General features: G+C 68.0%; 48 protein-coding genes (1 of these 48 running past the window's edge). 35 read left to right on the top strand and 13 right to left on the bottom strand.

Annotated features, from left to right (window positions below; genetic code table 11):
- Positions 1 to 562 carry the 3' portion of an oligoribonuclease gene (gene orn, locus MKP05_RS09295; RefSeq protein WP_240568033.1) on the top strand. It extends 32 nt beyond the left edge of the window, so only the last 562 of its 594 coding nucleotides appear in the window; its start codon lies beyond the left edge, outside the window; it ends in the stop codon at positions 560 to 562.
- A 216-nt stretch (positions 563 to 778) separates the two neighbouring features.
- Here the strand turns inward: orn and queG are convergent, their stop codons facing one another.
- A complete protein-coding gene (gene queG, locus MKP05_RS09290; RefSeq protein WP_240568152.1) occupies positions 779 to 1,885 on the bottom strand; it encodes a tRNA epoxyqueuosine(34) reductase QueG in 1,107 nt (368 codons plus the stop codon).
- Positions 1,886 to 2,020: 135 nt separating this feature from the next.
- On the opposite strand from queG, the gene MKP05_RS09285 reads away from it, so the two are divergent.
- The 11 genes from MKP05_RS09285 (at position 2,021) to MKP05_RS09235 (ending at position 15,584) form a co-directional block, all read left to right on the top strand.
- Positions 2,021 to 3,571 (top strand): NAD(P)H-hydrate dehydratase, encoded by a 1,551-nt coding sequence (locus MKP05_RS09285; RefSeq protein ID WP_240568032.1) that lies wholly within the window; start codon positions 2,021 to 2,023, stop codon positions 3,569 to 3,571.
- Positions 3,552 to 4,061 (top strand): tRNA (adenosine(37)-N6)-threonylcarbamoyltransferase complex ATPase subunit type 1 TsaE, encoded by a 510-nt coding sequence (gene tsaE, locus MKP05_RS09280; RefSeq protein ID WP_240568151.1) that lies wholly within the window; start codon positions 3,552 to 3,554, stop codon positions 4,059 to 4,061. The genes MKP05_RS09285 and tsaE overlap by 20 nt, the downstream gene beginning before the upstream one ends.
- 44 nt (positions 4,062 to 4,105) lie before the next feature.
- Positions 4,106 to 5,509: an N-acetylmuramoyl-L-alanine amidase gene (locus MKP05_RS09275; RefSeq protein ID WP_276316580.1), complete on the top strand. Its 1,404-nt coding sequence runs from the start codon at positions 4,106 to 4,108 to the stop codon at positions 5,507 to 5,509.
- Between the two features lie 85 nt (positions 5,510 to 5,594).
- Positions 5,595 to 7,562, top strand: a complete 1,968-nt coding sequence (mutL, locus tag MKP05_RS09270; RefSeq protein ID WP_240568030.1) for a DNA mismatch repair endonuclease MutL — start codon at positions 5,595 to 5,597, stop codon at positions 7,560 to 7,562.
- A gap of 273 nt (positions 7,563 to 7,835) precedes the next feature.
- The gene (gene miaA / locus MKP05_RS09265) at positions 7,836 to 8,774 is read left to right on the top strand and encodes a tRNA (adenosine(37)-N6)-dimethylallyltransferase MiaA (protein ID WP_240568029.1); all 939 of its coding nucleotides are present in this window, start codon (positions 7,836 to 7,838) and stop codon (positions 8,772 to 8,774) included.
- A gap of 124 nt (positions 8,775 to 8,898) precedes the next feature.
- A complete protein-coding gene (gene hfq, locus MKP05_RS09260; RefSeq protein WP_102627626.1) occupies positions 8,899 to 9,150 on the top strand; it encodes an RNA chaperone Hfq in 252 nt (83 codons plus the stop codon).
- A gap of 8 nt (positions 9,151 to 9,158) precedes the next feature.
- Complete coding sequence (gene hflX / locus MKP05_RS09255; protein ID WP_240568028.1) at positions 9,159 to 10,475, top strand: ribosome rescue GTPase HflX; 1,317 nt, start codon at positions 9,159 to 9,161, stop codon at positions 10,473 to 10,475.
- Positions 10,476 to 10,634: 159 nt separating this feature from the next.
- Positions 10,635 to 11,861 carry an FtsH protease activity modulator HflK gene (hflK, locus tag MKP05_RS09250; RefSeq protein WP_240568027.1) on the top strand — a complete coding sequence of 409 codons (1,227 nt, stop codon included), beginning with the start codon at positions 10,635 to 10,637 and terminating at the stop codon, positions 11,859 to 11,861.
- A complete protein-coding gene (gene hflC, locus MKP05_RS09245) occupies positions 11,862 to 12,773 on the top strand; it encodes a protease modulator HflC (RefSeq protein ID WP_240568026.1) in 912 nt (303 codons plus the stop codon).
- A gap of 231 nt (positions 12,774 to 13,004) precedes the next feature.
- Positions 13,005 to 14,180 (top strand): ATP phosphoribosyltransferase regulatory subunit, encoded by a 1,176-nt coding sequence (locus tag MKP05_RS09240; protein ID WP_110282119.1) that lies wholly within the window; start codon positions 13,005 to 13,007, stop codon positions 14,178 to 14,180.
- A gap of 108 nt (positions 14,181 to 14,288) precedes the next feature.
- Positions 14,289 to 15,584 (top strand): adenylosuccinate synthase, encoded by a 1,296-nt coding sequence (locus MKP05_RS09235; protein ID WP_240568025.1) that lies wholly within the window; start codon positions 14,289 to 14,291, stop codon positions 15,582 to 15,584.
- A 105-nt stretch (positions 15,585 to 15,689) separates the two neighbouring features.
- On the opposite strand, the gene MKP05_RS09230 is transcribed toward MKP05_RS09235, so the two are convergent.
- From MKP05_RS09230 to MKP05_RS09200, 7 genes are all read right to left on the bottom strand, one after another.
- Positions 15,690 to 18,380: a tetratricopeptide repeat protein gene (locus MKP05_RS09230; protein WP_240568024.1), complete on the bottom strand. Its 2,691-nt coding sequence runs from the start codon at positions 18,378 to 18,380 to the stop codon at positions 15,690 to 15,692.
- 38 nt (positions 18,381 to 18,418) lie between these two features.
- Positions 18,419 to 19,681, bottom strand: coding sequence for an alginate lyase family protein (locus MKP05_RS09225; protein WP_240568023.1), 1,263 nt, complete (start codon positions 19,679 to 19,681; stop codon positions 18,419 to 18,421).
- Between the two features lie 80 nt (positions 19,682 to 19,761).
- Positions 19,762 to 20,643 (bottom strand): polysaccharide lyase, encoded by an 882-nt coding sequence (locus tag MKP05_RS09220; protein WP_240568022.1) that lies wholly within the window; start codon positions 20,641 to 20,643, stop codon positions 19,762 to 19,764.
- Between the two features lie 69 nt (positions 20,644 to 20,712).
- Complete coding sequence (locus MKP05_RS09215; protein WP_240568021.1) at positions 20,713 to 22,263, bottom strand: PilZ domain-containing protein; 1,551 nt, start codon at positions 22,261 to 22,263, stop codon at positions 20,713 to 20,715.
- 18 nt (positions 22,264 to 22,281) lie between these two features.
- Positions 22,282 to 24,222: a glycosyltransferase gene (locus MKP05_RS09210; protein ID WP_240568020.1), complete on the bottom strand. Its 1,941-nt coding sequence runs from the start codon at positions 24,220 to 24,222 to the stop codon at positions 22,282 to 22,284.
- 9 nt (positions 24,223 to 24,231) lie between these two features.
- Positions 24,232 to 25,578 (bottom strand): UDP-glucose dehydrogenase family protein, encoded by a 1,347-nt coding sequence (locus MKP05_RS09205; RefSeq protein ID WP_240568019.1) that lies wholly within the window; start codon positions 25,576 to 25,578, stop codon positions 24,232 to 24,234.
- 391 nt (positions 25,579 to 25,969) lie between these two features.
- Complete coding sequence (locus MKP05_RS09200) at positions 25,970 to 27,466, bottom strand: RimK family ATP-grasp domain-containing protein (RefSeq protein WP_240568018.1); 1,497 nt, start codon at positions 27,464 to 27,466, stop codon at positions 25,970 to 25,972.
- A 176-nt stretch (positions 27,467 to 27,642) separates the two neighbouring features.
- Here MKP05_RS09200 and MKP05_RS09195 point away from each other — a divergent pair, with 176 nt between their 5' ends.
- The 5 genes from MKP05_RS09195 (at position 27,643) to pepN (ending at position 32,669) form a co-directional block, all read left to right on the top strand.
- Complete coding sequence (locus tag MKP05_RS09195; RefSeq protein WP_110282806.1) at positions 27,643 to 28,140, top strand: GNAT family N-acetyltransferase; 498 nt, start codon at positions 27,643 to 27,645, stop codon at positions 28,138 to 28,140.
- Between the two features lie 42 nt (positions 28,141 to 28,182).
- A complete protein-coding gene (locus MKP05_RS09190; protein ID WP_240568017.1) occupies positions 28,183 to 28,668 on the top strand; it encodes a YajQ family cyclic di-GMP-binding protein in 486 nt (161 codons plus the stop codon).
- 173 nt (positions 28,669 to 28,841) lie between these two features.
- Positions 28,842 to 29,372, top strand: a complete 531-nt coding sequence (locus MKP05_RS09185; protein WP_240568016.1) for an Hsp20/alpha crystallin family protein — start codon at positions 28,842 to 28,844, stop codon at positions 29,370 to 29,372.
- Between the two features lie 178 nt (positions 29,373 to 29,550).
- A complete protein-coding gene (locus tag MKP05_RS09180) occupies positions 29,551 to 29,928 on the top strand; it encodes a YbaN family protein (RefSeq protein ID WP_110282108.1) in 378 nt (125 codons plus the stop codon).
- Positions 29,929 to 30,035: 107 nt separating this feature from the next.
- Positions 30,036 to 32,669: an aminopeptidase N gene (pepN, locus tag MKP05_RS09175; protein ID WP_240568015.1), complete on the top strand. Its 2,634-nt coding sequence runs from the start codon at positions 30,036 to 30,038 to the stop codon at positions 32,667 to 32,669.
- Between the two features lie 158 nt (positions 32,670 to 32,827).
- On the opposite strand, the gene MKP05_RS09170 is transcribed toward pepN, so the two are convergent.
- Together MKP05_RS09170 and MKP05_RS09165 are read right to left on the bottom strand one after the other, a co-directional pair.
- Positions 32,828 to 33,115, bottom strand: coding sequence for a hypothetical protein (locus tag MKP05_RS09170; protein ID WP_110282106.1), 288 nt, complete (start codon positions 33,113 to 33,115; stop codon positions 32,828 to 32,830).
- Between the two features lie 130 nt (positions 33,116 to 33,245).
- On the bottom strand, positions 33,246 to 34,844 hold the full coding sequence (locus MKP05_RS09165; protein ID WP_240568014.1) for a cation:proton antiporter domain-containing protein: 1,599 nt from the start codon (positions 34,842 to 34,844) through the stop codon (positions 33,246 to 33,248).
- A 122-nt stretch (positions 34,845 to 34,966) separates the two neighbouring features.
- Between MKP05_RS09165 and MKP05_RS09160 the strand changes: the two genes are divergently transcribed.
- From MKP05_RS09160 to MKP05_RS09145, 4 genes are all read left to right on the top strand, one after another.
- Positions 34,967 to 35,572: a LemA family protein gene (locus MKP05_RS09160; RefSeq protein ID WP_240568013.1), complete on the top strand. Its 606-nt coding sequence runs from the start codon at positions 34,967 to 34,969 to the stop codon at positions 35,570 to 35,572.
- 13 nt (positions 35,573 to 35,585) lie between these two features.
- Entirely contained in the window at positions 35,586 to 37,508 is a 1,923-nt protein-coding gene (locus MKP05_RS09155; protein ID WP_240568012.1) for a M48 family metallopeptidase, read from the top strand.
- A gap of 18 nt (positions 37,509 to 37,526) precedes the next feature.
- The gene (locus MKP05_RS09150) at positions 37,527 to 37,955 is read left to right on the top strand and encodes a VOC family protein (RefSeq protein WP_240568011.1); all 429 of its coding nucleotides are present in this window, start codon (positions 37,527 to 37,529) and stop codon (positions 37,953 to 37,955) included.
- Positions 37,956 to 38,025: 70 nt separating this feature from the next.
- The gene (locus tag MKP05_RS09145) at positions 38,026 to 38,715 is read left to right on the top strand and encodes an LptM family lipoprotein (RefSeq protein WP_240568010.1); all 690 of its coding nucleotides are present in this window, start codon (positions 38,026 to 38,028) and stop codon (positions 38,713 to 38,715) included.
- 133 nt (positions 38,716 to 38,848) lie between these two features.
- Here MKP05_RS09145 and MKP05_RS09140 read toward each other — a convergent pair whose 3' ends face one another.
- Positions 38,849 to 39,055 carry a cold-shock protein gene (locus MKP05_RS09140; RefSeq protein WP_010627343.1) on the bottom strand — a complete coding sequence of 69 codons (207 nt, stop codon included), beginning with the start codon at positions 39,053 to 39,055 and terminating at the stop codon, positions 38,849 to 38,851.
- Positions 39,056 to 39,359: 304 nt separating this feature from the next.
- Between MKP05_RS09140 and MKP05_RS09135 the strand changes: the two genes are divergently transcribed.
- Positions 39,360 to 40,004: a LysE family translocator gene (locus MKP05_RS09135; RefSeq protein ID WP_240568009.1), complete on the top strand. Its 645-nt coding sequence runs from the start codon at positions 39,360 to 39,362 to the stop codon at positions 40,002 to 40,004.
- A gap of 236 nt (positions 40,005 to 40,240) precedes the next feature.
- On the opposite strand, the gene MKP05_RS09130 is transcribed toward MKP05_RS09135, so the two are convergent.
- Positions 40,241 to 42,181 (bottom strand): transglycosylase SLT domain-containing protein, encoded by a 1,941-nt coding sequence (locus tag MKP05_RS09130; protein ID WP_240568008.1) that lies wholly within the window; start codon positions 42,179 to 42,181, stop codon positions 40,241 to 40,243.
- A gap of 160 nt (positions 42,182 to 42,341) precedes the next feature.
- On the opposite strand from MKP05_RS09130, the gene MKP05_RS09125 reads away from it, so the two are divergent.
- From MKP05_RS09125 to sixA, 6 genes are all read left to right on the top strand, one after another.
- Complete coding sequence (locus MKP05_RS09125) at positions 42,342 to 42,710, top strand: YkvA family protein (RefSeq protein ID WP_240568007.1); 369 nt, start codon at positions 42,342 to 42,344, stop codon at positions 42,708 to 42,710.
- A gap of 160 nt (positions 42,711 to 42,870) precedes the next feature.
- Positions 42,871 to 44,775: a molecular chaperone HtpG gene (htpG, locus tag MKP05_RS09120; RefSeq protein WP_240568006.1), complete on the top strand. Its 1,905-nt coding sequence runs from the start codon at positions 42,871 to 42,873 to the stop codon at positions 44,773 to 44,775.
- Between the two features lie 253 nt (positions 44,776 to 45,028).
- Positions 45,029 to 46,600 (top strand): Re/Si-specific NAD(P)(+) transhydrogenase subunit alpha, encoded by a 1,572-nt coding sequence (locus MKP05_RS09115; RefSeq protein ID WP_240568005.1) that lies wholly within the window; start codon positions 45,029 to 45,031, stop codon positions 46,598 to 46,600.
- A 16-nt stretch (positions 46,601 to 46,616) separates the two neighbouring features.
- Positions 46,617 to 48,059: an NAD(P)(+) transhydrogenase (Re/Si-specific) subunit beta gene (locus MKP05_RS09110; RefSeq protein WP_240568004.1), complete on the top strand. Its 1,443-nt coding sequence runs from the start codon at positions 46,617 to 46,619 to the stop codon at positions 48,057 to 48,059.
- Between the two features lie 120 nt (positions 48,060 to 48,179).
- Entirely contained in the window at positions 48,180 to 49,247 is a 1,068-nt protein-coding gene (locus MKP05_RS09105) for an NAD(P)H-dependent glycerol-3-phosphate dehydrogenase (protein WP_240568003.1), read from the top strand.
- The gene (sixA, locus tag MKP05_RS09100; protein ID WP_240568002.1) at positions 49,240 to 49,716 is read left to right on the top strand and encodes a phosphohistidine phosphatase SixA; all 477 of its coding nucleotides are present in this window, start codon (positions 49,240 to 49,242) and stop codon (positions 49,714 to 49,716) included. The genes MKP05_RS09105 and sixA overlap by 8 nt, the downstream gene beginning before the upstream one ends.
- Here the strand turns inward: sixA and MKP05_RS09095 are convergent.
- Entirely contained in the window at positions 49,713 to 50,660 is a 948-nt protein-coding gene (locus MKP05_RS09095; protein ID WP_240568001.1) for an AEC family transporter, read from the bottom strand. The two genes, sixA and MKP05_RS09095, sit on opposite strands and share 4 nt — an antisense overlap.
- A 225-nt stretch (positions 50,661 to 50,885) precedes the next feature.
- Between MKP05_RS09095 and kdgD the strand changes: the two genes are divergently transcribed.
- From kdgD to MKP05_RS09060, 7 genes are all read left to right on the top strand, one after another.
- A complete protein-coding gene (gene kdgD, locus MKP05_RS09090; protein ID WP_240568000.1) occupies positions 50,886 to 51,803 on the top strand; it encodes a 5-dehydro-4-deoxyglucarate dehydratase in 918 nt (305 codons plus the stop codon).
- Between the two features lie 29 nt (positions 51,804 to 51,832).
- Complete coding sequence (locus MKP05_RS09085) at positions 51,833 to 52,888, top strand: type 2 periplasmic-binding domain-containing protein (RefSeq protein ID WP_240567999.1); 1,056 nt, start codon at positions 51,833 to 51,835, stop codon at positions 52,886 to 52,888.
- A 110-nt stretch (positions 52,889 to 52,998) separates the two neighbouring features.
- Positions 52,999 to 53,442: a tripartite tricarboxylate transporter TctB family protein gene (locus MKP05_RS09080; protein WP_240567998.1), complete on the top strand. Its 444-nt coding sequence runs from the start codon at positions 52,999 to 53,001 to the stop codon at positions 53,440 to 53,442.
- A gap of 17 nt (positions 53,443 to 53,459) precedes the next feature.
- Entirely contained in the window at positions 53,460 to 54,968 is a 1,509-nt protein-coding gene (locus MKP05_RS09075; protein WP_240567997.1) for a tripartite tricarboxylate transporter permease, read from the top strand.
- A 170-nt stretch (positions 54,969 to 55,138) separates the two neighbouring features.
- Positions 55,139 to 56,464, top strand: coding sequence for an enolase C-terminal domain-like protein (locus tag MKP05_RS09070; protein ID WP_240567996.1), 1,326 nt, complete (start codon positions 55,139 to 55,141; stop codon positions 56,462 to 56,464).
- A gap of 71 nt (positions 56,465 to 56,535) precedes the next feature.
- The gene (locus tag MKP05_RS09065; RefSeq protein WP_240567995.1) at positions 56,536 to 57,273 is read left to right on the top strand and encodes a FadR/GntR family transcriptional regulator; all 738 of its coding nucleotides are present in this window, start codon (positions 56,536 to 56,538) and stop codon (positions 57,271 to 57,273) included.
- 23 nt (positions 57,274 to 57,296) lie between these two features.
- On the top strand, positions 57,297 to 57,671 hold a 375-nt coding region (locus tag MKP05_RS09060), incomplete at its 3' end, for an aldehyde dehydrogenase family protein (protein ID WP_240567994.1).

Below are 57,671 nucleotides of genomic sequence, written 5' to 3'. Positions count from 1 at the left end.
CAAGCAGCGCCTGGTGTGGATCGACCTGGAGATGACCGGCCTCGACCCGAACCGCGAGCGCATCATCGAGATCGCCACCCTGGTCACCGACAACGACCTCAACCTGGTGGCCGAGGGGCCGGTGATCGCCGTGCACCAGCCCGCTGGCCTGCTCGATGCCATGGACGACTGGAACCAGAAGACCCATGGCGAGTCGGGCCTGGCCGAGCGGGTCAAGGAGAGCACGACCGACACCGCCGAGGCGGAGCGCCGCACCCTCGAGTTCCTGCGCGAGCACGTCGAGCCAGGCACCTCGCCGATGTGCGGCAACAGCGTGCACCAGGATCGTCGCTTCCTGGAGCGCGAGATGCCGGAGCTGCTGGCGTTCTTCCACTACCGCAACCTCGACGTCTCGACGCTGAAGGAACTGGCCAAGCGCTGGAACCCGGGTGCCCTGGCGGGCTTCAGCAAGCGCAACGCGCACCTGGCGCTGGACGACATCCGCGAGTCGATCGCCGAGCTGGCCCACTACCGCACTACTTTCCTGCGGCTGGCGGGCAGCGAGCGCGACGAGGAGGAGTAGCCCCTTCAGGCCAGCGCCAAGCGGTTGGTTGCCAGCGCTGGCGGTCCCCTTGGGGTCAGACCCCGGCGGCGTCGAATCCGCTCGCAAGGCGCACCATGACGGGCTTCGTGACTTGGCTGGGGTCTGACCCCAAAGGGGCCATGCCGCCGACATGGGAAGACCGGTACCGCAGCAGCAGGTCGACAGGCTCTTGAGCCGGGACATCATCCTGCGGCGCTAGGCGCTGGCGATCAGCCGCCGGCGCTTCTGCCGCTGGCGGGCGAGCGCCCAGCGCACGTGCTCGCGCACCAGGTCGGAGGGGTAGGGCAGGCGGGCCATCAGCGCGGCTTCCACCGCCTCGCTCCAGGGCGCGTTGCCGAGCCCCACCGCCAGGTTGCGCAGCCAGCGTTCGTAGCCGATGCGGCGGATGGGGCTGCCGGCGGTCTTGTCGAGGAACTCCTCCTCGCCCCAGGCGAACAGTGACACCAGGCTGGCTCGGTCGAGGTCATGGCGGGGGGCGAAGTCGGCCTCGCGGGTCACGCGGGTGAAGCGGGTGAAGGGGCAGACCAGCTGGCAGTCGTCGCAGCCGAACACCCGGTTGCCCATGGCCTCGCGGTAGCGCTCGGGAATGGCGCCGAACAGCTCGATGGTGAGATACGAGATGCAGGCCCGGGAGTCGACCACGCGATCCTCGACGATGGCCCCGGTGGGGCAGGCGGTGCGACAGGCGCTGCAGCTGCCGCAGTGGTCGCCCTCGAAGGGCTCGTCCACCGGCAGCGGCAGGTCGGTGTAGAGCTCGCCGAGGAAGAACAGCGAACCGGCCCTGGGGTTGAGCAGCATGGCGTTCTTGCCGAACCAGCCGAGCCCCGCCTTGCGCGCCAGCGCCCGTTCCATCACCGGGGCGGAGTCGACGAAGGCGCGGTAGCCGAAGGGGCCCACCTCGGCCTCGATCCGCTGCGCCAGGCTGGCCAGGCGCTTGCGCATCAGCTTGTGATAGTCGCGCCCCGTGGCGTAGCGGGAGACATAGGCGATCTCCGGCCGGCCGAGCACCTTGGCGGTCTCCACCTCGGCGGGCAGGTAGTCCAGGCGCACGCTGATCACGCGGAGGGTGCCGGGCACCAGCTCGGCGGGGCGGGTGCGCTTGCTGCCGTGCTTTTCCATGAAGCCCATCTCGCCGTGGTGGCCGGCGGCCAGCCAGCGCTTCAGGCGCTGTTCGTCCTCGGCCAGGTCGGTGTCGGTGATGCCCACCTGCTGGAAGCCGAGCTCACGCCCCCAGGTCCTGATCCGGTCGGCCAGGGCCTGGAGGTCGGGCGGGGTGTCGGGAATCGGCGCCAGGGCACTCATGATCGAGAAACCGTGATTGGTGAAAAGAATGAGCAAGAACGGGCCCCGGCGCTCATTCTGCTGCCGGGGGACTTGGCGCGAGGCGTGAAGCACTTACACTCCATGGTAAAGCATCACGTTCAGGGGAGACACCGGATGTCCATCGAGTCGTTCGATCATCGAGAGTGTCGCGGTCGCCCGCTCTACCGCGCCGACCAGGTGCGTGAGCTCGACCGGCGCACCATCGCCGCGGGGGTCGACGGCTTCGCCCTGATGCAGCGGGCGGGCATGGCCGCCTGGCAGAGCCTCAAGGCGCGCTGGCCCGGGGCCGGCGCAATCACCGTGCTGTGCGGCGGCGGCAACAACGGTGGCGACGGCCATGTGCTGGCGGCCCTGGCCGCCGCCGAGGGCCTGGTGGTGCAGCGCATCCTGCTCAAGACGGTGGATGACCTGACCGGCGATGCCCGGCGCGCCGCCGAGATGGCGAGCGCCGCCGGCGTGGGCGTCGAGCCCTGGCGGCCGGGCCTGACCCTGCGCGGCGAACTGGTGGTCGATGCCCTGCTCGGCACCGGCCTGGGCGGGGAGGTGCGCGGTGACATCCGTGACGCCATCGCCGCCGTCAACGAGAGCGGGTTGCCGGTGCTCGCCATCGATATTCCCTCGGGGCTGCATGCCGATACCGGTGCGGTGCTCGGTGCCGCGGTGCGGGCGACCCGGACGGTGACCTTCATCGGCGACAAGCTCGGCCTGCATACCGGGGCGGCGCCGGCCCATGTCGGCGAGCTGGACTTCCGAGCCCTGGGGGTCGATGCCGAGGCCCAGGCGGACCTCCTGCCCGCGGCCCGCCGGCTCGACGCCGGGCTGATTGGCGCCTGGCTCGTGCCGCGGGAGCGCAACGCCCACAAGGGCGAATTCGGCCACGCCCTGATCCTCGGCGGGGCGCCCGGCTTCGGCGGCGCGGCGCTGCTCGCCGCCGAGGCCTGCGTCCGGCTGGGGGCCGGCAAGGTCAGCCTGGCCACGGCCCCGGCGCATGTCACGGCGAGCCTGGTCCGTCGGCCCGAGGTGATGGTGCACGGCGTGCGCGGCGCGGCCGACCTCGGGGACTTGCCCGGGCTGGCCGACGTGCTGGTGGTCGGCCCCGGGCTGGGGCAGGGCAGCTGGGGACAGGGCATGCTGCAGGCCGCCCTGCAGGCCGCCCTGCAGGCCGGCAAGCCGCTGGTGGTGGATGCCGACGGCCTCAACCTGCTGGCGACGCGCTGGTCGGGCGAGCGCCGCGATGACTGGATCCTGACCCCGCACCCCGGCGAGGCGGCGCGCCTGCTGGGCATCAGCGCAGCAGCGGTCGAGGCCGACCGGCCGGCGGCGGCTTTCGAGCTACAGCGCCGCCGCGGCGGGGTGGTGGTGCTCAAGGGCGCCGGCACCCTGGTGGCCGGGCCGGCGGGGCTCGCCGTCTGTCCCTTCGGCAACCCGGGGATGGCCAGTGGCGGCATGGGCGATGCGCTCTCGGGAATTCTCGGCGGCCTGCTCGCCCAGGGCCTGCCCCTGGAGACGGTCGCCCGGTTGGGGGTGCTGGTGCACGCCCTGGCCGCCGACATGGCGGCCGGCGACATCGGCGAGCGTGGTCTGCTGGCCGGTGATCTGGCATCCTATGCGCAATTGTTGATCAACCCCGGGACTGGCGATGACCATGCAGCTGCGACTCGATGACGAAGACCGCCAGGTCGCCTTCGGCGAGTGCCTGGGGCGGGCACTGCGGGGGCACGGCCGGGTACATCTGGAGGGCGAGCTGGGCGCCGGCAAGACCACCCTGGCCCGCGGCATCCTGCGGGCCCATGGACACCGGGGCGCAGTGAAGAGCCCCACCTATACCCTGGTGGAGCCCTATGAGCTCAGCGGGGCGCGCATCCACCACTTCGACCTCTACCGCCTCGGCGACCCCGAGGAGTTGGAGTTCATCGGTGGTCGCGACCTGCTGGCCGAGGAGGCGCTCTGCCTCATCGAATGGCCCGAGCGTGGCGAGGGCTGGCTGCCGACGCCCGACCTGGTGGTGACCCTGGCGCTGGCCGGCACGGGCCGCGAGGCGCGGCTCGAGGCCTTCAGCGACCATGGCCGCCGGGTTCTGGAACGGCTGGCCGCCGCCCCGGAGTGGCAGGGTGACAGGAGCTTCGTCGACATGGAGGGTGGGGCGGCGCCATGAGGAAGGTTTCGTTCGGTCGCCGTCTGCTGTCGGTGGCGCTATTGATGCTGTCCTGGCTGGCGGCCGGTGTCGCCGGTGCCGGCCAGGTCGAGAACATTCGCCTGTGGGCCGCCCCGGACCATGCCAGGTTGGTCTTCGATCTCTCCGCCGCCTCCCGGGCCAATGTCTTCTCCCTGGACAATCCCCGACGCCTGGTGATCGACCTGGATGACAGCCGCCTCGAGGCCGACGTCGACCGGCTCGAGCTCTCCGGCAGCGCCATCAGCCGGGTGCGTACCGGCGTTCGCGACGGCCAGGGCCTGCGGGTGGTGCTCGAGCTCGAGCGCGAGGTGGAGCCGCGCCACTTCACCCTGGAGCCCAACGACCAGTATGGGCACCGCCTGGTGGTAGACCTGGAGTATCCGGGCGAAAGCGCCGTGGAGGACCCCATCGACCCCATCGAAGCGATGATCCGTGAGCAGGAGATCGTCGCCAACCGCGCCCGGGTCGGCGCCGGTGGCACCGAGGTGGCGTCGGAACCGGCGGTGACCCTGCAGCAGGCCCAGCCCCATCCCCGGCGCGACATCATCATCGCCATCGACCCCGGACACGGCGGCGAGGACCCGGGGGCCATCGGCCCCAGCGGCGTTCGCGAGAAGGACGTGGTGATGGAGATCGCCCGTCGGCTGCAGACGCTGGTCAACGAGGCCGAGGGCTTCCGCGCGGTGATGATCCGCGACGGCGACTACTATGTCGGCCTGCGCCAGCGCACCCGCATCGCCCGCGAGCAGAAGGCCGACTTCTTCGTCTCGATCCACGCCGACGCCTTCAACAGCCCGCGGCCCAACGGCAGCTCCGTCTACGCCCTGTCACAGCGCGGCGCCACCTCGGAGACCGCCCAGTGGCTGGCGGCCAGCGAGAACCGCGCCGACCTGATCGGCGGGGTGGACGGCAACCTCTCCCTGGAGGACAAGGACGAGGTGCTGCGCGGCGTGCTGCTCGACCTGACCATGACCGCGACCCTCAACGACTCCCTGACCATCGGCGGGCAGGTGCTCGACCAGCTGGGGCGGATCAACCGGCTGCACAAGTCGCGGGTGGAGCAGGCCGGCTTCATGGTGCTGAAGTCGCCGGACATTCCCTCGCTGCTGATCGAGACCGGCTTCATCTCCAACCCGGACGAGGAGCGCCGCCTGCGCGACGCCTCCCACCAGCAGGGCCTGGCCCGGGCGATCTTCGGTGGCCTGCGTGACCACTTCCAGCGCAATCCGCCCCCGGCCAGCCTGCTGGCCTGGCAGCGCGACCAGAATCGCAGCACCGACGGCAACGAGTACCGGATCCGGCCCGGTGATACCCTCTCCGAGATCGCCGCCCGGCACGGCGTACCGGTGGCCCAGCTGAAGCAGGCCAACGAACTCAACGGTGACGTGATCCGGGTCGGACAGCTGATCCGGATCCCCCGTTCTTGAGCTCCGGGCCTCGAGCTTCGGGCTTCGAGCAGGGGTTGGCTCGTGGCTCGCGGCTCGTAGCCCGCAGCTCGTCTTGAGGAGCGATATGACAGAGCAGCGACGCATCAGGGTCCTCGACCCGCGGCTGGCCAACCAGATCGCCGCCGGCGAGGTGGTCGAACGTCCCGCCTCGGTGGTCAAGGAGCTGGTGGAGAACGCCATCGACGCCGGCAGCCGCCGCATCGAGGTCGAGTTGGAGAATGGCGGCACGCGCTCGATCCGCGTGCGCGACGACGGCAGCGGCATCGGCGAGGAGGACCTGCCGCTCTCCCTGTCGCGCCATGCCACCAGCAAGATCGCCTCCCTCGAGGAACTCGAGGGCGTGGCGAGCCTGGGCTTTCGCGGCGAGGCGCTGGCCTCGATCAGCTCGGTATCGCGGCTCGAGCTGATCTCCAATATCGATGACGACCCCCGTGAGGGCTGGCGGGTGGTGGCCGAGGGGCGCCAGATGGAGCCCCGGGTCTCCCCGGCACCCCACCCCCGTGGCACCTCGGTGACGGTGCGCGACCTCTTCTTCAATACCCCGGCCCGCCGCAAGTTCCTGCGCACCGAGAAGACCGAGTTCGGCCACGTGGAGGAGGCCTTCCGTCGCCAGGCCCTGTCGCGCTTCGACATCGGCTGGGTGCTGCGCCACAACCAGAAGACCCTCCACCAGCTGCGTCCCGGTGATGACATGGTCGCCCGCGAGCGGCGCATCGCCGCCCTGCTCGGTCGCGCCTTCCTCGACAATGCCCTGCACCTGGACCTCGAGACCGGCGGCCTGCGCCTGTGGGGCTGGGTGGGCCTGCCCACCCACTCCCGGGCCCAGGCCGACCAGCAGTACTTCTTCGTCAACGGCCGGGTGGTGCGCGACCGCCTGGTGGCCCACGCCATCCGCCAGGCCTATCGCGACGTGCTCTTCCACGGTCGCCATCCGGTCTTCGTGCTCTACCTCGAGGTCGACCCCCTGGTGGTGGATGTCAACGTGCACCCCACCAAGCACGAGGTGCGCTTCCGCGACGGTCGCATGGTCCACGACTTCCTCTTTTCCAGCCTGCACCGTGCCCTGGGCGAGGCCCGCGCCGGCGGCCCTGAGGTGGCGGAGGACGCGGCGCGGGCCGAGCCCGCCGCCGCGTCGGCCGGCGTCGGCGAGGGGGTCGGCGAGAGCCCCGGGCGCTGGCAGCAGCAGCCCATGGCACTGCACGGGCGTGACGACGTGGGTGATGGGGCCCGTGATAGAGTGACGCCCGACCGGGTCCGCGCCTTCATGGACGGCTATCGGGCACTGCACCCCGGCCACGAGGAGCAGCTGCTGACACCGCAGCCGGCCGCCCCCGGGGCGGGCGGCACCGCCGCCGGCGTGGCCCTGCGCGAGCGCCAGGTTCCCACCGGGGTGGCGGCGAGGGCGGAGGTCTCGCGCCCGGCGCTGCCCGAAGAGGACGCCACCCGGGCGCCCCCCCTCGGCTACGCCATCGCCCAACTTCACGGGATCTACATCCTGTCCCAGACCGAGCGCGGCCTGATCGTGGTGGACATGCATGCCGCCCACGAGCGCATCGTCTACGAGCGCATGAAGACCCAGGTGCACGGCGGCGAGCTGGAGGCCCAGCCGCTGCTGGTGCCGGTGTCCCTGGCGGCGAGCGCCGCCGAGGTGGCCACCGCCGAGGCCGAGCGCGAGGCCTTCGTCCGGCTCGGCGTCGAGCTCGATGTGGCCGGCCCCGAGACCCTGCTGGTGCGCCAGCTGCCGGTGCTGCTGGCGGATGCCGATGTGGAGCCACTGATCCGCGGGATGCTGGCGGATCTCGAGCGCTACGGTCGTTCCGACCGCCTCGAGGCACACATCAACGAGCTGCTCGCCACCATGGCCTGTCACGGCAGCGTGCGCGCCAACCGTCGCCTGACGCTGGAGGAGATGAACGCCCTGCTGCGCGACATGGAACGCACCGAGCGCAGCGGCCAGTGCAACCATGGCCGCCCGACCTGGGCCGAGATGAGCCTCAAGGAACTGGATCGACTGTTCCTGCGCGGACAGTAAGTCACCGTTAAAAGACTGGCCTTGGAAACTTGCGTGAGGGGCGCCGGGGGCTGGCCGGCGCGAAGGTCATTCGCCAGGGAAGGCGAATAATGTAGCGCCCAGGGAGGGGTTCACAGCGCCTTCGCAAAGGCCTGTCCCCGGGAAAGCCCCGTTCACCATGCGTTGTGAGATGAGTTCCAGTATCGACCCCAAAGGGAGCGTCAGCGCTGGAGAGTTGCCGCCAATCGCAGGCCTACTGCGCAGGTGGCAAACGTAGCAGTATCAGGAGATCACGTGAGCGATTCCCGCCCCCCCGCCATCCTGCTGATGGGGCCCACCGCCGCCGGGAAGACCGACCTGGCCATCGAACTCCACGAGCGCCTCGGCCTGGAGCTGATCAGCGTCGACTCGGCCATGGTCTATCGTGGCATGGACATTGGCAGCGCCAAGCCCAGTGCCTCCGAGCTCGCGCGGGCGCCACATCGGCTGATCGATATCCGCGACCCGGCCGATCCCTATTCGGCGGCCGACTTCCGCGAGGACGCCCTGCGCGAGATGCGTCGGATCAGCGCAGCCGGCGGGGTGCCGCTGCTGGTGGGGGGCACCATGATGTACCTCCGGCAACTGCTCTTCGGGGTGGCCAACCTGCCCTCGTCGGACCCGGCGGTGCGCGCCGAGCTGGAGCGTGACGTCGAGCGGGGCGGACTCGCCGCGCTGCACGCGGAACTCGCCCGGGTCGATCCGGCCTCCGCGGCGCGCATCCATCCCAACGACCCGCAGCGGCTGATGCGCGCGCTGGAGGTCTACCGCCTGAGTGGGCAGACCCTCTCCGAGCTGTGGCAGGCCCAGCGCCCGGAAACCTTCCCCTGGCGTGTGCTGTCGATAGGGCTGACACCCTTCGACCGTCGGGAGCTGCACGCGCGCATCGAGGCCCGCTTCGAGCAGATGCTCGCCGCGGGCCTGGTCGGGGAGGTGGCGGCGCTGCGGGCCCGTGGCGACCTGCACGCCGAGCTGCCGTCGATGAAGAGCGTGGGCTATCGTCAGACCTGGTCATTTCTCGATGGCGAATACGATCGGGAGGCGCTGCGCCACCGCGGCATCGTCGCCACCCGCCAGCTGGCCAAGCGCCAGTTGACCTGGATGCGCGGCTGGGCCGGGCTGCACTGGGTGGACAGCCTGGGCCCCGACCCCAGGGGCGAAGTGCTGAAACTCGTGCGCGAATTCGGCAGTTAGCGTAAGATAATCCTTTCGAGTGGCCGGGTGACCAGGCCCCTTCGGGTAACAGTCAAGGCGCCGACTGGCTTGCGGCGTGACCGAGCATAACATCAACCCCCAGAGACAATTCAGGGAGAGCAACATGTCCAAAGGGCAGTCCCTTCAAGACCCGTACCTGAACATCCTCCGCAAGGAGCGCATTCCGGTATCGATTTTCCTGGTCAACGGCATCAAGCTTCAGGGACAGATCGAATCCTTCGACCAGTTCGTCATCCTGCTGCGCAACACCGTCAGCCAGATGGTCTACAAGCACGCCATCTCCACCGTGGTGCCGTCGCGCAATGTGCGCCTGCCGGTCCAGGACCCTGCCGCGCAGCCGGAAAACAATGCGTGAGGTATTGATTGTTTTTTGAACGTCCCGACGCCGGTGAAACGGCGGTACTCGTCCATGTGGATTTCCAGGACGAACAGGAGCGCGAGGACCCGGGCGAGTTCCTCGAGCTGGTGCGCTCCGCCGGCGCGGAGCCGGCCACGCTACTCACCGGCAGCCGACACCGGCCCGATTCGCGAACCTTCGTGGGATCGGGCAAAGTGGAGGAGCTGCGCGAGGCGATGGTCGTCCACGACGCCGAGCTGGTGATCTTCAACCATGCCCTGAGCCCCTCCCAGGAGCGCAACCTCGAGCGTGAGCTCAAGTGTCGCGTGCTCGACCGTACCGGGCTGATCCTCGACATCTTCGCCCAGCGGGCCCGGACCCATGAGGGCAAGCTGCAGGTGGAGCTGGCCCAGCTCGAGTACATGTCGACGCGCCTGGTGCGGGGCTGGACCCACCTGGAGCGCCAGAAGGGCGGTATCGGCCTGCGCGGTCCGGGGGAGACCCAGCTCGAGACCGACCGTCGCCTGCTGCGTGCGCGCATCAAGGCGATCCACAAGCGGCTCGACAGGGTGCGCAGCCAGCGCACCCAGAATCGCCGTGCCCGGTCCCGGGCCGAGATTCCCAGCGTCTCGCTGGTCGGCTACACCAACGCCGGCAAGTCAACGCTGTTCAACGCCCTCACCGAGGCGGAGGTCTATGCGGCCGACCAGCTCTTCGCTACCCTCGATCCGACCCTGCGTCGTCTCGAGGTCGTGGACGTGGGGCCGGTGGTGCTGGCCGATACCGTGGGTTTCATCCGGCATCTGCCACACAAGCTGGTCGAGGCATTTCGTGCCACCCTGCAGGAGGCCGCCGAGGCGACCCTGCTGGTGCACGTGATCGATGCCGCCGATCCCGATCGTGACCTCAACGTGACCCAGGTCGAGACGGTGCTCGACGAGATCGGCGCCCTGGACGTGCCGATGCTCAAGGTGATGAACAAGATCGACCTGCTCGACAGTGCCCCGCGCATCGAACGCGACGGCGAGGGGTGCCCCGAGGTGGTCTGGCTCTCGGCCCGCGAGGGGCGTGGCCTGGAGCTGCTGGGCCAGGCGCTTTCCGAGCGCCTGGCCGAGGATGTGATCGACGTGCAGCTGACCCTGACGCCCGAGCAGGGCCGGTTGCGTGCCGGCCTGCACGAGCTGGGGGCGGTGCGCGAGGAGGCCTTCGACGATCGGGGGCATATCCTGCTCGAGGTGCGGCTGCCGCGGCGCGACTTCCTGCAGTTGATGGCGCGCCTCGGTGAGCGCCCCGACGACTACCTGCCAAGGGAACTGCAGGAGCGGCCCGTCTGGGAGGGTTGAACCAACGACGAACCGTGCCCCTGTCACGGCCATGGCGGGGACCCGCACGATAACGACAAGGTCGACAGGCGTCGCTCGAACGGCGCACACAGGATCGCAACCGATACCCGCCACGGAGCCGCTCTGGTGGCGGGAAGCAACGCATAGTGGAGAGGACGTATGGCCTGGAATGAGCCTGGTGGTGGCAACCAGCACGACCCCTGGAGTGGTGGTGGCCGACGCGGTGGCGGCGGCAATGGTGGGGGCGGTAATCGCGGTGGCAATCAGGGCCCCCCCGATCTCGACGAGGCCCTGAAGAAGTTTCAGGACAAGCTCAACAGCATGCTCGGGGGGCGTGGCAGCAGGCGCGGCGGCAGTGGTGGCAAGGGGGGCGGAGGCAAGCCGCGCAACGCCTTCACCCTGCCGGGCCTGCTGATCATCGTGGCCCTGGCGATCTGGGCGGCCACCGGCTTCTACCTGGTCGACCAGTCCGAGCGCGGCGTGGTGCTGCGTTTCGGCAAGTTCCAGGAAGTGGTCAACCCCGGGCTGCACTGGAACCCGCCGCTGATCGACGACGTGCGCATGGTCAACGTGACCCGGGTGCGCTCGCTGACCCAGACCCAATCGATGCTGACCCGCGACGAGAACATCGTCGAGGTCGAGATCTCGGCCCAGTACCAGGTCGCCGATCCCCGTGACTTCGTGCTCAACGTGCGCAACCCGCAGCTCTCCATCGAGAACGCCCTGGACTCCGCGCTGCGCCACGTGGTCGGCGGCACCGACATGATCGATATCCTGACCTCGGGGCGCGAGATCCTCGGCAGCTCCGTGCAGAGCCGCCTGCAGTCCTACCAGGACAGCTACGGCACCGGTATCCTGTTGCAGACCATCAACATCGAGTCGACCTCGGCGCCCGCCCAGGTGATCGATGCCTTCGACGACGTGATCCGGGCCCGCGAGGACCGCCAGCGGACCATCAACCAGGGCATGGCCTACGCCAACGGCCTCATTCCCGAGGCCCAGGGTCAGGCCCAGCGCCTGGTCGAGCAGGGGCAGGGCTATCGTGAGTCGGTGGTGGCCGAGGCCCGCGGCCAGGCCAACCGCTTCACGGCGCTGCTCGCCCAGTACCAGAACTCGCCGACCATCATGCGCGAGCGTCTCTACCTGGACACCATCGCCGAGATCTTCGGCAGCACGCCGAAGGTCCTGGTCGACGTGGCCGACGACAGCCCGCTGATGTACCTGCCGCTGGACCAGATGGGCAACGGCGGCGGCGAGCGGACCGCCGATGCCGAGCGCCGCGGCGAGGAGGGCGAGCTCGATCCGCGGGTGCTCGAGCGCCTGCGCGGCAGCCAATCATCGACCGGGAGCACCAACAGCAGTGGAATCCGCAGGGAGGGCCGCTAAATGATCAACAACCGTTCCCTGATCATCGTCGGCGGCCTGGCGGCTGCCGCCTGGCTGGCCAGCAACAGCCTCTACGTGGTCGACGAGACCGAGCGTGCGGTGAAGCTGCGCTTCGGTGAGATCGTCGAGGAGAACATCCAGCCGGGGCTGCACTTCAAGGTGCCGGTCACCCAGACGGTGCGCAAGTTCGACACCCGGGTGCTGACCCTGGATACCGACCCCAGCCGCTACCTGACCCTGGAGCAGAAGGCGGTGATCGTCGACTCCTACGTCAAGTGGCAGGTGGTCAACCCGACCCGCTACTACGAGGCCACCGCCGGCGACGAGATGATGGCAACGCGCCTGATCCAGCCGCGGGTCGACGAGAGCCTGCGTAACGAGTTCGGTCGCCTCGACCTGCAGCAGATCATCGCCGAGCGTCGGGACGACCTGATGACCGGCCCGGCCAACGACCTCGACGCCCTGATGCGCGAGGAACTGGGCGTGGCGATCGTCGACATCCGGGTCAAGCGTATCGACCTGCCCGAGGACGTCTCCTCGGCGGTCTATGATCGCATGCGCTCCGAGCGTGAGCGGGAGGCCCGCGAGTGGCGCGCCCAGGGCCAGGAGGAGGCCGAGCGCATCCGCGCCAACGCCGACCGTCGGCGGCAGGTGCTGCTGGCCCAGGCCACGGAGCGTTCCGAGACCCTGCGCGGTGAGGGGGACGCCGAGGCCGCGGCGATCTTCTCCGAGGCCTATTCGCAGGATCCGGAGTTCTTCGCCTTCTGGCGCAGCCTGAACGCCTATCGCAACAGCTTCTCGGGAGACGGCAACATGCTGGTGCTGGACCCCTCCAGCGACTTCTTCCAGTATCTCAAGAGCCCGACGAACCGGGGGCTCGAGGCTGATGCGCTGTTGCCGCCGGAGGAGTAGGGCGCCGGGAGAGGCCGGTTAGGCCCGCGCCCGGTGCTCGGACCGCCGCCATCACACGATGGCGGCAGTCTGCCCGGCAGGGTTCAACCGGGGCGCAAACGTGGTAGACTCCTCCAACCGGGCGTGGCCCGGTTTTTTTGTGGCCCCGTCCCCCTCCGCGCGAGCACCGCACGAGGCCGCTCGCCGGAGCATGTTTCCCTGGCCATTCATCGTGTTGCAGGACGAAAAGACATGACCATCGCTGACCGCTGGCTGCTGCCCGACGGCATGGACGAGGTACTGCCTCCCCAGGCGAGCCGCATGGAGGAGCTGCGCAGGGCGCTGCTCGATCTCTATCATCGCTGGGGCTACGATCAGGTGATGCCGCCACCGGTGGAGTTCCTCGACTCGCTGCTGACCGGTACCGGTACCGACCTGGACCTGCAGACCTTCAAGCTCACCGACCAGCTGACCGGCCGCATGATGGGGGTCAGCGCCGACGTCACCCCCCAGGTGGCGCGCATGGATGCCCACTCCATGCAGCGCCAGGGGCCGGTGCGCCTGTGCTACTGCACCAACGTGCTGCGGGCCAAGGCCGACCAGCACCAGGGGGGGCGCAGTCCGGTGCAGGTCGGGGTCGAGCTGTTCGGCCATGCCGGTCTCGAGGCCGACGTGGAGATCCTGCACCTGGCGCTGGCCAGCCTGGTCGCCGCCGGTGCCGACGAGATCCACCTGGCGCTCGGCCATATCGGCATCTACCGTAGCCTGGTACAGGCCGCCGAACTGGCGACCGAACAGGAGCGGGCGCTGTTCGAGGCGCTGGAGCTCAAGTCGCCGGGCGAGCTGGCGGCCCGGGTCGCCGAGTCCGTCCGCGACCCGGCCCTGGCCGGGATGTTCATGGCCCTGGGGCGCCTGCATGGCGGCCCCGAGGTGCTCGACGAGGCCCGCGAGGCCTTCGCCGAGGCGCCGGCGGCGGTGGGGGCGGCGCTGGACCAGCTGCGCGCCCTGCACCAGGGGGTCCAGGCCCAGCATCCCGAGGTCGAGCCCTACTTCGACCTGGCCGAGCTGCGCGGCTACCAGTACCACACCGGCATGATGTTCGCCGCCTACGTGCCCGGCTACGGCCAGGCCCTGGCCAAGGGCGGCCGTTATGACGATACCGGCCGTGCCTTCGGTCGCGCCCGGCCGGCCACCGGCTGCTCCATGGACCTCAAGCTGCTGGCCACCCTGGCGCTCGGCGAGCCGGCCCACGACGGCGTCTGGGCCCCGGCCGAGGGCGAGGGGCTGCGGGAGGCCATCGCCGCCCTGCGCGAGCGGGGCGAACGGGTCGTCCAGGCGCTGCCCGGCCAGCGCACCGGCCCCGGAGAGCACCGCTGCAACCGGCGGCTGGAGCGGATCGACGGCCGCTGGGAGCCGCGCTCCCTGTAGGTTTCACAACGGCGGGCCCGACCGGTACGCCGGTCATCGAGGACGGCCCTGGGCCTGACATGGGCGCGGCGCGGGCAGCGCGGCGCCGCAACGAGAGACGAGAGCACAATGGGCAAGAACGTAGTCGTACTGGGCACCCAGTGGGGTGACGAAGGCAAGGGCAAGGTGGTCGACCTGCTCACCGAATCCGCCTCCGCGGTGGTGCGCTTCCAGGGCGGGCACAATGCCGGTCACACCCTGGTCATCGACGGCGAGAAGACCGTCCTGCACCTGATCCCCTCCGGCATCCTGCGGCCCGACAAGACCTGCGTGATCGGCAACGGCGTGGTGCTGTCGCCGGAGGCGCTGATCAAGGAGATCCGCGAGCTGGAGGCCAAGAGCGTGCCGGTGCGCGAGCGCCTGCGCCTGTCGCCGGCCTGCCCGCTGATCCTGCCGTACCACGTGCGCCTGGACCAGGCCCGCGAGAAGGCCCGCGGCGTGGCCAAGATCGGCACCACCGGTCGTGGCATCGGTCCGGCCTACGAGGACAAGGTGGCCCGTCGCGGCCTGCGCCTGGGCGACATGCTGCACCGCGAGCGCTTCGCCTCCAAGCTCGGCGAGGTGCTCGACTACCACAACTTCGTGCTGGTCAACTACCACGGCGAGGCACCGGTGGACTTCCAGCAGGTGCTCGACGAGGCGATGGAGATGGCCGAGGAGCTGCGTCCCATGGTGTGCGACACCGTGGGCCTGGTCCACGACCTGCGACGGGCCGGCGAGAACATCCTCTTCGAGGGCGCCCAGGGCTCGCTGCTCGACATCGACCACGGCACCTATCCCTTCGTCACCAGTTCCAACACCACCGCCGGCGGTACCGCCACCGGCTCCGGCGTCGGGCCGCTCTACCTCGACTACGTGCTGGGCATCACCAAGGCCTACACCACCCGTGTCGGCTCCGGCCCCTTCCCCACGGAACTGTTCGACGAGCACGGCCGTCACCTGGCCGAGCGTGGCCACGAGTTCGGTGCCACCACCGGGCGGCCGCGTCGCTGCGGCTGGTTCGACGCCGTGGCCCTGCGCCATGCGGTGCAGATCAACTCGGTCTCCGGCATCTGCCTGACCAAGCTCGATGTGCTCGACGGGCTGGAGAACATCCGCGTCTGCGTCGGCTATCGCAGCAAGGACGGCGAGGTCCTCGACACCCCGGTGGACTCCGAAGGCTACGAGGCCCTCGAGCCGCTCTACGAGGACCTGCCGGGCTGGAGCGAGTCGACCCTGGGCGCCAAGCGCGTCGAGGACCTGCCGGCCAACGCCCGCGCCTACATCAGCTTCCTCGAGGAGAAGGTGGGCACGTCCATCGACATCATCTCCACCGGCCCGGACCGCAACGAGACGATCGTGCTGCGCAACCCCTTCGACGGCTGAACGCGCCCCGGGGCCTGGCCCCGTGACGTGCCCCCCCTTCAGCGCAAGGCCGGCATCCAGTGCCGGCCTTGCGCGTTTGCGGTGGGCGTGTGCCGCGAGGCAGGATCACTCGGCCGCGGCGATATCGTCCGAGAGCAGGTCGTGGAGGGTCTCCAGGGCGATGTCGCTGTCGCCCTCCATGACCTCGTCGAGCCACAGCAGCGCCTGCTCGCGGTTGGCGTTCTCCAGGCCGTGGGCCGACAGGTAGGCCTCGGCCAGGGCCAGCCGGGCGCTGGCGTGGCCCTGGTGGGCGGCCTGCAGCAGGTAGTCGGCCCCGCGACGGGAATCGCGCTCGAGCAGTTCGCCGCGCAGGTACTCGCGGCCCAGGGTCGCCTGGGCGCCAGCATGGCCCGCCTCGGCGGCCTCCTGCAGCAGGGTCAGGCCCCGGTCGACATCCTGCGGCATGCCGTCTTCGCCGCGCAGCAGCACGCGACCCAGGTTGGCGCGGGAGGAGAGATCGCCGCTCTCCACCGCCCGGGTCAGCCACTCCTCGGCCTGGTCCGGGTCGGCCTCGACACCCTTGCCCTCCAGATAGGCCTGGCCGAGCAGCTGAGCGGCGTGGGGATTGCCCGCCTCGGCGGCGTGACGCAGGTAGGCGAGGCCCTGTTCGGCGTCGACCTCGCCGTGCTCGCCGGTGAGGTAGGCGCGTCCCAGGGCGAGGCGGGCGCCCTGGTGGCCGGCATCGGCCGCGCCCTGCAGCAGCTGCATGCCGCGCTGGGGGTCGCTGTCGAGCAGCATCTCGCCGAAGTCGGCCCTGGCGCCGGCATGGCCGGCGTTGGCGGCGCGCTCGAGCCAGGCCCGGGCATACTCGCGGTTCTGCTCGACCCCTTCGCCGTGGAGAAAGGCGCGCCCCAGGTCGGCCATGGCGCCGGGGTGACCGTCCTCGGCGGCCTCGACCAGGGCGCGGATATCCCCCTGGGCACCGCGATCCCGGTTGAGCCGGGTCAGGGCCTCGTCGGCGGAGGCGTGCCCGGCATCCCGGGCCCGGGTCAGCCAGCGGGAGGCGGCGTCGAGGTCCTGCGGCAGCCCCTGGCCTTCGCGGTAGGCGCGCCCCAGCACCACCATGGCATAGGCGTCGCCCTGGTGGGCCGCCTGCTCGAGCAGCTCCAGCCCGCGGCCGGGGTGCTCCTCGAGTGGCCCGGCGAGGTAGGCCTCGCCGAGCGTGGTCATGGCGCTGGTATCGCCGGCCTCCACCGCCGCCTGGAGCAGCTCCTCGCCACGGCTGGGGTGGAAGGGCACCACCTCGCCCTCGAGATGGGCCTCGCCGAGCAGGCGCAGGGCGCCGCTCTGGCCTCGTTCGGCGGCCTCCCTCAGCAGTTCCTCGGCCCGACGGCCGTCGGCGGGCACGCCCCGCCCCTCGAGATAGGCGGCACCGAGCTGCTCGGTGGCCCAGGGGTGGCCCAGTTCGTGGCCACGTTCCAGGTACTCCATGGCCAGGTAGGGCTGGCTCGGTACGAGCTCATCGCCGAGGTAGATGTCCCCGAGATACGCCAGGGCCAGCGGGTCATCCTGCTCGGCGCCCCGTTCGAGCAGCTCGATGCCACGTCTGACGTCGGGAGAGGGGCGCATCGCCGTGTCGGCAAGGGAGCCGGTCGCGTCGTTGCCGGTGTCGCCATCCAGACGGTCCGGCCCCATGAGATTGCTCCGTTCGCCGGCTTCATCGATCAGTGCCGCACCGAGGACCACCATGGCATCCACCGAGCCGGCCTCGATGGCACGGGTCAGCCAGCGCTCGGCCTCGCCTCGCTGGGTCGGTCCCACTTCCGGGTCGAGCAGCAGCCGGCCCAGCTGCGTCATGGCGTCCACATCACCACGGTTGGCCGCCTCTTCGAGCAGCTGCCTGCCTCGCTGAGGGTCGCTCTCCATCATGGCTCTGCCGGCCTGGCCCAGGGCGTCCTCATCCCCGGCCTCGGCGGCGCGCACCAGCCACTGCCGGCGCCGCTCCGGCTGGTCGCCGAGCAGTCCGTCCGGCGCGTGAAGCCCGGCGAGCTGTCGCATGGCATTGGTATCGCCGCCAGCCGCCTCTTCCTCGAGCATGGCGGCGTAGCGTTGGGCATAATCCATGGCGCGTTCCGGTTCTTCCGGCAGCCAGCCGCCGGGGCCATGGGCCTCGGCCAGGGCCTGCAAGGCCTGGGCGTCTCCCCGCTCGGCGGCGCGGGCATAGAGCTCCCGGGCCCGCTCGGGGTCGGCTCCGACCCCCTCGCCGCCCTCGGCGAGCAGTGCCGCCAGCATCGGCTCGGCGCGCTCCACGCCCTCGTTCACGGCCTGGTCAAGCAGGTAGTAGGCCAGCACGTCGTGGCGTTCGACGCCGTCCCCTTCCCGGTAGAGTTTGGCGAGGTTGAGCGAGGCGTTGCCGAGGACCGGCGAGGGCAACTCGATCGCCTTGCCGTAGAGCCTGGCGGCCTCGGCGGGATCCCGTTCGACCCCTTCGCCGTCGTCATACAGCTTGGCCATCTCGTAGTAGGCGGGGGGGAGGTGGCGGGCCACCAGCGGCTCGAGTCGCTCGATGGCCTCGTCATGCCGACCGGCCTCGATCAGCTCCTTGATGCGGTTGATCCTGTCCCAGTCCCCGCCCTCGATGGTGGCCTGGGGGCCGCCATCGAACCAGTCGGTGTAACCGGCCGGTACGCCACTGGTTCCGCTGCCATCGGTTGGCTGAGCGGGTGCGACACAGCCCGCCAGCGTGGCGAGCAGGGCGAGGGAGGCTGTGAGCCGCAATGGGGTGGTAGAGCGCAAGGGGTTGGCGGTCTTCTTCATGGAGGGTTCCTCGTTGAGCGGGGGGACGACCGCGGGCATCACTGCTGGCCCAGGCCGCGGAAGGCCTCGGTCTGGCGCTGTTCCTCGTCCCGGAAGACGTGGGCCTGGGCATCGGGCGGCATGAAGTAGAGCGTGGCGTAGCCCCCGGCGCTGCGGTTGTAGAGGGGGCGCACCCGGGTCACGAAATCCTCGATGCGTGGGTCGTCGTAGCGGGTCTGGTAGATCTCCATCCAGGTGAAGTACTGGGGATCCTTGAGAAAACCGGTGTACTGCTCGAGGGGGGCATAGTCGCCGAGCGCCGCCGGATCCTCGAGAATCTCGAACAGGAAATCGACGCCGTCGCGGAGGGTCTTGCCCTCGATCTCGAGGTCGAAGATCTCCTCGTAGCCCTGGCGGGAGATGACCTGCATGTTGGTCACCAGGTAGAGCAGGGCATAGTTCTGGTAGTGGGTGGCGCGTCGGCCACGGTTCACCTCCAGCGGGAAGGCGCCGTCGTCGGTCATGTCGTGCAGGGCGGAGTAGATGGCGCTGACCCCGAAGCGGAACAGCTCGTCGTCTTCGGTGAGCACGCCGATCACGCTGCCGTAGAGGGCACGCCGATAGAAGTGGTTGTTGCAGCAGCTGTTCTCGGCGTCGCCGGGGATGTCGGCGTGGAGGTGGGCGAGCTCGTTGAGCCAGGCTTCCAGGCGCTCGCGCTCCTCTTCCAGGCCCTCGACGTAGGGGCGCACCACGGCGTAGGCCATGCCGGCGGCGAACAGCATCGACTCGGTGGCGAACCAGGCCTGGGGTTGCATGGAGTCGTAGTGGAAGTCGGTGAGCGCCTCGGACTCGGCCCAGTGGTCCAGGAAGCGGATCAGGCACTCGGCATAGTAGGGATCGCCACTGGCGACGAAGGAGCCTGCCAGCATCGAGACGTTGTCCTCGAAGCGGAACAGCGGCTCCGAGGCGAGTTCCCACTCCTCCGGATTGGGGTAGTAGCCCGGGATCCGCACCCGGGTGGTGATGGGCTCGTACTCCAGCAATTGCTGGCAGCTCGGCCCCTGGGAGAGCTCATCGAGCTCCTGCAGCAGGATGGAGTTGTCGGTCTGCTCGAGCTCGGCCATGCGGGCGGCGACGTCGAAGTAGCCGGCGTCCGGTTCGTTGACCCGGTATGCCGAGAGGTCCAGGGCTTCCCGCTCCTCCCGGCTGAGAAGCTCGTTCTCGTCGGCACTGGCCACGCCAGCGAGCCCGGCGAACAGCAGCGCCAGGATCGCGGGGCTCGGGCAGCGCGACAGGGGGGCTCGGCGTCGGACATGGGGCATGGTGGGGGTCGCTCCCTGCTGGATCTGGACGGTGGAACTGGACGGTGGCACTGGACCGTCGATGGCGAGACCGGGTGACGTCAGGTCGTCGGCACATAGAGCCGGAAGGCGGCGAAATCCGCGTACTGGTCCCGAGGCGTGCGCCACTCGTTCCCGCTGCCGCCGAAGAAGGTCGAGAACATCAGGCCGTCGATGGTCAGGTCCGGCGTGGTGCGATAGACGATGTCGCGCTGCTCGAGCACCGGTTGGCCGTCGATCCACAGCCGAGCCAGACCATTGCTCTCCTCCGGGTCGTTGAGCACGATCTCCTGCTCGATGGTCACCCACTGGCCGCTGGGGAAGGTCCAGGTGCCTCGGCCCACCGAGGTGCCTGTCTGGTCGACCACATACTCGTAAAGCTCACCCTGGCCCTGCTCGCGCCACATCAGGCGCATGGAGAAGCCGTTCTCGCCGTCGGCGGTCTCGCCGCCGCTGGGGGCATCACCGCCGTAGAGGCCAGGCAGCTTGCCCCCCTTGACGAAGTCGAAGCCGGGCTCGAAGCGCACCCGGTAGGTCAGGCAGGCGCGTTCGGCGCCGGCCAGGGCCGCCGGTTCGGTGTAGAAACCGGCGCCGCCCTTCTCTCCGTCACCCGGCGAGGAAGTGTCCGCGGGATAGTGGACCCGCAGGCCGGGTTCGCCGAGGCCGGTCTGGTCGGCTCCCAGGCGGTCCACGTTCTGCTTGGTGCCCCAGTGGCGTCGTGTGTCGAAGCCCTCGCGGATGGCGTCATGGCCGTTGCCGGCCGCGCTGGGGCGCGGGGCATCGACTTCGGTGTAGCGCGCCGAGCACGCCTCGACCCCGGGAATCCCCAGCGAGGCCTCGTCGATATCGTCGGCCTGCGCCGTCCAGGGGGTAACGGCCATCAGCAGCGTGGCCAGCGGCAGGCCGGTGAGGGGGCGGGCGAAGAAGTTGGTGTCCAAGGACATGGTGCCTCCTGGCTGGATAGGGTCACCCGCGACGCCTGGCGTCGCGGGGTCTGATCGAGTGGCGACGCCTCAGCCGGTGTCGCCGTCGTCTTCCTCCATGGCGGCGCGATAGATGCGATCACCCAGCTGGATCACCGCGCGGGCTCCCTGCCAGACCCATTCGGCGGTGGCGCCCAGCAGCGGGGCCTCGGTGAAGCGCACGTCCACCGGCTGACCGACGCTCTCCGCCGGGAGGTCGCGCTCGGGTACCAGCAGCACGCTGGCCACGTTCTGCTGTTGGCGGACCCAGCTGGGGAAGCCGGCACGGGGCTGGCGTTCCACGTCGAGGGCGACGTTGCGTACCCGGGCACGGATCGGTTCCGAGGCATTGGGCAGGGCGATATAGGCCAGCTGGTTGGGTTCGATGCGATCGATGTCGCTCATGTGCACCAGCGCCTCGACCAGGACGTCGTCCTCACCGGTACGGATCAGCGTCATGATCCGCTCGCTCTCGTTGATGTAGGTGCCGTCGGCGCTGCTCAGTGCCCAGGCCACCAGACAGTCGCAGGGACTGTAGATGTCGTTGTTGGCCTTGCGCGCCTCCAGGGCGGTGATGCGTGAGCTCTCGTAGTCACGGGCGGTCTCGAACTGCTCGATGCGGGCCCGGGCGATATCCGGCGAGACCGACTCGAAGGTGAGGGTGTCGCCACTGGCCGGCTGGGCGGAGTTGGCCAGGCTGACCTCCTGGCCGCCGGCATCGAGGTGCTCCTGGAGGTTCTCGATCAGCCGGTTGTTGTAGCGCTGGGCGGCATCGGCCAGGATCAGGTCCGACTCCAGGTCGCTGTTCTCGACGTTGGTGAGCAACTGGTCACGCTCGACCCGGTCGCCGGCCTGGAGGTCATGGGCCGCCAGGATGCCGGGACCGGGGGCGCGGATATCGATGCGTGGCGCGGTCACCGCGGCGAAGCTCGGCTCGATCATCATGAAGTTGCGATAGGCGGTGGCGGCGGCCACCAGCGCCAGCACCCCGATGGCCCCGAACAGGATCACGTAGCGGCGCATGGGGCGCGGTGGTCGTGACGAGGGCAAGGGCTTGGCGACCCCGGCCTGGCGCTTGCGCGGTGTCTGGGGATCCTCGCCGGCCATCAGGGCCTCGACACTGGCGGTGCGTCCGCTCAGGCAGCTGCGGATCACCTGGCGCAGCAGCTCCCGGTGCGGTGTCTCCATGTCGACGATCTCGAACCCCGCCTTGTAGCCGTGACCGCTCGGCTCGGGCACGGCACGGCGACACTCGGCGCGCAGCGGGATGATCAGCTCGGTGGCGCCGGCCATCATCAGCAGCGACGCCGAGACCGTCTCGCCGGGCTGGAAGGCGCGGTCGCTGTAGAGGGCGAAGCCGCCCAGCGACACGTCGGCCCCGGTCAGCGTGGTGCCGTCATCCAGCCTGACCCGGAAGGGCGGCGAGACACGAATATGCCGCCGCTCGTCACGGCGTTCATGCTGGATCCGGTCGCCGTTCGCCTGGCGGGCGCGCTCATGGGGAGCCCCGCCCCATGCCGGGTAGCGGTCGTCGTCGGGGGCGCCCCCCAGGGTGGGTTCGTGTCGGTCCTGATCGCGGGGATCGGAATAATGGTCAGCCATCCGTTGTTGTCTCCTTGCTCAAGGGCCGGCCGTTGCCACGGCCTCCATGATGGGGTCGGCCTCGACTTCCAGGCGTACGTTGACGAGGGGCAGGCGCCGTTGGTCCAGGGTCAGGGCGCAGTTCGTCTCGGGCGTGCAGGACGCCGTGTCTTCGATTGCCTCGCCATCCGGCCCCTCGATATGGGCGGCCACCGCCGGCGTGAGGGCCAGGGTGGTGGACGGCATGCCGTCGGCACCGTCGATGCGCTCGGCCCGTATCGTCTCGCCATTCTCCAGGGCATCGAGCAGGGCCTCGTTCACCCGGAAGCTGCCGGCAGGCAGCTGCACGGTGCCGCCGTCGGGCAGGGTAGTGATGACCTGCGACAGCCAGCGGTTGACGTTCTCGGGGGTCTCGGAACCCGTGACGCCCGTGTCCCTGGCGATCGAGAGCGACATGCGGTCGGGCGGGGCGAGGACGCCGGTGGTGAGGATCAGCACGCACAGCAGCACGCCGTAGGCGAAGCCGTGCAGCAGATGCCCCATGTGGCGCTGGCGGCGCGCCGCCACCGGGTCGCCGGGCTCGCCGGCGGAGATCCCCTGGCGCGACCACTTCTGGCGGTTGAAACGGAAGCTGACATAGGTCTTGAGGATCGCGCCCCACACCTGGTTGTAGTAGATCAGCGGAATCCACAGCAGGCTGTAGCGCCCGCGCTGCCAGGCCAGGATCAGGGTGGCGATGCCACGGGTGAAGAGGATCCACAGCAGGTAGGCGAAGATGAACGAAGGGCGCACGAAGAGCGTGACCAGGATCGCCACCGTCGGCCCGATCAGGGTGGTCCACATGGAGAGCCGCTGGTCGACCAGGCTCCACCAGGCGAACATCCCCATGGGACGAGGCCCCAGGGCGATGGCCCGATTGCTGGTGCGCAGCATGTTGCCGTACCAGCGCCGCATCAGGTCGGTGGTCGAGGCGAAGAAGCGCCGCCGGTCGGGTAGCTCCTCGAACCCCGAGACGTAGACGTCGGGGATGTAGCGCATCCGCCAGCCGTTCTTCAGCAGCCAGAACCAGGTCGACTTGTCGTCGCCGGAGAGGAACTTGAAGCGGCCGAAGCGCCAGTGCTCGACCTGGTCGTTCTCGACCAGGTCGATGAAGTCCGGCTGCACCGCCAGGTCGGCGCGGAAGGCGCTGTAGCGGCCGGTGAGCACCAGCAAGCGGTTGGAGACCGACAGCGAACTCATCACCAGGTGGCGCTGGGCATAGCGCAGGTCGTACCACTCGCGGGTGGCGTCGCCACCGGTGACGATGGCGCTGTTGTTGGTGGTCAGGGCCCCCAGGTCCGGGTCGGCCTGGAAGAACGACAGCGAACGCTCCAGGGTACCGGGTTCCAGGCGGATGTCGCCGTCCATGGAGACCAGCAGCGCCCCGGGTGCCGGCAGCCGACGCGAGATCGCCCGCAGCACCTCGGCCATGGCCGAGCGCTTGCCGTCCCCCTTCTGGAACATGTAGCGCACCTCGACATTGCCGGGCCAGCCGTGGTCGTCCATGACGTGGGTGATGACATCGACATCGGTGCGATCCGAGATCGAGGCGAAGAGGGTGGTGGGCACGCCATAGTCGACGAGTTCGCGCACCAGGGCATCGTAGACCCGGAAGTTCACTTCCGGGTCGATGCGGAAGGAGGTGCAGAGCACGTAGAGCTCCGGCGGCCGCGACACCTCCGCGGCCGCATCGGCCTCGGCCCGCAGCCGCGGAAAGAGGCGGCGGTTGTACCACGCCGAACGCAGGGCCTGGACCAGCCACCAGGAGTAGCGCCAGGCGCCCACGGCACCGATGGCGAAGAAGAAGCTCTTCGATTCGGCATCGAAGACCTCCCGCGGCAGCTCGACGATCACCACCACCAGCATGGCCAGGATCAGCACCAGGACGGTGAGCTCCGTCACCCGGCTGGCGACGGAGCGATCAAGGGGCGGTTTCGACATCTCGACTCCTCAGGCCAGCACGGGCCGCACGGAGTCGCCCCGGCCGATGGCGTAGTAACCGAGCCCGGCGGCCTTGACGCTGTCGGGATGGAAGAGGTTGCGGCCGTCGACCACCACCGGCTCGAGCAGGGTCTCGCGGAGCAGGTCGAAGTCGACGGTGCGGAAGGCCTTCCACTCGGTACAGATGACCAGGGCATGGGCCCCCTCCAGGGCCTCGTCGCGGCGCTCGGCGAGGACCAGGTCGTCACGCTCGCCATACAACCGGCGACACTCCTCGGCTGCCTCGGGGTCGAAGGCCTGTACCCGGGCGCCGGCCTCCCACAACGCCTCCATCAGCGCCCGGCTCGGCGCCTCGCGCATGTCATCGGTGTTGGGCTTGAAGGCCAGCCCCCAGAGGGCGATGGTCTTGCCGGCCAGCTGGCCGTCGAAGGCCGCGCAGAGCTTCTCGAACAGCTTGCCCTTCTGACGGCCGTTGACGCGCTCCACGGCATTGATCATCTCGGCCGGATAGCCGGCCGCCTCGGCGGTGTGGGCCAGCGCCTTGACGTCCTTGGGAAAGCAGGAGCCGCCGTAGCCGCAGCCGGGATAGATGAAGCTGTAGCCGATGCGCGGGTCGCTGCCGATACCGTGGCGCACCTCCTCGACGTCGGCGCCGAGGCGCTCGGCCAGGTTGGCGATCTCGTTGATGAAGCTGATCTTGGTGGCGAGCATGGCGTTGGCGGCATACTTGGTGAGTTCGGCGCTGCGCACCGCCATGAACATCAGCTTTTCCTGCTGGCGGTTATAGGGACCGTAGCACTCGCGCATGGCGCGCCTGACGCGCTCCGACTCGGTCCCGACCACGATCCGGGAGCCACGGGAGAAGTCCTCGATGGCGGCCCCCTCCTTGAGGAACTCGGGGTTCGAGCAGACATCGAACTCCAGCTCGATGCCGCGACCGTCGAGTTCGGCGGCGATGACGCGCTCCACCTTGCTGGCCGTCCCCACCGGTACCGTCGACTTGTCGACGATGATGCGATAGTCGGTCATGTGCCGGCCGATGGTCTCGGCGACCTTGAGCACATGACGCAGATCGGCGCTGCCGTCCTCGTCGGAGGGGGTGCCCACGGCGATGAACTGGAGCAGGCCGAACGCCACGCCCTTGGCGGCATCGGTGGTGAAGCGTAGCCGTCCGGCGGCCTGGTTCTGGCGGATCAGGCTCTCCAGGCCGGGCTCGAAGATCGGCACCTCGCCGGCCTCGAGTCGGGCCACCTTGGCCTCGTCCACGTCGACGCAGATGACGTCATGGCCGACATCGGCCAGGCAGGCTCCCGTCACGAGCCCCACATAACCGGAACCGAAGATGGTAATCCTCATGGTCGTCGTTGCTCCTTGCTGTTGGGCCGCTCCATGTGCACCACGCCAGCCTGCCGCCGGGTTGCCGGCAAGCGGTGACGCGAAAGGGCCGAAAACGTGGGTCGTCGACCTTACCCTCAGGCAACAATCAGGCCAGGTTTCAAGGAGGCTTTTAAATCAGTGGATTGGGAACTAAGTTCGGATGACGTCGCCGCGCGGGAACGCCCGATCCGTCGCCGTGAGCCAACAGATCGGGCGCGAGATCGAAGGAGCCTTGCAGATCAGGGAGTTGGCTGTTGCCGATCGGCAACAGGGGGCGGTGAAGACGACACAAGGTACTGATGTGGCATGACTCTTTCCAGCGGGCGAGGCTGCGCCCGGCGCGCGGGGCCGTCCGCCGTGCCGACACTGCTCAGGCGCCCTCGCGAACCCGGGTCTCCATGCGGGCGAGAAAGACGCCCATGATCTGCTCATAGAGGGTGCGGCCGAGCACCGCATCCTCGACCCCGGCGTCCACGTTGGGGTTGTCGTTGACCTCGATCACCACCACGCGCCCACCGGCCTGCTTGAGGTCGACCCCATAGAAGCCGTCGCCGATCAGGCGAGTGGCCTTGAGCGCGGCCTTGAGGACGTCCGCCGGCACCTCGGTCGGGTCATGGGTGGTGAAGCCTCCGCTCTTCACCTTTGGGCCCGAGTGGTCATAGATCTGCCAGTGCCCGCGGGCCATGTAGTAGCGGCTGGCGAACAGGACCCGGCCGTCGAGCACGCCGATGCGCCAGTCGTAGTCGGTGGGCAGCCACTCCTGCAGCAGCAGCAGGGCCGAGGCCTCGAACAGCCGGGCGGCCTCGCGCTCGAGCTGCGCGAGCGACTCGACCTTGACCACCCCCCGGGAGAAGGAGCCATCCGGCACCTTGAGCACCAGCGGGAACGACAGGCCGCCGATCCGCTCGGCCAGCGGCCGGCGGTCACGACGCTGGAGCAGGGCGCCCTCCGGGGCCGGCACGCCGCGGGCACGCAGCAGGGCATGCAGATAGACCTTGTTGGTGCAGCGCAGGATGTCGCGGGGGGCGTCGATCACCACCAGTCCCTCGTGCTCCGCCTGCCGGGCCATGCGGTAGGTGTGGTGGTCCAGGGCCGTGGTCTCACGGATGAACAGGCCGTCGAACTCGGCCAGGCGGCCGGCATCGCGGCGGGTGATCAGCGAGACGTCGATGCCGAGCCGGCGACCGGCCCGGATGAACGCCTTGAGGGCACTGCGGTTGCTCGGCGGCAGGGCCTCGTTCGGGTCGACCAGGATCGCCAGGTCGAAGCGGTAGCGGCGGCGTGCCTTGGGCGTCCGCCACACCTTGCGCGAGTGGCGGTTGAGCGCCTTGGCGAAGAGGTCCTGCTCCTCGGCGGCGAGGTCGCGCAGCCGGATCGGCCTGAGCCGCGCCAGCCGCCAGAGGTCATGGCGGCGCACCAGGCGCGCCTCGAGCAGCGGGCAGGGCAGGCGTTCGAACAGCTTGCGGGCGAGCCGGGCCAGCGCCGGCTCGCGGCATTCGCCGAACAGTACCCGCAGGGTCAGGTTGTCGCCGGCCAGGGACCCTTGCCGGGCCAGGTCGCCGAGCAGCGGGGCCAGGGTGTCGAGCCGCAGGTCGATCAGTGCCTTGCGCGACAGTTCGTTGAGCGTCTCCACCGTCGGCAGCACCCGCTGGCCACGGGCCTGGGCCAGCAGCGAAACATAGTAGCCGCTGCCCAGGTAGTCGAGGTCGCTGCTCAGGTTGATCACGTGGGTGGTGCGGTCCCGATCGTCGGCATCGCGATGACGGTGATCCTGGGCAAGGAAGTCCTCGGCACCGATCAGGTCCTCGGAAGGGTAGTAGGGTTGCCAGTCATCCAGACGGTCGACGACGATGCGCAGGGGGCACATGGGGGCTCCAGCCGGGCGAGGAGGGGCGGCAGGGGGGCCGCCGGAACGCAGTCAGCATGCCCTTGAGCCCGGTCCTCGACAAGCGGCGGGGTTGGTGAAAAGATTTCATGATCACGGGCGCTGACAAGCGTATCGAGCATGATCACAATCACGGCCGTGACCTCTGGAGGCATGAGATGACCGTGACCCTGCGCCAGGCCCGTCCCGGGGACCTGGACGACCTCCATCGCCTCGAGCAGATGGCCTTCACCGGTGACCGTTTCAGTCGTCGCCAGCTCTGGCATCTGCTCAACCGCGCCCACGCCGTGACCCTGGTGGCCGAGAGCCCGGGGACCGAGGGCGAGGAGGGCCGGCTGCTGGGCTATGGCACCCTGCTGTTTCGCCGCGGCAGCCGGCGCGCGAGGCTCTACTCCTTCTGCGTGCACCCCGCGGCACGGGGCGAGGGCCTGGGCCGGCGTCTCGTCGAGGCGCTCGAGCAGGTGGCGCTGGCGAGGGGCGCCGAGCGGCTGGGCCTCGAGGTGCGTGCCGACAACCGGGTGGCGCTGGGGCTCTATCGGCGCCTGGGCTTTCGTCTGGAGTGCTGGCTCGAGTGCTACTACGCGGATGGCTGTGCCGGCTGGCAGATGGTCAAGACCCTGGCGCCGACGGTCGAGGCCGTCGAGCGCGTGGGCTGATAGACTCACCCTTCCATTTCCATCGGCTACCAGGACCGCATCATGCCCTCCTTCGATATCGTTTCCGAGTTCGACAAGCACGAAGCCAGCAACGCCGTCGACCAGGCCAACCGGGAGATCCAGACGCGCTTCGACTTCAAGGGCGTCACCGCGAGCTTCGAGCTCAATGGCGAGACCGTATCGCTCGAGGCGGAGGTCGACTTCCAGCTCAAGCAGATGCTCGAGGTACTGCGCAACAAGCTGATCGCGCGCGGCATCGACGCCCGCTGCATGGAGGTCAAGGATCCCGTGCTCTCCGGGGTGCGCGCCCGCCAGGAGGTCATCCTCAAGCAGGGCCTCGAGCAGAAGGAGGCCAAGGAGATCGTCAAGCGCATCAAGGACAGCAAGCTCAAGGTCCAGGCCCAGATCCAGGGCGAGAAGGTGCGCGTGACCGGCAAGAAGCGCGACGACCTGCAGGCGGTCATGGCCCTGCTCAAGGGCGAGGGAGGCCCCGACCTGCCGCTGCAGTTCGACAACTTCCGCGATTGATCCGCGGCGTCCCGGCGTCTCTGCCCGGACCGGTCCCGGGCTTTCTTGACCCAGGTCACGCCGCCCGTTCATGCCTCTTGAAAAGCGCCCTGCCGCCACCAATTCTGATGATGCCGAATGGCAGAGTTCTTGCCGTGGAGCATCTTCGACAGACGAGAAAGGAGGTGTGGCAGATGAACCTGCAGAAATTCTCTCCCTGGAACTGGTTCAAGAGCGAGAGTGCCGATGCACCGACCGGAACCGTGGAACCTCGGCGTGGCGAGCTGACCCCGCTGACGAGCATGCACCAGGAGCTCGATCGCTGGATGGACGGCATGATGCGCCAGTTCGGCATGCCATCGCTCGAGAGTCGCTTCGGTGACATGCCCGCGCTGCTGCGCCCGAGCCTCGATATTGCCGAGCACGACGACCGTTACGAGATCAGCGTCGAGGTGCCCGGCGTCGAGGAGAAGGACGTCAAGCTGAGCCTGGACGACCGCCGCCTGGTGATCGAGGGCGAGAAGCGCCAGGAGAGCACTACCCGGGAGGAGCGCTTCCAGCGCGTCGAGCGCTCCTATGGCAGCTTCCGGCGGGTGCTCGACCTGCCGGGGGACGCCCGGGTCGAGGAGATCACGGCCTCCTTCGCCAAGGGCGTGCTGAGGATCAGCGTACCGCGCTCCCCGGAGGCGAAGGCGTCACGCCGCGAGATTCCCATCCAGGGCTGAACGCTCGCCCACCGTCACGGGCCCGCCGCTACGCGGGCCCGCGCTTTCCGAACGCCGCGGGTCTCTCTTCGTGGCCGGACCATAGGTTGCCTCTCCTCGTCCCATAGGGCATCGCGATTGGCCATGCCGGGCGCCTTGGGCTTCAATGAATGATCAGGGAAGAGGGAGGGAGCACTCGATGCCGACGCTGCAACGTGCCGTCTTTATCGCCATCGCCTGGATCAGTTTCGCGCTCGGCCTGATCGGGGTCTTCGTGCCGCTGATGCCCACCACCTGCTTCATGCTGCTGGCGGTGTGGGCCGCGTCGCGGGGCTCGCCGCGCTTCGCCCTGTGGATCCGCGAGCATCCACGCTTCGGCCCCGCCGTGGTGGCCTGGGAGGGCGAGCGCGCCATTCCCCGGCATGCCAAGTGGCTGGCCACCGGCATGCTGGCCTTCTCGATGCTGGTCTTGACCCTCACGGTCAGCGTGGCGTGGCTGAAATTCGCCCTGATCGCCGGGCTCTTCCTGGTGGGGGTCTGGATCGTCACTCGCCCGGAACCCGTCGTCGCTTCCTGAGGCACCGGTTGCCTCGTCTCGACCGAAATCCCTCGAGACGAGGCGCTTTGAGATAGGGGGCGGGGGGGCCGTACAATGGCCGGCAATTCTCGACAGGAGCCACCTCGATGTCCGAACCGCAGCCGATCCACCTCAGCGACTACCGCCCTCCCGCCTACCGCGTGACCCGCACCGAGCTGACGTTCGCTCTCGATCCCGCCGCCACCCGGGTCAAGGCGCGGCTGCACCTGGAGCGCCACCCCGAGCGCGAGCCCGGGCTACCGCTGGAACTCGACGGTGAGCAACTTGCGCTCAAGGCCATCGCCATCGATGGCCAGCCGCTCGGCGCGGACGAGTACACCCTCACCGATAGCGGCCTGACCGTGCACCGGGTGCCGGAGACCTTCCTGCTCGATACCGAGGTGGAGATCGCGCCGAAGGAGAACACCGCCCTCGAAGGGCTCTACCAGTCGAACGGCATGTACTGCACCCAGTGCGAGGCCGAGGGCTTCCGGCGCATCACCTTCTACCCCGACCGCCCGGACGTGATGGCGACCTTTTCGACCACGTTGATCGGCGACGCCGCGAGCCTGCCGGTGCTGCTCTCCAACGGCAACCCGGTGGAGCGCGGAGAGCTGCCGGGCGATCGCCACTTCGTCACCTGGGAGGATCCCCACCCCAAGCCCTGCTACCTGTTCGCCCTGGTGGCCGGCGACCTGCAGAAGGTCGAGGACCGCTTCACCACCATGAGCGGGCGCGAGGTGGCCCTGCAGATCTGGGTCGAGGAGGAGAACCTCGGCAAGACCGATCACGCCATGGCCTCGCTCAAGCGCGCCATGGCCTGGGACGAGCGGACCTACGGCCGCGAGTACGACCTCGACCTGTTCATGATCGTGGCGGTCAACGACTTCAACATGGGCGCCATGGAGAACAAGGGGCTCAACATCTTCAACTCCGCGGCGGTGCTGACCCATCCGCACACCGCCACCGACGCCGCCTTCCAGCGGGTCGAGGGCATCGTCGCCCACGAGTACTTCCACAACTGGTCGGGCAACCGGGTGACCTGCCGCGACTGGTTCCAGCTCTCCCTCAAGGAGGGCTTCACGGTCTTCCGCGACCAGTGCTTCAGCGCCGACACCAACTCGGCACCGGTCAAACGCATCGAGGACGTCTCCTTCTTCCGCACCGCCCAGTTCGCCGAGGACGCCGGCCCCACCGCCCACCCGGTGCGTCCCGATCACTACATCGAGATCGGCAACTTCTACACCCTGACCATCTACGAGAAGGGCGCCGAGATCGTGCGCATGCTCTGCAACCTGGTGGGCTGGGAGACCTTCCGTCGTGGCAGCGACCTCTACTTCGAGCGCTTCGACGGCCGGGCGGTGACCATCGAGGACTTCGTCGGCTGCATGAGCGAGGTCTCGGGCCAGGACCTCTCCCGCTTCATGCTCTGGTACTCCCAGGCCGGCACCCCGGAGATCGACGCCCACGGCGAATACGACTACGCCAGCTGCGAATACCGGCTGGTCCTGCGGCAGCGCACCCCGGCCACCCCCGGCCAGGCGGAGAAGCAGGCCCTGCACATCCCGATCCGCCTGGGGCTGGTGGGCACCAAGTCCGGGCGCGACCTGTCCCTGACCCTCGGCGGCGAGGCGCTGGGCAGTGACGCCGTCATCCACCTGCGCGAGACGGAGCAGGAGTTCGTCTTCACCGATGTCTCCGAGGCCCCGGTGCCCTCTCTGTTGCGCGGCTTCTCGGCGCCGGTCAAGCTACGCTTCCCCTATGGACGCGAGGACCTGGCCTTCCTGCTGCAGCACGACGCCGACGGCTTCAATCGCTGGGACGCCGGCCAGCGCCTGGCCCTGCTGGCGCTGGACGACCTGATCGCCGCCCACCGCAACGGGGTCGAGAAGGTGATGGACCCCCGGGTGGTGGAAGCCTTCCGCGGACTGCTGGCCTCCGACCCCGAGGACAAGGCGGTGCTCGCCGAGATGCTGACCCTGCCCTCCGAGGCCTATATCGCCGAACAGCAGCCGCTGGTGGACGTGGATGCCATCCATGCCGCCCGTGACTTCGTCGAGCAGTCGCTGGCCGTGGCCCTGCGCGACGACTTCCTGCGCCTCTACGAGGCGAATCGCTCCGACGTCCCCTATGCCCCGGAACCCGAGCAGATCGCCGCGCGCAGCCTGAAGAACGTGGCGCTCTCCTACCTGATGGCGCTGGAGGACGAACAGGCGATCGAACTCTCCCGCGAGCAGTTCGCGGCCGACCACAACATGACCGACGTGCGTCATGCCCTGACCCTGCTGGTACACAGCAGCCGGGACGACATCGCCGATCCGGCGCTCAAGGCCTTCGGCGAGAAGTGGGCCCACGACCCCCTGGTCATGGACCAGTGGTTCAGCATCCAGGTCACCCGCCCCCAGCCGGACGTGCTCGAGCGGGTGAAGTTCCTGATGGGACACCCGGCCTTCTCGCTGAAGAACCCCAACAAGGTGCGCGCCCTGATCGGTGCCTTCGCCGGCCAGAACCGGGTCAACTTCCATCGCCTCGACGGCGAGGGCTACCGGCTGCTGGCCGACGTGGTGATCGAGCTCAACCGGCTCAACCCGGAGATCGCCGCACGCCTCATCACGCCGTTGACCCGCTGGCAGCGCTTCGACGAGACCCGCCAGGCGCTGATGAAGGGCGAGCTCGAGCGCATCCGCGCCGAGGAGCTCTCGCCGAATGTGTATGAGGTGGTCGAAAAGGCCCTCGCCTGATGAATAATTGATTCATTGGGCGAGAGTGATTTACGTCGCGAGCGAAGAGAGGCTGGCCGCCGCCGGAGCGCAGCTCCCGGAATGTAGCCTGCTACATGAGGAGAGCGAGCACCGCCGGCGACCAGGATATCAAGCGCAGCAGCAAATCCTCCGCCCAATCAATTGATCAGCCAGCTCAGCACGGTCACGCCAAGTACGAGCCAGATCAGGGCGACGACGAAGGCGCGGCGCAGGATGGCGGCCAGCCCCTTCCACAGCAGCCACAGGCCGACGATCAGCACCAGCAGGCTGATCAGCGAGGGGGCGATGCCGAGCGACTCGGAGAGGCCGCGCAGAAAGCTCCGGGCCGAATCGCCGAGATTGGCGAAGAAGCCGCGCAACAGGTCGACGATGAAGCGGATCAGGTCGCCGAGCGCGCCGCCCAGCCAGGTGAAGACGTCTTCCATGCTCAAGGGGTTCCAGGACAGCCATGTTCGACGCAAGCGTCACTCATCGGGATGGTCCGGCAGGATATTGCCCGGGGTTCCCCTGGCCATCAAGCCGCAAACGCCTCTGGCTGGCAACCGGCACGGGCTGTCAGCCGAGCTGCCGAGACAGGGGCGAGATCCCGGCTTCCTCGGCGGCGCTGTCAGCCAGAGCGCGTCCGGCTTCATCGTAGACGTGGAAGACGGCATTGGCGCCCAGCTCGCGGATCGGCTCGATCTCCTCGGGAAACTCCACGACGGCCGTGATGCGCCCCGGAAATGCCCGCGAGCGCAGTTGCTTCAGGGCGACGAGGTTGCCGGCGTGGTGCGGCATGGCCAGCACCACCATCTGCACGTCGCGGGACATCAGCAGCTTGTCCCAGAAATCGGAATCCACGGCATCCCCCTCCAGCACATTGAAACCGCGTTCGCGGAGTAGCTTCACGCTATTGGGGTTGCTGTCGATGCCCAGCACACGCAGACCATACACTTTCTGCAGGCGCCGGTAGACGCTGCGGCCGATGCGCCCCATGCCCAGCACCACGGCCTCGGCATCCCCCACCTCGATGGGGCGGTCGTTGGCGGCCAACTGGCTGGGGTCACGCTGCGGCAGTCGAGGCTCGAGCCAGCGGTAAATGCTCTCGCTGGCGCCATTGATCATTGCCGAGCTAGCGAAGCTGATGGCCACGGCCAGCGACAGGACCACCAGCCACTCCTCGCTCAGCCAGCCGGTGGACACGGCAATGGCCCCGACGATCAGCCCGAACTCCGAGTAGTTGGAGAGGCTCAGCGTCGCGAGCACCGAGGTGCGCGGGCGCATGGGAAAGCCCATGAAGATCCGTTGGTAGAGAAGGCTCTTCAGGGGCAGCACGGCCACCAGTGCCAGGGCCATGCCGAGGTGGCTCGCATCGGGCATGGCAGTGAGCCCGATCCCCAGGAAGAAGCCTACCAGCAGCAGCTCCTTGATGTTGAACATGGAGCGAGCCAGGTTCTGGGCTGCGGGGTGGGGGGCCAGGAGCAGGCCGATGACCAGGGCACCGAGGTCGCCCTTGACGCCCACGGACTCGAAGAAGGCGTAGCCCAGCACCAGGGCCAGCAGAATGCCGAACAGTAGCTGCATCTCGCCATGGCCGAGCTGGTCCAGGAGGCGGCGCAGTCCAGGGGCGGCCGGGATCAGCAGCAGCAGCCCCAGGGCCCAGGGGCTCGGCAGCTCGCCGGTGGAGGCGGTGATGAAGAGCACCGCGAAGATGTCCTGCATGATCAGCACGCCGATGGCCAGGCGGCCATAGGCCGTCTGGGTCTCGCTGCGCTTCTCCAGCACCTTGACCACGAAGACGGTGCTGGAGAAGGAGAGGGTAAAACCCAGCAGCGCCAGCGTCGGCCAGCCAGCCTCGGCCAGCAGCCCGAGCCCCAGCCACTTGAACAGTGACAGCAGGGACATCAGCAGCAGCGTCGAACCCAGCATGTGCAGGGAAGCGCTGCCCCAGACGTCATGGCGCAGCAGGGTGCGCACATCCAGCTTCAGTCCGATGGTGAACAGCAGCAGGGTGACACCGGTGTTGGACAGCAACTCGAGCAGTGGGGTCTTGTCGTAGCCCAGCGCGTTCAGGGCGAAGCCGGCAACGAGAAACCCCACCAGTGGAGGCAGCCGCACGGCCATGGCCGCCAGCCCGCCGATGAAGGCGGCAAGTAGGAAGGCTGCATCGATCATCGACGGTCCCTGTTCGACAAAAATGGCACGAGGTAGAGTGTAAAGAGGTTGGTCCGGGAATGGCACTGGCCATTGGCATGGTTGGCTCGCTGCCCATGCCGCGCCGTAACGAGGAGACATGCATGGAAATCTCGACGATCGTGCTGCTGGTACTGCTGGTGGCCGTGGGCCTGTTGCTGGCCTACGGCGTGGCCATCTACAACCGCCTGGTGACCTTGCAGAACCGCTACGGCAACGCCTTTGCCCAGATCGAGGTGCAGCTCAAGCGCCGCTATGACCTGATTCCCAACCTGGTGGAGACGGCGAAGGCCTACATGAGCCACGAGCGGGGGACCCTGCAGGCGGTGACCGAGGCGCGCAACGGGGCCCTGGCCGGCCTGCAGGCCGCCGCCGCCCGGCCCGGCGAACCCGGCGCCATGGCCGAACTGGCCGGCGCCGAGGGCGCCCTGGGGGCCGCGCTGGGGCGGCTCAATGTGGTGATGGAGGCATATCCCGACCTCAAGGCCTCGGAGAACATGCGCCAGCTCAGCGAGACCCTCACCAGCACCGAGAACCGGGTCGCCTTTGCCCGCCAGGCCTTCAACGACGCCGTGATGCAGTACAACACCTACAAGCAGAGTTTTCCCCCGGTGCTGCTGGCCGGCCCCTTGGGTCATCGCGAGGACGCCGCCCTGCTGGAGTTCGAGGACAGCGCCGAGATCCAGGCCGTTCCCCGCGTGAGCTTCTGAGACGGCCGCCCCCATGGATTTCTTCGAGGCCCAGGATCACGCTCGCCGGCTCACCGGTCGGCTGGTCGGCCTGCTGCTGCTGGCCGTGGTGGCATTGATCGCCGTCGCTTCCGTGGTAGTGACCCTGGCCCTGGTGCTGCTCGATGGCCAGCCCGGCGGTGACTCCCCGGCCCGCGCCCTGGACCCCCGCCTGCTGGGTGGAGTGGCCGTGGCAGTGATCCTGGTGGTGGTAGTCGGCAGCCTGGGGCGTCACCTGCAGCTGCGTGCCGGTGGCGCGGTAGTGGCCGAGGCGCTGGGTGGACGACCGCTCAACCTCGAGACCCGCGACGACAACGAGCGCCGGCTGCTCAACGTGGTGGAGGAGATGGCCATCGCCTCGGGCATGCCGGTGCCGTCGGTCTACCTGCTCGAGGACCCGGCCATCAACGCCTTCGCCGCCGGCCATGATCCCCATGACGCGGCCATCGGGGTCACCCGCGGGGCCATCGAGACCCTCGACCGCGACGAGCTGCAGGGCGTGATCGCCCACGAGTTCAGCCATATCCTGCACGGCGACATGCGCCTCAACCTGCGCCTGGTCGCGCTGCTCCACGGCATCCTGGTCATCGGCCTGATCGGCCATATGCTGCTGCGTGGGGCGGCGCTGGGTGGCCGGCGACGTTCCCGCCGGGGCAACGGCCGAGTCGCTGTGCTGGGGTTGGGCGCGGCGCTGATGGTGGTGGGCTATGCCGGCACCCTGTGCGGCAGGCTGATCAAGGCGGCGGTGAGTCGCCAGCGCGAGTTTCTCGCCGACGCCAGCGCCGTGCAGTACACCCGCAATCCTGACGGCATCGGCGGAGCGCTGAAGAAGCTCGCCGCCCATTCGGCCGGCTCGCGCCTGGCGGCCGCCAATGCCGAGGAGTTCAGTCACCTCTACTTCGGCCGGGGGGTGCGGGCCATGAGCCGGCTCACCTCGACCCATCCGCCGCTGGAACAGCGGATCCGCCGGATCCTGCCCCACTGGGACGGCAGCCTGCCAGCGCCGACGTCGCGCCCGGTGACACCACCCGGATCGGCGTCGACCCCCGAAGCACCGACTGGCACGGCGCTGGCCGGCGCGGCCCTGGCCGGCGCCGTGGTGGCCAGCGTTGGGCGGCCCGATGCCGGGGACCTCGCCCGGGCCCGACAGCGGCTCGCCGAGCTCGACGTACGGTTGATCGAGGCCGCCCACGAGCCCTTCGCCGCCCGGGCGCTGGTCTACGGCATCCTGATGGGCGCCGACCCGGAGAGCCGCGAGCGCCAGCGCCTCGCCCTGACCAGCCAGGCGCTGCCCGAAGTCCTCGTCGAACTGGACCGGCTGGCCGAGCCCCTGGCGCGACTCGCCCCCGGCCACCGCCTACCGCTGATCGAGCTGGCACTGCCGGTGCTGCGTCAGTTGTCCGCCGCCCAGTTCGCCGGCTTTCGTGCCTGTCTCGATCGGTTGATGGCGATCGAGACCCGACCCGGCGCACGGCAGTGGGCGCTGCATCGGCTGGCCGTCCAGGGCATCGAGGGCGAGCGCCGTGCCCGGCGCGATCGTCACCTGGCCGACCTGGGCGGCCCGCTGTCGCGGCTGCTGTCGACCCTGGCGATGGCGGGGCTGGCCAACGAGGCCGAGGCCCGGGACGCCGTCGAGCAGGCCGCCGCTACCCTGGGCATCGACCTGGACTTCGTGCCCGAGCCACCCCCGGCGGCGGACCTGGACTGGGCGATGGAGCGGCTGGTGAGGCTGGTCCAGGCCGAGCGGGCATCGCTGCTGGCGGCCATGACCCGCTGCGTGGAGCACGACGGGCGGATCGAGCCCGAGGAAGCGGAACTGCTGTGCGCCGTGGCCTGGACCCTCGGCTGCCCGCTGCCGGATCCGGGGCGGCTGGCCAGCCGCCCCGGGCCGCGGCATGATGGAGGGCACCGGCAATGACAACCTGGAGGTACCGCGATGCTCACTCCCTTTCATCTCGCCGTGCAGGTTCGCGATCTGGCCGAGGCCCGCCGCTTCTATGGCGAGCTGCTGGGCTGCCCGGAAGGTCGCTCCAGCGATACCTGGATCGACTTCAACCTCTACGGCCACCAGTTCGTCTGTCACCTGAACCCGGCCCTCGGCGACCGGGGCAACGACGATCATCGCAATCCCGTGGACGGTCACGGCGTGCCGGTGCCACACTTCGGGGTAGTGCTGGAAATGGGTGACTGGGAGGCGCTGGTCGACCGCCTCACCGAGGCTGGGGTGCGTTTCGAGATCGAGCCCCACATCCGTTTCCGGGGTGAGCCCGGCGAGCAGGCCACCATGTTCTTCCGCGACCCCAGCGGCAATGCCATCGAGTTCAAGGCCTTCCGTGACATTGCCGGCCAGCTGTTCGCCACCTGAATCCCGGCCTCGCCTTGCGGGGGCGGTGTCGCTCTGGTGCAATGTCATGCTTTTCGTCAGGAGAAAGAGGATGGCAATGAAACCCTGGATGCCTCTGGTGGCGGCCATGGTGCTCGCCCTGGGGCTGGCCGGCTGCGGCAACGGCGACGATGACGAGTCGCCCCCTGCCGAGACCGAGGAAGCGCAGGAGATGGAACAGGAGACGGAGGAGCCGGCCGCCACGATGGACGATGACGAGCCCGCGGCCGCCGAGGCACCGCCGCCCGCCGAGGAGGCAGACGCCGATGGCGAGGCGGAGGTGGAGGGGGACGCCGGGGTCGATGCCGATGCCGAGACCCTCGGCGAGTCGCCCGACACCAGCCTGGAAGGCGACGAGGCGCTTCCCGGCGAGACGACCCGTGATGATGTCGACGCCATCATCGAGGAGCAGGAGCGACGCTTCGAGGAGGCCAGCCGCCGCATCGACGAGCAATTCGAGGAGGCCGAGCAGGAGCAAAGCCCCGAGTTCGAGCCCATGGAGGATCCGACCGACCTCGAGCCGTCCAGTGACCCCCTCGAGGAGCGCGACGAGTTCGGGCTGGATGAAGAGGCCGCCCAGGCCGGGGAGCCCACCAGCAGCGACATCGATGCCATCATCGAGGAGCAGGAGCGCCGTTTCGATGAGGCCCAGCGCCGCCTGGAAGAGCAGTTCGAGGAGGTGGAACAGGAGCAGGAGGAAAGCCCCGAGTTCGAGCCCATGGAGGTCGAGGAGGAGGAGTGAGGCGCCCGGCCGCCCATGAAAAAGGCCCACCGCGAGGTGGGCCTTCCTGTTTCACGGGCCGCAGCGCACCGATTGGCGATGTCGTCGTCAGACGGGGTCGGCAACCGGCGCCGGGTTGCCAGGGATGGCTCCCTTAGTTGGCGATCCGGATGTTGGAGGCCTGAAGGCCCTTCTTGCCCTGGGTGACCTCGAAGGTGACCTTCTGGCCGTCCTGCAGGGTCTTGAAGCCTTCAGCCTGGATTTCGGAGAAGTGCGCGAACAGGTCATCACCGCCGTCGTCGGGAGAGATGAAGCCGTAGCCCTTGGTGTCGTTGAACCACTTGACAGTGCCAGTTGCCATTGTCGATTTCCTTAACATACTGTAATGATCGTGCCGGGCACACGATGTCGGATCGAGCGCCCCAAGTGCGTGGGCAAGGCAAGGAAGAAGTGCGCACTGGGTGTATCGAAGGAATCGAAGTACAACTGACGACTTTTTACTTGCTGACCAACGCCGCGGATGGTGCACCGGCACCCCGATTGCGTCAACCGGGCTGCCGCAGGGGGAACCGTTGCAACCGCCCGCAAGCTCACTGTAGATGGAAACCCCCCAGGCGTCCAGCACCCGCCGGCCGCCTTTCCCGATCACCCTCGCGAGTCCTGCCATGTTCATCGACGCACACTTCTGGCCCTTCCTGGCGGCCATCACCCTGCTGACCATGAGTCCCGGTGTCGATACCCTGCTGGTGATCCGCAACACCGCCCGGGGAGGGATGCGCGACGGCATTCTCACCAGCCTGGCGATCTGCTGCGGGCTCTTCGTGCATGCCGCCGTCTCGGCGCTGGGCATCTCGCTGATCCTGCTGCAGTCGGCCTGGGCCTTCGGGTTGCTCAAGCTGGCCGGTGCCGCCTACCTGGTCTGGCTGGGGGGGAACAGCCTGCTTGCCGCCCGGCGCGGCCATGGGCTGCCGGTGGCCGGCGTCGGCGGCGAGCGACGCGCGGTGCCGGTATGGCTGCCGCTGCGCGAGGGGTTCCTGTCCAACGTGCTCAATCCCAAGACGGTGGTCTTCTACATGGCCTTCCTGCCCCAGTTCATCGCCCCGGGTGACCCGGCGCTGGTCAAGTCGCTGTGGCTCGCCGGGGTGCACTTCGTGATCGCCAACCTGTGGCAGATCGCCATCGTGGCGACGGTGGGCAGCGCCGGGCGCTGGCTGGCCAGCCGCGCCTTCGCCAGGTGGCTCAACGCGGTGACCGGTGGCGTGCTCATCGCCTTCGGGGTAAAGCTGGCGCTGGAGCGCTCTCCGGCCTAGTGTCGCCAGATCTCCGGGCTGATCCGGCGGCAAGCCTGCGAGGAGGCGCTGTGAATACATCCCTGTACGCTACCGACGCCCTGCTGCGCTCTCGCATCCTGCTCCGCTTGCAGGGCCGGTGCTGGCCATCCCTGGCCAGCCCGTTCGGAGGAATCCTCCTCACCCCTGGCGTAGGACCTCCTCTTCGGCTTGTCCCCGGCGCACTCTATAGCTGCGGCTGAGTTGGGTTCCCATCCTCAGTTGCGGGCCAGCAGCGAGCGGTCGTAGCGCACGGAGGTCTCCGCGGGGCTCAGCATCGCCACGCCCTCGCTGTTGCCGCCGTTGGCCAGGCTCTCGAAGATCGCCCGGTAGGCGAGCACCGCCTGGACATAGGCGCGGGTCTCGCGGAAGGGGATGCTCTCGACGAAGAGGTCGAACTCCTCCGGGGCGTCGCGCAGCCAGCGGTCGACCCGGCCGGGGCCGGCGTTGTAGGCGGCGGTGGCGGCCAGGCGATTGCCGCGATAGCGGTCGAGCATGTCGCGAATGTAGGTGCTGCCGAGCCGGATGTTGAGTGCCGGGTCGAGCACGCCATGGGGGCCGGGATCGCTGATGCCGAGCTGGCGGCTGAGCTGGGTGGCGGTACCCGGCATCACCTGCATCAGGCCGCGGGCGCCGGCCGGCGAGAGCGCCTCGGGATTGTAGGCGCTCTCGCGACGGGCGATGCCCATCAGCAGGTAGGGGTCGACACCGGTGGCACGCCCCCAGTGCAGGAAATGCTCGCGGTAGGCCTCGGGGAAGCGCCAGTCCAGGGCATCCCACATCTGCCCGGTGATGGTGGTCTGCACCAGCTTGGCGTGCCAGCCTCGGCGTTGGGCATAGTCGGCCAGGGCGCGCGCCTCCCGGGGCGTGGCCCGGGCCACGGCGGCGTGCCACTCGCTGTTGGCCAGGCCCTGCTCGCCGATGCGGATCAGCGCCTCGGTGCGCTGCACCGCCGGCCAGCGGGCGACCTGCTCACGGAAGCCGTCGTCGAAGCCGTTGCGCTCGAGGTTCAGGGCATAGGGCCGGCCCAGGCGGTCGGCGGCGGCGAAGCCGAAGAAGCTGCGGTCGTCGGCGGCGGCGGCATAGGCCGTCTCCGCGGTGGCGGTGTCGCCGCGCTGTTCCAGGGCGCGGCCCAGCCAGTACTGCCAGCGGGCCTCCTGTCGCGGCTCGTCGGGCATGCGGTGGATCCAGTCGATGACCCCCCGCCAGTCGCGCTCGGCCAGGGCGGTGCGCACTCGCAGTTCGAGCAACTCGGCATCGGGCATCCCGACCAGGGCCTCGTCGACCCAGGCGCGGTTCTGGCGGATGTCCCGTACCAGTGAATAGAACACCAGGTCGCGCTCGATGGCGAGGCGGCTGGGTTCGTCGAGTTCCAGGTGGGGGGCGATCTTGCGCCAGGCCTCATGGGCGGCCTCGGTATCGGCGCGGGTGAAGCCGTGCATGGCGGCGGTGAACAGCGCTCTGCTGCCCTGGCAGTCGGGGCCGATGCAGGTGGGCACCCGGGTGACCGCGGCGTAGTCCTTCTGCAGTCGCTCCACGGTGTCACGCGCCTCCTGCCAGCGGTTGCCCAGCATCCTGCCCAGGTAGCTCATCAGCCCGGTCTCGCCGGCCTGCCAGGCGAGCATCTTGCGCTCCCAGATCTCCCGCTCGCCGATCTCGCCCCGGCTGCGCAGGGCACGGAACAGGGTGTCGCAGGCATCCGGCTGAGAGCGGCCGACACGCCACAGCTCCCGGCCCCCCTCGGCGGCGGCCCCGGGGTCGCCGCCGAGCAGGGCGGTGTAGTAGTAGCACTGACGGGCGGTGCCCTCGGGCACGCCGTCGGCCACCGCCAGCAGGCTGCCGAAGCGGCCGGCGTGACCGTAGCGGGCGATGGCCTGGCCGCGCATCCACTCGCCCAGCGGCGAGTCGTCGTGGCGCTCGATGAAGTCGAGCACTCGGGCCGGCTCCGCCTGGGGCAGGCGGTTGCGCAGTCGATGGTACTCCACGTAGCCGGCCAGCAGGTGGTCGTCGATGGCCGCCTGGTCGATCTTCTGCCACTCCTGGTTGCGGGCCGCCTCCAGGGCGTCGCGCATGGCGCGATCATCAGCCTGGACGAGCAGCGGCAGGCAGCACAGGGTGGCGGCGATCAGGGCCTTGCAGTGACCGAATGACGGGAGCATATCGTGACCTCTTGGGGTTCGCGGTCGGCAGTGCCGCCATGGTGGCCGATGGCAGGGCGCTTGAGTAGTGTCGCCGTTACCCGACAGACACCGGCTGTCCGTCGCAGGGGGGATACCCTATCGTGTAGCGGTGTTCCCGCATGCCGGCAAGGAGGTCGAGATGGCCAGATTCGGTGGCTGGTTCCTGATGGAGCGGCTGCGCCGCCGCTCCCGTGTGCTGGGAGAGATGGGCCGCGCCCTGCGGCTGTTCCTGCCCATGACCCGCGATGTGCTGCTGCGCCGCTACCGGCCGGTGCCCTGGGCGGCCTTCCTGTGGATGCTGGCGGCCCTGGCGTACCTGGTCTCGCCGCTGGACCTGATTCCCGACATGCTCCTGATGCTGGGGTTGGTGGACGATGTGGTGATCGTCGGCTGGCTGCTGACCCGGGTCGATCGTCGCCTGAAGGGGTATCGTACCTGGCGGGCACGCCGGGAGGGTGGCGACCCGCCCTCCGGCGAGGGTCGAGGCGACGGGGAGCGTCCGCCGTGATACGATCGTTTGAAGTTCTCGTTCCCTGCTGCTGCACTTCGTGCTCGGCGACCCGGGGGCAGCCGGCGCTTGAAAAACCGGTACCGGGCCCCATATCGACGTCAGTTCCAAACCGGTGGAATCGCCACCATCGTCATGTCGAAAGAGGGGTCCGAGACACATGACCACAGCCACCCATGAAGAGACCCTCGGCTTCCAGACCGAGGTCAAGCAGCTCCTGCACCTGATGATCCACTCCCTGTACTCCAACCGGGAGATATTCCTGCGCGAGATGATCTCCAACGCCGCCGACGCCTGCGACAAGCTGCGCTACGCGGCGCTGGACAACGATGCCCTGTACGAGGGCGACAGCGAACTGCGCATCGAGATCGAGCATGACCCGGCGGCCGGCACCGTGACCGTGCGCGACAACGGCATCGGCATGAACCGCGACGAGGTGATCGAGAACCTCGGTACCATCGCGCGCAGCGGCACCGCCGAGTTCCTCAAGCAGCTCTCCGGCGAGCAGCAGAAGGATGCGAAGCTGATCGGCCAGTTCGGCGTCGGCTTCTACTCCGGCTTCATCGTCGCCGACGACATCACCGTGCGCACGCGCAAGGCCGGCACCCCGGTCGGCGAGGGGGTGGAGTGGCACTCGAAGGGCGAGGGCGAGTTCACCGTCGCCGACGTCGAGCGCCCGGCCCACGGCACCGAGATCGTCCTCCACCTCAAGGAGGACGCCAGGGAGTTCGCCGACGACTTCCGCCTGCAGAGCCTGGTGCGCAAGTACTCTGACCATATCGAGGTGCCGGTGCGCATGCCGCGTGTCGAGACCGACAAGGACGAGGACGGCAAGCCGGTCGAGGGCAGCGAGAAGACCGTCTGGGAGACGGTCAACGAGGCCACCGCGCTCTGGGTGCGGCCCAAGAGCGAGATCTCCGACGACGAGTACAAGGCCTTCTACAAGCACGTGGCCCACGACTTCGCGGATCCCTTGACCTGGAGCCACAACAAGGTCGAGGGCAAGCTCGAGTACGTGAGCCTGCTCTATGTGCCGGGCCGCGCGCCCTTCGACCTCTATGAGCGCGACGGCGCCCGTGGCGTGAAGCTCTATGTGCAGCGCGTCTTCATCATGGACGACGCCGAGCAGTTCCTGCCGCTCTACCTGCGTTTCATCAAGGGCGTGCTCGACACCCGCGAGCTGTCGCTGAACGTCTCCCGCGAGCTGCTGCAGCAGGATCCCAAGGTCGAGAAGATCAAGAGCGCCCTGACCAAGCGCGCCCTGGACATGCTCGGCAAGCTGGCCAAGGACAAGGAGGCCTACCAGGGCTTCTGGAACGCCTTCGGCAGCGTGCTCAAGGAGGGTCCGGCGGAGGACTTCGCCAACCGCGACAAGATCGCCGGCCTGCTGCGTTTCTCCACCACCCATACCGACAGTGCCACCCAGGACCAGTCCCTGGCCGACTATGTCGGGCGCATGAAGGAGGGGCAGGGCAAGATCTACTACATCGTCGCTGACAGCTTCAATGCGGCCAAGAGCAGCCCGCATCTCGAGATCTTCCGCAAGAAGGGCATCGAAGTGCTGCTGCTCCACGACCGCATCGACGAGTGGCTGATGAGCCATCTGACCGAATTCGATGGCAAGGGCTTCGTCGATGTGGCCAAGGGCGACCTGGACCTCGGCGAGGTCGAGGGAGAAGAGGAGAAGAAGGCTCAGGAAGAGACCGCCAAGGCGAAGGAGGCCCTGGTCAAGCGGGTCAAGGAAGCACTCGGCGAGCAGACCCAGGAGGTGCGGGTCACCCATCGCCTGATCGATTCGCCGGCCTGCGTGGTGCTCCCGGAGCATGAGATGGGCTACCAGATGCGCCGCATCATGGAGGCCGCCGGCCAGCCGTTGCCCGAGGTCAAGCCGATCCTCGAGCTCAATCCGGCCCACCCCCTGGTCGAGCGGCTGGAGTCGGCGGATGGCGATGCCTTCACCGATCTGGCCCATGTGCTGCTCGACCAGGCGATCATCGCCGAAGGCGGTCATCTCGATGACCCGGCGGCCTACGTCAAGCGCCTCAACGCCCTGTTGAGCGCCTGATCCCACCACTTCATCGAGCGATACTTGACCTCCACGCAGGCCGCCTTCGGGCGGCCTGCGTGCGTCAGGGGATTGGCCCTTCTCTCCTTTACGTCAACGTCATTATGCGGATTTTCCCTGACTCGTCAGTCATATAGTGCTACATTCGAGGGCTGCCCCTCATTCTCCTGACGGTTGTGCAATGCGGCATCGTCAGGTATGAATACACGGTCTGACGCATGCAAAATGTCAATAACCAACCGGGAGATCCAACGTGAAGATTGGTGCACCCAGGGAGCTCGCCAAGGGTGAGGCGCGCGTCGCGCTGACCCCCGAGAGCGCTCAGCAGATCCAGAAACTGGGACACGAGTGCCTCGTCGAGGCCGGAGCCGGGACTGCCGCGGGCTTCGACGACGACGCCTACCGGGCGGCCGGGGTCACCGTCGTCGACGGTGCCGAGGCCCTCTGGCGCGAGGCCGAGGTGGTCATCAAGGTGCGCGAGCCCTCCGAGGAGGAGGCCGGTCGCCTGCGCCAGGGTCAGACGCTGATCGCCTTCATCTGGCCGGCCCAGAACGAGGCCCTGCTCGAGACATGCCGCGCCCAGGGGGCGACGGTCATCGCCATGGACATGGTGCCGCGGATCTCGCGGGCGCAGAAGATGGATGCGTTGTCGTCCATGGCCAACATCGCCGGCTACCGGGCGGTGATCGAGGCCGGCAACAACTTCGGGCGCTTCTTCACCGGCCAGGTGACCGCCGCCGGCAAGGTGCCGCCGGCCAAGGTGCTGGTGATCGGTGCCGGGGTGGCGGGGCTTTCCGCCATCGGCACCGCCACCAGCCTGGGGGCCGTGGTGCGCGCCTTCGACGTGCGCCCCGAGGTGGCCGAGCAGATCGAGTCGATGGGCGCCGAGTTCCTGTTCCTCGATTTCGACGAGAGCCAGGACGGGTCGGAGAGCGGTGGCTATGCCGCGCCCTCGAGCCCCGAGTTCCGCGAGAAGCAGCTCGAGTGTTTCCGCGAGCAGGCGCCGGATATCGACATCGTCATCACCACGGCGCTGATTCCGGGCCGTCCCGCGCCCAAGCTGTGGTTGGCGGACATGGTCGAGGCGATGAAGCCCGGCTCGGTGATCGTCGACCTGGCGGCCGAGAAGGGCGGCAACTGCGACCTGACCCGTGCCGACGAGAAGGTGGTCTCCGACAACGGCGTGACCATCGTCGGCTACACCGACTTCCCCTCGCGCATGGCCACCCAGGCCTCGCTGCTCTATGCCACCAACCTCCGCCATATGCTCACCGATCTCACCCCCGAGAAGGATGGGAAGATCGTGCATGACATGGAGGACGACGTCATCCGTGGCGCCACGGTGACCCACGCCGGCGAGATCACCTTCCCGCCGCCGCCGCCCAAGGTCAAGGCCATCGCCGCGGCCAAACCCAAGCCCAAGGAACCCGAGCCCACACCGGAGGAGAAGAAGGCCGCCGAGCATGCCGCCTTCCTGGCCCAGACCAAGCGCCAGGTCACGATGCTCGGTGTAGGGGGGGCGCTGATGCTGCTGCTCGGCCAGGTGGCACCGGTGTCCTTCATGCAGCACTTCATCGTCTTCGTGCTGGCCTGTTTCGTGGGCTTCCAGGTGATCTGGGGCGTCAGCCACTCCCTGCATACGCCGCTGATGGCGGTAACCAACGCCATCTCCAGCATCATCATCCTCGGGGCGATCCTGCAGATCGGCTCGAGTAGCTTCCTGGTGGTGCTGATGTCCGCGATCGCGGTACTGATCGCGTCCATCAACATCGTGGGGGGCTTCCAGGTCACGCGCCGGATGCTCGCCATGTTCCAGAAATCCTGAGCGGCGGAGAGACGAGATGTTGAGTCAGGGATTTGTATCTGCCGCGGCGATCGCGGCGAGTGTATTGTTCATCCTCTCCCTGGGGGGGCTGAGCAACCAGGAGAAGGCCAAGCGGGCGGTGTGGTACGGCATCGTCGGCATGGCCGTGGCGGTGTTCTTCACCGCCTTCGGACCGGGCATCGGCGGCTACTGGTGGATGGTGCCGATGATGATCGTCGGCGCGGTGATCGGTGTGCAGGTGGCCAAGAAGGTCGAGATGACCGAGATGCCGCAGCTGGTGGCGGCGCTGCACAGCTTCGTGGGGCTTGCGGCGGTGTTCGTGGGCTGGAACGCCGACCTGGAGCGGCGCCGTGTGCTGGCTACCCAGCTCGCGGAGTCTTCGACCGAGGGCTTCTCCGCCTTCGCCGCCCTGGTGGCCACCAAGACGCCGGCGGAGCTCACCTTCCTGCAGATCGAGGTGGTACTGGGCGTGTTCATCGGCGCAGTGACCTTCACCGGTTCGGTGATCGCCTTCGGCAAGCTGGCCGGCAAGGTGGACAGCAAGCCGCGCAAGCTGCCCGGCGGCCATATGCTCAATGCCGGGGCAGCGGCACTGTCGCTGTTGTTGGCGATTCTCTACCTGAGCGGCGCGGGCTTCTGGACGTTGCTGTTGATGTCGCTGCTGGCCTTCTTCATCGGCTACCACCTGATCATGGGCATCGGCGGCGCCGACATGCCGGTGGTGGTGTCGATGCTCAACAGCTACTCGGGCTGGGCGGCGGCGGCCATCGGCTTCACGTTGTCCAACGACCTGCTGATCGTCACCGGCGCCCTGGTGGGCTCCTCCGGTGCGATCCTGTCGTACATCATGTGCAAGGCGATGAACCGCAACTTCGTCAGCGTGATCCTCGGCGGCTTCGGCGGCAGCCAGGGGCCGGCGGCGGAGATCGAGGGCGAGCAGGTAGCCATCGACGCCGCCGGCGTGGCCGGCGCCCTCAACGATGCCGACAGCGTGATCATCGTGCCGGGCTATGGCATGGCCGTGGCCCAGGCCCAGAACGCGGTCAGCGAGCTGGTACGCAAGCTGCGCGCCGCCGGCAAGGAGGTGCGTTTCGGCATCCACCCGGTGGCGGGTCGCCTGCCGGGGCACATGAACGTGCTGCTGGCCGAGGCCAAGGTGCCCTACGACATCGTGCTGGAGATGGACGAGATCAATGGCGACTTCCCCAATACGGACGTGGCGATCGTCATCGGCTCCAACGACATCGTCAACCCGGCCGCCCAGGAGGATCCCAACAGCCCCATCGCCGGCATGCCGGTGCTGGAGGTGTGGAAGGCCAAGCACGTCTTCGTCTCCAAGCGCGGCCAGGGTACCGGCTATTCGGGCATCGAGAACCCGCTGTTCTACAAGGAGAACACCCGGATGTTCTATGGCGATGCCAGGGCGAGCATCGACTCGCTGCTGCACCTGATCGACTGAGGCGTTCCACCCGGGGCGAATCGTCGGCCCGGGTTCCCGCTTCACCACGGCACGCCCCTCGATGGGGCGTTTTTCGTTACACTTCAACCTCAACCTCAACCTCAACCTCCAGGGGCGACCATGTCAGACGAACCCATGCGAGTGGCGGTGCTCGGCGGCGGCAGTTTCGGCACCGCCCTGGCCAGCATCGCTGCCGACAACGGGGCCAGGGTGCGGCAGTGGCTGCGCGACCCCGACCTGGCGGCACAGATCAACCGCGAGCACCGCAACGGCCGCTACCTCCCCGACTACGCCATCAACCCGGCCGTGGTCGCCTCCACGGTGATGGCGGAAGTGCTCGAGGGGGCCGACCTGGTGCTGGTGGCGATTCCCTCCAAGGCCTTCCGCGATGTGGTGCGCCAGGCACGGCCCTGGCTCCATGCCGGCCAGATCCTGGTCAGTACCACCAAGGGGATCCAGGAAGAGGGCTTCAAGCTGATGAGCCGGATCCTCGAGGAGGAGACCGGCTTTCCGCATATCGGCGTGATCTCGGGGCCCAACCTGGCCACGGAGATTGCCCAGAAGCAGCTCACCGCCACGGTGATCGCCAGCGACGACCCCGAGACCCGCACCCGGGTGCAGACCGCCCTGGGCTGCGACTACTTCCGGGTCTATGCCAGCAACGACCGCTACGGCGTCGAGCTGGGCGGGGCGCTCAAGAACATCTACGCCATCGCCGCCGGCATGGCGGCGGCGCTGGGCATGGGCGAGAACACCCGCAGCATGCTGATGACCCGGGCGCTGGCCGAGATGAGCCGTTTCGCCGTGGACCAGGGCGCCAACCCCATGACCTTCCTCGGGCTCGCCGGGGTCGGCGACCTGATCGTCACCTGCTCCTCGAGCCTGTCGCGCAACTACCGGGTGGGCCAGGCCCTGGGCGAGGGCAGCACCCTGGACGAGGCCGTCGAGGCGCTGGGCCAGGTGGCGGAAGGGGTCAACACCGTGCGCCTGGTCCGCGACAAGGCCCGCGAGGACGGTGTCTACATGCCGCTCGCCGAGGGCCTCTACCAGGTGCTGTTCGAGGGCGTGCCGGCCCAGGAGATGGCACGGATGCTGATGCTCGGCGAGCAGAGCAGCGACGTGGAGTTCATCCTCTCCCGGGAGGACGTGCGCCAGGCCCATCGCGACGACGAGGGCCCCCATGGCTGAGCGACTGCTGATCATGCGCCACGGCGAGGCGAGCCCGGGCAGCCCCGACATCTATCGCCCCCTGACCGAACGGGGCCTGGACGAGACCCGACGGGTGGGGGCCTGGCTGGCGGGCCGTGACGACCTGGCCGGCCTGCGCCTGTTGGCCAGCCCCTACCGGCGGGCGCGGCAGACCGCGGATGCCATCGCCGAGGCCCTCGGCCACGAGGTCGAGTCGCTGTCGATCCTCACCCCCGACGATCCGCCCCAGGCGGTGGTCGACTGGCTGCTCGAGCAGGCTGGGCAGGGCCCGCTGATGCTGGTGAGCCATATGCCGTTGGTCGGGGCGCTCACCGGCCTGCTGGTGGAGGGGCGCAGCGATCGCGGCCCGGGCTTCCCCACCGCCGCCGTGGCCGAGCTGGAGGCCGAGGTGTGGGCGGCGGACTGTGCACGGCTGGTGCGCTTTACCGCGCCGGCGGATCTCGCCTAGATCACCCCGGCGGCCTTCAGGCTGAAGGCCCCCAGGGTGATGGTCACGCTGGCCATCAGGGTGGTCAGGGCGATGATGTTGGCGGTGAGCACGGCGTTGCCGCCCATCGCCTTGGCCATCACGAAGGCCGCGGCGGCGGTGGGGCTGGCGAAGAACAGGAACATCACCCCTAGCTCGCGCCCCTCGAAGCCGGCGAGCCAGGCGGCCCCGGTGGCCAGGGCCGGCAGCACCACCATCTTCATCAGGCCGGTCTCCACCGTGATCCAGCCCGAGCGACGGAGGGCCCGTGGGGAGAGGGTGGCGCCCACGCACAGCAGCGCCAGGGGCAGGGTCATGGAGGCGAAGTAGTCGCCGGAGGTCGCCAGCCAGCCCGGCAGCTTCAGGTCCAGTGCTGCCACCGGCAGGGCGGTGAATACCGCCAGGATCAGTGGATTGCGCAGGATATGCCCCAGGATGCTGCGCCAGTCGGCGTGCCTGCCGGGCCGGTAATGCGCCAGGGCGATCACCGAGAAGGCGTTGTAGGTCAGGATCACCACCCCCAGCAGCAGCCCACCCGTCGACAGGCCCGCCTCGCCGTACATGCCGGCCGCCAGGGCCAGGCCGACGATTCCGCAGTTGCCGCGAAAGGCGCCCTGGATACAGGCGCCGCGATCGGCGATGCCCGACCGGTGGTGGGCCCACCACCAGCTCAGCAGGAAGCCGCCCAGGGTGGTGGCGGCGAAGAAGCCCAGCATTCGCGGATTCAGGGTGGTGTCGAGGTCGGCGGCGATGATGCTGAGGAAGATCATCACCGGCATGGAGCCGCGGAAGACCAGGCGCGAGGCCGTGGTCACGAAGTCGTGTCCGAGCATGCCGAACCGCCTGAGCAGGTAGCCCACGAAGACCATGACGAAGACGGGCAGGGTGATGTCGAGGCTGTCGAGCAGCAGGTCGCCGAGGTCCATCCAGGGGCTCCGTGGTGGGGTCGCGATGGCCGCCTATGGTACCGCCGACAGCTGGCGACGTCTCAGTCCGAGCCTCTCTCCAACTTTAGTCGCAATTTGGCCAGTCGAGCTTGCCGAGGCTGGAAGTGACGATTAGTTTGTATGATGTATGACAACGAGGCGTTGTCAGTCACCCGTAGAGGCGGTCGGGGAGTCCCTGGCCCCGATAAGCAAGAGGACGGTTGCGTGAAGTTTTCCAGACAAGCAGTGGTGCAAGCCATCGGTGACGGCCTGCTGTCGTTTCCCATCACCGACTTCGACCAGGAGGGCCGTTTCGACGCCGAGAGCTATCGCCGGCGGCTGGAGTGGTTCATCAGCCACGACATCTCCGCGGTCTTCGTGGCCGGCGGTACCGGTGAGTTCTTCAGCCTGTCGCTCGACGAGTTCCGCGAGATCGTGCGCGTCGCCGTGGAGACAGTGGACGGCAAGCTGCCGGTGATCGCCAGCGCCGGGCTCAGCGTCGAGAGCGGCAAGGCCTTCGCCGAGGCGGCCGAGGAGGCCGGCGCCGACGGTATCCTGCTGATGCCGCCCTACCTGACCGAGTGCCCTCAGGACGGCCTGGTCGAGTACGCCCGGCAGATCTGCGACTCGACCCGGCTCAACGTCATCTACTACAACCGCGGCAACGGTATCCTCGACGCCGAGTCCGTCAAGGCGCTGGCCGAGGCCTGCCCCAACCTGGTCGGCCTGAAGGACGGCAAGGGCGACATCCAGGCGCTGAACAAGATCGTCAAGACCGTGGGCGATCGCCTGGTCTACGTGGGCGGCGTGCCCACCGCCGAGATCTTCGCCGAGGCCTATCTGTCCATCGGCGTCAACACCTACTCCTCGGCCGTGTTCAACTTCGTGCCCGACATGGCCGTCACGTTCTACAAGGAACTGCGCAAGGGCAATAGTGAAGCCGTCAAGCAGATCACCAACGACTTCTTCATTCCCTTCGTGGACCTCAGGGATCGGAAGAGGGGCTATGCCGTCAGCCTGATCAAGGCCGGCGCCGAGATCATCGGGCGTCCGGCGGGCAGCGTGCGCGCGCCATTGAGCATGCCCACTTCCGAGGAGCACCAGCAGCTCGAGACGCTGGTGGGTATCGCCAAGCAACTATAAATCGACAACCAGCAGAAAGAGGTGAAAGCATGACCGTTTCCAAGAAGACCCTGGCAGGACTGGGCTCGGCCGTCGTGATGGCGTCGCTGGCCTTCGGCACCGGGATCGCCATGGCCCAGGAGGGCCAGCTGCGCGGCAACGTCCGGGTCGTGATCGGCTCCACGTCGACCGGGGGTGACACCTACCAGAACTCCACCATCGTCGTGGACAAGCTGGCCGAACAGCTCGATCTCAACATGAAGGTCGATGCCGTAGGTGCGAGTTCGGCATTCCGCACCCTGGATCGGGATTCGCGCGGCAACACCCTGATGATCTTCCACGATCAGTCCTACCTGGGCTACCTGTATGGCGTGGAAGGGTATTACGATATTTTCGAGAAATACACGATCGGGCCGACCGTGGCGATCAACCCGGGCAATGCCTACCTGGTGCCCAAGGACTCCCCGTACGAGACCCTGAACGACATCATCGCCGCGGTGGGCGATGGCGAGACCGTGCGCGTGGCGATCCAGCCGGGTGGCGTGTCCGAGATCGGCTTCAGTGCCCTGAAGAACGCCATCGCCATCGAGCACCCGGGCCAGGAGGACAACCTGGTCGCCGTCAACACCGGCTCCCAGTCGGACAAGAACCAGCAGCTCTTCGACGATCAGGTCGACATGATCCATGGCTCGGTACAGGCCAACGAGCAGTACACCCGCCTGCCGGAGGACGACCAGAAGGCCATGCGTTTCGTCTGGCTGACGGCTCGCCAAGGGACCATCGAGCAGGCGCCGGAGAATGGTCTGGGTAAGACCACCCGCGAGCAGCTGCTGGAGTACGTCGAGCCCAACGTGCACGTCACCATGGGCGACGACGAGACCTTCACCTTCGATAAGGAATTCTTCTTCCTCTACAACAAGGACATGGATCCGGGCATCGTCGAGCAGATCGATGAGGCGCTCACCGAGATCTATGCCGCGGGCGAGATCCAGGAGGTCCAGAAGAACTCCTTCTTCATCCCCAACTTCAAGCCTTCGGAAGAGGCCTCGGAGTACCTGTACGAAAAGATGTCTCGCTACGAAGGCATCATCGAAAACATCAAGTAAGCGATCCGGGCACCGGTGGCCCATGCCGCCGGTGTCCTCACCGTAGGGTGTGAATCGCTATAGAATAATGATGGGCAGGAGGCGTCCTCCTGCCTATCGCCGGAGCCGCTATGGAATCAGGTCTGTCAAGTCTGCTCAACGTCTCGATCGATTTCGAGACTTCTCACCTGTTCTTCCCGACGATCATCCATTGGATCATGGCGGGATTGTTCGCCTTGATCCTGGTGACGAAGGTGGCCCCCTTCCTGGTCGCGGTGAAACGGGGAGAGCGCACTCTGCCCATCGTGGGTGAGCCCATGGATGCTTTCCGCTTCTTCGGCACCCTCGCCTTGATCGTGGCGTATTTCTATCTGATGGCGGTGGTGGGAAACATGTTCCCCTACACGGGGTATGGCTTCCTGTTCGTCTCGATCGCGTTCGTCTTCCTCATGTCTCTCATGTACATGCATGAGTGGACGAAAAAGGCTGTGATCATCGTGGCGATCAACGCCATCGTCGCCCCCGGCCTGGCCTGGTTCATCCTGGCCAAGCTGTTCAACATCACCCTGCCGTGACCGAAGCGAGTGTCGCCATGGAATTCCTGTCACTTCTCGATATTACCTTCTTTCTTCTCGTCGGATTCGGGGCCCTGATCGGCATCATCTTCGGCGCGATTCCCGGCATGACTGCCACCATGGCGGTGGCGGTCTGCCTGCCGCTGACCTATGCCCTTGGCCTGCACCACGGCCTGGCTCTCCTGCTGGGCCTCTACGTGGGCGGCATTTCGGGGGGCATGGTGCCGGCGGTGCTGCTGAACATTCCCGGCACGCCGTCCTCGATCACCACCACCTTCGACGGTTATCCCATGGCCCGCAAGGGGGAGGGGGAGAAGGCCCTGCGGGTCAGTGTCATCGCCTCCGTCGTCGGGGGGCTGATCAGTGCCGCCGTGCTGTTCCTGTTCGCCCCCATGCTGGCCGACTTCTCGATCAAGTTCTCCTACGTGGAGAAGTTCCTGATCATCCTGCTGGCCCTGAGTGTCATTGCCTCCCTGTCGAGCAGCATGCTGATCGGCATCTTCAGCGGGGTGATCGGCATCTGGCTGAGCCTGATCGGTGACTACAGCATCTCCGATGGCGGCAATGGCAAGACGCGGCTGATGTTCGACTTCATGGAGCCCTACCTGTTCGAGGGCTTCTCGCTGCTGCCGGTGCTGATCGGTATCTTCGGCATCTCCACCATCTTGCTCGAGTCCGAGAAGGGGGTGAAGAGCGAGCTGGCCAATGAGCGCATCAAGATCGGCAAGGGAGGCAGTTTCTCGCTCTCGATCTTCAAGGGTCGCTTGACCAACCTGGTGCGTTCCTCCTTCATCGGGACCTTCGTCGGCATGCTGCCGGGCGTTGGCGGCAGTGCTGCCTCCGTGCTGGCCTATACCCAAGAGAAGAACCTGGCGCGGGATTCCTCGCAGATGGGCAAGGGCGCGCCTCAGGGCCTCATCGCCTCGGAATCGGCCAACAATGCCCTGACCGGTGGCGCCCTGATTCCGCTGCTCTCCCTGGGGATTCCCGGCGACTCCACCACCGCCGTACTGATCGGGGCCTTCACCCTCCAGGGTATCCAAGTGGGGCCGCTGTTCATCCCCGAGAACTCCGAGACCTGGTACATCATGATGACGGCGCTGGTGTTCGCCAACATCGTGATGTTCTTCCTGATGTTCTATGCCATCAAGCATATCGCCAAGGTGGTAATGGTGCCCAAGCACATCCTCTATCCGATCATCGTGATGATGTGCGTGGTGGGGGCCTATGCCATCAACTACGGCATCATGTTCGATGTCTGGACCCTGCTGTTATTCGGCATCCTCGGCTACCTGATCCAGAAGATCGGCCTGGAGGTGGCGCCGCTGATCATCGGCTTCATCCTGGGCAGTCAGGCGGAGGTCTACTTCGTCAAGAGTCTCGAGTCTTTCGGTACTTTCTCGATCTTCTTCACCAAGAGTCCCATCGCGGTGGTGCTGTGGCTGCTGATCCTGGCCTCGGTGGTGTTCTCGGTCGTGATGAGCCTGAAGAGCCGCGCCAAGCGTCGTCAGGAACTGCTCAGCTGAAGATCGACCCTTGGTGTATCGAAGAGGAACCCTATGAGCGCTTTCGAAGGCAAGATCATCAAGGTCCACCCCGACGACAACGACCTGGTGCTGTTCTATCCGGCACCCGTGACCTGAGCCCAACAGGAAGGCATCCCGCCTGGGCCGATAATTCAAGAGGCAAGAGACAGATGTTTCCGAAGATCAAGAGCATGCGCGTGGTTCCCGTGGCCGGCTATGACGGCTTTCTGTTGAACCTCAGCGGTGGGCACGCGCCCTGGTTCATCCGCTGTGTCGTCATCCTGGAAGATGACGCCGGCAACCAGGGGGTCGGGGAGATCCCCTCCAGCGCCGGTATCCTCAAGGGGCTGGAGCAGTGTCGCGAGCTGGTGGAAGGCTCGCGGATCAACGATATCAAGCAAACGCTGAATCAAGTCCGTCTGTTGCTGGCACAGAACGGCCGTGAGGAGCGGGGCCGCCAGACCTTCGACCTGCGCGTGGCGGTGCACGTGATCACCGGCCTCGAGTCGGCCCTTTACGACCTCTATGGCCAGGCGCTGGGCATGCCGGTGGCCGACCTGCTGGGCCAGTACGGCCGCCAGCGCGACGAGGTCGAGGCCCTGGGCTACCTGTTCCTGCTCGGCGACCCGGCCAAGACCGATCTGCCCTATCCCAAGGCCGAGAATCCTCAGGATGCCTGGGACGAGGTGCGCTGCCGCGATGCGTTGACCCCGGAGGCGGTGGCCAACCTGGCCAAGGCGGCCTATGAACGCTACGGCTTCAAGGACTTCAAGCTCAAGGGCGGCGTGCTGCGCGGCGAGGAGGAGGCCGACTGCATCCGGGCATTGTACGAAGCCTTCCCCGAAGCGCGCCTGACCCTCGACCCCAACGGCGCCTGGAAGCTCGACGAGGCGGTGCGGGTGCTGACGCCGATCCGCGACCTGCTGAGCTATGCCGAGGATCCCTGCGGCCAGGAGGAGAGCTATTCGGGCCGCGAGACCATGGCCGAGTTCAAGAAGCGCACCGGCCTGCCCACCGCGACCAACATGATCGCCACCGACTTCAAGCAGCTGCAGTACGCCGTGCAGCTCAACTCAGTGGATATCCCGCTGGCGGACTGCCACTTCTGGACCATGCAGGGCGCCGTGGCGGTGGGCGAGCTGTGCAACGAGTGGGGCATGACCTGGGGCTCCCACAGCAACAACCACTTCGATATCTCGCTGGCCATGATGACCCATGTGGCCGCGGCCTGCCCCGGCGAGATCACCGCCATCGACACCCACTGGATCTGGCAGGACGGCCAGCGCATCACCAAGAACCCGTTCCCGATCCGCGACGGCAAGCTCAAGGTGCCCTCGACGCCGGGCCTGGGCGTCGAGCTGGACGAGGAGAAGCTGATGGAGGCCCACCGCCTCTACCAGAGCCTCGATGTGACCCAGCGCAACGACGCCATGGCCATGCAGTACCTGATCCCCGGCTGGGAGTTCGATCCCAAGCGGCCGGCGCTGGTGCGTTGAGGGCGACTCGGCTGCTAGACTAAAAGTCATACTTTTGGTCGGGGGGATTTTTCATGGCAGAGGGGATGGACATGCCGGCAGAAACAGCACGGTTCAATCTACACAAGGTGGGGAGACAGGGCAGCCTCTCCGCCCATGTCGCCGACCAGCTCGAGGCGTTGATCCTCCAGGAGCGGGTCAAGGTGGGCGAGAAGCTGCCCACCGAGAACCGGCTGTGCGACTCCTTCGGCGTCAGCCGCACCGTGATCCGCGAAGCGATCACCCATCTCAAGTCGCTGGGGCTGGTCGAGACGCGTCGCGGGGTGGGCACCACCGTGCTGCGCTCGACGGCCGTCGAGGCACGGCCGGCGGAGCGGATCAACCCGACCACGGTGGAGGATATCCTGCATGTCCTAGAGCTGCGCCTGGCCCTGGAACCGGCGGCGGCGGAACTGGCCGCCCTGCGTCATGACGACGAGGATCGCCGCCTCATCGAGGCTACGCATGCCGCCTTCATCAAGGCCCAGGCGGAGAAGTCCCTGGCCAGGGTGGAGGACTTCGAGTTCCACCATGCCATCGCCCGTGCCACCCATAACCCCTTCTTCGAGCAGTTCTACGAGCAGCTCAGCCCCAGCGGCATTCCGCGGGCCAAGCTACTCAGCATCGATATCAACCCGGCCGCCTCCGAGCGCTATCTGTTGCGGGTCCAGGAGGAGCACGCCTATATCCTCGAGGCGATCCTTTCCCGCGACGGCGAGGCGGCCAAGGAGACCATGTTCCAGCACCTCAACCGGGCCCGGAACATGTACGCGCAGTATCAGGAAAACTGAACCCGCAAACCAAGGGAGACAGCATGACCCCACAAGGCACTTCCCTGATCGGCCAAAGCGCCGTCACCGGCGACCAGGCCGTCATCCGCGCCATCGACCCGGCCAGCGGCGAGGCCCTGGCCCCGGACTACCCGGGCCTGGACCGCGACGCGGTCGCCCGGGCCTGCGGGCTCGCCGAGACCGCCTACGCCACGTACCGCGAGAGCTCGCTGGCGGACCGCGCGGCCTTCCTCGAGGCCATCGCCGCCGAGATCGAGGCCCTGGGCGATGACCTGATCACCCGTGCCATGGCCGAGACCGGCCTGCCCCGGGCACGCCTGGAGGGCGAGCGCGGCCGCACCTGCGGCCAGCTGCGCCTGTTTGCCTCCGTGGTGCGCGCCGGCGAGTGGCTCGACGTG

The sequence above is a fragment of the Halomonas flagellata genome, from assembly GCF_022487945.1.
GTDB classification, from domain to species: Bacteria; Pseudomonadota; Gammaproteobacteria; order Pseudomonadales; family Halomonadaceae; genus Halomonas; species Halomonas flagellata.
This window is presented reverse-complemented; position numbering and strand designations above follow the sequence as displayed.

Coding starts and splice junctions, on each gene's coding strand:
- queG (WP_240568152.1), bottom strand. CDS start 1,885: ATGAGTGCCCTGGCGCCGATTCCCGACACCCCGCCCGACCTCCAGGCC.
- MKP05_RS09285 (WP_240568032.1), top strand. CDS start 2,021: ATGTCCATCGAGTCGTTCGATCATCGAGAGTGTCGCGGTCGCCCGCTC.
- tsaE (WP_240568151.1), top strand. CDS start 3,552: ATGCAGCTGCGACTCGATGACGAAGACCGCCAGGTCGCCTTCGGCGAG.
- MKP05_RS09275 (WP_276316580.1), top strand. CDS start 4,106: ATGCTGTCCTGGCTGGCGGCCGGTGTCGCCGGTGCCGGCCAGGTCGAG.
- mutL (WP_240568030.1), top strand. CDS start 5,595: ATGACAGAGCAGCGACGCATCAGGGTCCTCGACCCGCGGCTGGCCAAC.
- hfq (WP_102627626.1), top strand. CDS start 8,899: ATGTCCAAAGGGCAGTCCCTTCAAGACCCGTACCTGAACATCCTCCGC.
- hflK (WP_240568027.1), top strand. CDS start 10,635: ATGGCCTGGAATGAGCCTGGTGGTGGCAACCAGCACGACCCCTGGAGT.
- hflC (WP_240568026.1), top strand. CDS start 11,862: ATGATCAACAACCGTTCCCTGATCATCGTCGGCGGCCTGGCGGCTGCC.
- MKP05_RS09240 (WP_110282119.1), top strand. CDS start 13,005: ATGACCATCGCTGACCGCTGGCTGCTGCCCGACGGCATGGACGAGGTA.
- MKP05_RS09235 (WP_240568025.1), top strand. CDS start 14,289: ATGGGCAAGAACGTAGTCGTACTGGGCACCCAGTGGGGTGACGAAGGC.
- MKP05_RS09230 (WP_240568024.1), bottom strand. CDS start 18,380: ATGAAGAAGACCGCCAACCCCTTGCGCTCTACCACCCCATTGCGGCTC.
- MKP05_RS09225 (WP_240568023.1), bottom strand. CDS start 19,681: ATGCCCCATGTCCGACGCCGAGCCCCCCTGTCGCGCTGCCCGAGCCCC.
- MKP05_RS09220 (WP_240568022.1), bottom strand. CDS start 20,643: ATGTCCTTGGACACCAACTTCTTCGCCCGCCCCCTCACCGGCCTGCCG.
- MKP05_RS09215 (WP_240568021.1), bottom strand. CDS start 22,263: ATGGCTGACCATTATTCCGATCCCCGCGATCAGGACCGACACGAACCC.
- MKP05_RS09210 (WP_240568020.1), bottom strand. CDS start 24,222: ATGTCGAAACCGCCCCTTGATCGCTCCGTCGCCAGCCGGGTGACGGAG.
- MKP05_RS09205 (WP_240568019.1), bottom strand. CDS start 25,578: ATGAGGATTACCATCTTCGGTTCCGGTTATGTGGGGCTCGTGACGGGA.
- MKP05_RS09200 (WP_240568018.1), bottom strand. CDS start 27,466: ATGTGCCCCCTGCGCATCGTCGTCGACCGTCTGGATGACTGGCAACCC.
- MKP05_RS09195 (WP_110282806.1), top strand. CDS start 27,643: ATGACCGTGACCCTGCGCCAGGCCCGTCCCGGGGACCTGGACGACCTC.
- MKP05_RS09190 (WP_240568017.1), top strand. CDS start 28,183: ATGCCCTCCTTCGATATCGTTTCCGAGTTCGACAAGCACGAAGCCAGC.
- MKP05_RS09185 (WP_240568016.1), top strand. CDS start 28,842: ATGAACCTGCAGAAATTCTCTCCCTGGAACTGGTTCAAGAGCGAGAGT.
- MKP05_RS09180 (WP_110282108.1), top strand. CDS start 29,551: ATGCCGACGCTGCAACGTGCCGTCTTTATCGCCATCGCCTGGATCAGT.
- pepN (WP_240568015.1), top strand. CDS start 30,036: ATGTCCGAACCGCAGCCGATCCACCTCAGCGACTACCGCCCTCCCGCC.
- MKP05_RS09170 (WP_110282106.1), bottom strand. CDS start 33,115: ATGGAAGACGTCTTCACCTGGCTGGGCGGCGCGCTCGGCGACCTGATC.
- MKP05_RS09165 (WP_240568014.1), bottom strand. CDS start 34,844: ATGATCGATGCAGCCTTCCTACTTGCCGCCTTCATCGGCGGGCTGGCG.
- MKP05_RS09160 (WP_240568013.1), top strand. CDS start 34,967: ATGGAAATCTCGACGATCGTGCTGCTGGTACTGCTGGTGGCCGTGGGC.
- MKP05_RS09155 (WP_240568012.1), top strand. CDS start 35,586: ATGGATTTCTTCGAGGCCCAGGATCACGCTCGCCGGCTCACCGGTCGG.
- MKP05_RS09150 (WP_240568011.1), top strand. CDS start 37,527: ATGCTCACTCCCTTTCATCTCGCCGTGCAGGTTCGCGATCTGGCCGAG.
- MKP05_RS09145 (WP_240568010.1), top strand. CDS start 38,026: ATGGCAATGAAACCCTGGATGCCTCTGGTGGCGGCCATGGTGCTCGCC.
- MKP05_RS09140 (WP_010627343.1), bottom strand. CDS start 39,055: ATGGCAACTGGCACTGTCAAGTGGTTCAACGACACCAAGGGCTACGGC.
- MKP05_RS09135 (WP_240568009.1), top strand. CDS start 39,360: ATGTTCATCGACGCACACTTCTGGCCCTTCCTGGCGGCCATCACCCTG.
- MKP05_RS09130 (WP_240568008.1), bottom strand. CDS start 42,181: ATGCTCCCGTCATTCGGTCACTGCAAGGCCCTGATCGCCGCCACCCTG.
- MKP05_RS09125 (WP_240568007.1), top strand. CDS start 42,342: ATGGCCAGATTCGGTGGCTGGTTCCTGATGGAGCGGCTGCGCCGCCGC.
- htpG (WP_240568006.1), top strand. CDS start 42,871: ATGACCACAGCCACCCATGAAGAGACCCTCGGCTTCCAGACCGAGGTC.
- MKP05_RS09110 (WP_240568004.1), top strand. CDS start 46,617: ATGTTGAGTCAGGGATTTGTATCTGCCGCGGCGATCGCGGCGAGTGTA.
- MKP05_RS09105 (WP_240568003.1), top strand. CDS start 48,180: ATGTCAGACGAACCCATGCGAGTGGCGGTGCTCGGCGGCGGCAGTTTC.
- sixA (WP_240568002.1), top strand. CDS start 49,240: ATGGCTGAGCGACTGCTGATCATGCGCCACGGCGAGGCGAGCCCGGGC.
- MKP05_RS09095 (WP_240568001.1), bottom strand. CDS start 50,660: ATGGACCTCGGCGACCTGCTGCTCGACAGCCTCGACATCACCCTGCCC.
- MKP05_RS09085 (WP_240567999.1), top strand. CDS start 51,833: ATGACCGTTTCCAAGAAGACCCTGGCAGGACTGGGCTCGGCCGTCGTG.
- MKP05_RS09080 (WP_240567998.1), top strand. CDS start 52,999: ATGGAATCAGGTCTGTCAAGTCTGCTCAACGTCTCGATCGATTTCGAG.
- MKP05_RS09075 (WP_240567997.1), top strand. CDS start 53,460: ATGGAATTCCTGTCACTTCTCGATATTACCTTCTTTCTTCTCGTCGGA.
- MKP05_RS09070 (WP_240567996.1), top strand. CDS start 55,139: ATGTTTCCGAAGATCAAGAGCATGCGCGTGGTTCCCGTGGCCGGCTAT.
- MKP05_RS09065 (WP_240567995.1), top strand. CDS start 56,536: ATGCCGGCAGAAACAGCACGGTTCAATCTACACAAGGTGGGGAGACAG.